The sequence below is a fragment of the Burkholderia sp. Ac-20349 genome (assembly GCF_017104865.1).
Taxonomy (GTDB): domain Bacteria; phylum Pseudomonadota; class Gammaproteobacteria; order Burkholderiales; family Burkholderiaceae; genus Burkholderia; species Burkholderia aenigmatica.
This window is the reverse complement of the sequence record NZ_JAAGPM010000023.1, coordinates 1-56,753: the sequence shown is the minus strand read 5'-3', so window position 1 is coordinate 56,753 and position 56,753 is coordinate 1. Positions and strand designations below refer to the sequence as shown.

Annotated in this window: 51 protein-coding genes and 1 pseudogene (1 of these 52 running past the window's edge); 28 read left to right on the top strand and 24 right to left on the bottom strand. The window is 66.4% G+C overall.

The window, feature by feature from the left end; translation table 11 throughout:
* From G3N61_RS11440 to G3N61_RS11420, 5 genes are all read right to left on the bottom strand, one after another.
* Positions 1–574, bottom strand: partial view of an SLAC1 anion channel family protein gene (locus G3N61_RS11440; RefSeq protein WP_205822432.1) — the 5' portion only. Its footprint begins 428 nt before the window's first position; 574 of the gene's 1,002 nt are visible here — the first part of the coding sequence; its start codon is at positions 572–574; its stop codon lies beyond the left edge, outside the window.
* A gap of 415 nt (positions 575–989) precedes the next feature.
* A complete protein-coding gene (gene opcM, locus G3N61_RS11435) occupies positions 990–2,531 on the bottom strand; it encodes a multidrug efflux transporter outer membrane subunit OpcM (RefSeq protein ID WP_205822431.1) in 1,542 nt (513 codons plus the stop codon).
* Between the two features lie 10 nt (positions 2,532–2,541).
* The gene (ceoB, locus tag G3N61_RS11430) at positions 2,542–5,742 is read right to left on the bottom strand and encodes a multidrug efflux RND transporter permease subunit CeoB (protein ID WP_205822430.1); all 3,201 of its coding nucleotides are present in this window, start codon (positions 5,740–5,742) and stop codon (positions 2,542–2,544) included.
* Between the two features lie 45 nt (positions 5,743–5,787).
* Positions 5,788–7,005 (bottom strand): multidrug efflux RND transporter periplasmic adaptor subunit CeoA, encoded by a 1,218-nt coding sequence (ceoA, locus tag G3N61_RS11425; RefSeq protein ID WP_205822429.1) that lies wholly within the window; start codon positions 7,003–7,005, stop codon positions 5,788–5,790.
* A gap of 32 nt (positions 7,006–7,037) precedes the next feature.
* Positions 7,038–7,898 carry an alpha/beta hydrolase gene (locus G3N61_RS11420; protein WP_043180926.1) on the bottom strand — a complete coding sequence of 287 codons (861 nt, stop codon included), beginning with the start codon at positions 7,896–7,898 and terminating at the stop codon, positions 7,038–7,040.
* A 174-nt stretch (positions 7,899–8,072) separates the two neighbouring features.
* Between G3N61_RS11420 and ceoR the strand changes: the two genes are divergently transcribed.
* Together ceoR and G3N61_RS11410 are read left to right on the top strand one after the other, a co-directional pair.
* Positions 8,073–9,077 carry a putative multidrug efflux transcriptional regulator CeoR gene (gene ceoR, locus G3N61_RS11415; RefSeq protein ID WP_043180929.1) on the top strand — a complete coding sequence of 335 codons (1,005 nt, stop codon included), beginning with the start codon at positions 8,073–8,075 and terminating at the stop codon, positions 9,075–9,077.
* A 429-nt stretch (positions 9,078–9,506) separates the two neighbouring features.
* Positions 9,507–9,800: a DUF4148 domain-containing protein gene (locus G3N61_RS11410; RefSeq protein ID WP_089451788.1), complete on the top strand. Its 294-nt coding sequence runs from the start codon at positions 9,507–9,509 to the stop codon at positions 9,798–9,800.
* 220 nt (positions 9,801–10,020) lie between these two features.
* Here the strand turns inward: G3N61_RS11410 and G3N61_RS11405 are convergent, their stop codons facing one another.
* From G3N61_RS11405 to selD, 3 genes are all read right to left on the bottom strand, one after another.
* Positions 10,021–11,100 carry a purine nucleoside permease gene (locus tag G3N61_RS11405; RefSeq protein WP_043180933.1) on the bottom strand — a complete coding sequence of 360 codons (1,080 nt, stop codon included), beginning with the start codon at positions 11,098–11,100 and terminating at the stop codon, positions 10,021–10,023.
* Positions 11,101–11,372: 272 nt separating this feature from the next.
* Positions 11,373–11,963, bottom strand: coding sequence for a LysE family transporter (locus G3N61_RS11400; protein WP_089451786.1), 591 nt, complete (start codon positions 11,961–11,963; stop codon positions 11,373–11,375).
* 71 nt (positions 11,964–12,034) lie between these two features.
* A complete protein-coding gene (gene selD / locus G3N61_RS11395) occupies positions 12,035–13,099 on the bottom strand; it encodes a selenide, water dikinase SelD (protein WP_205822428.1) in 1,065 nt (354 codons plus the stop codon).
* Positions 13,100–13,205: 106 nt separating this feature from the next.
* Between selD and G3N61_RS11390 the strand changes: the two genes are divergently transcribed.
* Positions 13,206–14,042 (top strand): DMT family transporter, encoded by an 837-nt coding sequence (locus G3N61_RS11390; protein WP_043180941.1) that lies wholly within the window; start codon positions 13,206–13,208, stop codon positions 14,040–14,042.
* A gap of 33 nt (positions 14,043–14,075) precedes the next feature.
* On the opposite strand, the gene G3N61_RS11385 is transcribed toward G3N61_RS11390, so the two are convergent.
* The gene (locus tag G3N61_RS11385) at positions 14,076–15,179 is read right to left on the bottom strand and encodes a porin (protein WP_205822427.1); all 1,104 of its coding nucleotides are present in this window, start codon (positions 15,177–15,179) and stop codon (positions 14,076–14,078) included.
* Between the two features lie 349 nt (positions 15,180–15,528).
* On the opposite strand from G3N61_RS11385, the gene G3N61_RS11380 reads away from it, so the two are divergent.
* From G3N61_RS11380 to G3N61_RS11370, 3 genes are read left to right on the top strand one after another with little or no spacing between them, the layout of a single operon-like run.
* A complete protein-coding gene (locus G3N61_RS11380; RefSeq protein WP_205822426.1) occupies positions 15,529–16,428 on the top strand; it encodes an N-formylglutamate amidohydrolase in 900 nt (299 codons plus the stop codon).
* A complete protein-coding gene (locus G3N61_RS11375; protein ID WP_205822425.1) occupies positions 16,425–17,198 on the top strand; it encodes an IclR family transcriptional regulator in 774 nt (257 codons plus the stop codon). Before G3N61_RS11380 ends, G3N61_RS11375 begins: the two co-directional genes overlap by 4 nt.
* A gap of 30 nt (positions 17,199–17,228) precedes the next feature.
* Positions 17,229–18,761, top strand: a complete 1,533-nt coding sequence (locus tag G3N61_RS11370) for a YfcC family protein (RefSeq protein ID WP_205822424.1) — start codon at positions 17,229–17,231, stop codon at positions 18,759–18,761.
* Positions 18,762–18,870: 109 nt separating this feature from the next.
* Here G3N61_RS11370 and G3N61_RS11365 read toward each other — a convergent pair whose 3' ends face one another.
* Positions 18,871–20,382, bottom strand: coding sequence for a PLP-dependent aminotransferase family protein (locus G3N61_RS11365; RefSeq protein ID WP_043180954.1), 1,512 nt, complete (start codon positions 20,380–20,382; stop codon positions 18,871–18,873).
* 120 nt (positions 20,383–20,502) lie between these two features.
* Between G3N61_RS11365 and G3N61_RS11360 the strand changes: the two genes are divergently transcribed.
* The 6 genes from G3N61_RS11360 to G3N61_RS11335 all read left to right on the top strand — a co-directional run bounded on the left by G3N61_RS11360 (position 20,503) and on the right by G3N61_RS11335 (position 26,278).
* Positions 20,503–21,792 (top strand): 4-aminobutyrate--2-oxoglutarate transaminase, encoded by a 1,290-nt coding sequence (locus tag G3N61_RS11360; RefSeq protein WP_043180957.1) that lies wholly within the window; start codon positions 20,503–20,505, stop codon positions 21,790–21,792.
* Between the two features lie 89 nt (positions 21,793–21,881).
* Positions 21,882–23,351 (top strand): NADP-dependent succinate-semialdehyde dehydrogenase, encoded by a 1,470-nt coding sequence (gene gabD, locus G3N61_RS11355; RefSeq protein ID WP_021156413.1) that lies wholly within the window; start codon positions 21,882–21,884, stop codon positions 23,349–23,351.
* Positions 23,352–24,044: 693 nt separating this feature from the next.
* Positions 24,045–24,611, top strand: a complete 567-nt coding sequence (locus G3N61_RS11350; RefSeq protein ID WP_205822423.1) for a PAAR domain-containing protein — start codon at positions 24,045–24,047, stop codon at positions 24,609–24,611.
* Positions 24,598–25,269, top strand: coding sequence for a M35 family metallo-endopeptidase (locus G3N61_RS11345; protein WP_205822422.1), 672 nt, complete (start codon positions 24,598–24,600; stop codon positions 25,267–25,269). Before G3N61_RS11350 ends, G3N61_RS11345 begins: the two co-directional genes overlap by 14 nt.
* The gene (locus G3N61_RS11340; RefSeq protein WP_241017697.1) at positions 25,269–25,760 is read left to right on the top strand and encodes a hypothetical protein; all 492 of its coding nucleotides are present in this window, start codon (positions 25,269–25,271) and stop codon (positions 25,758–25,760) included. Before G3N61_RS11345 ends, G3N61_RS11340 begins: the two co-directional genes overlap by 1 nt.
* A 71-nt stretch (positions 25,761–25,831) precedes the next feature.
* Complete coding sequence (locus G3N61_RS11335) at positions 25,832–26,278, top strand: hypothetical protein (RefSeq protein WP_346778567.1); 447 nt, start codon at positions 25,832–25,834, stop codon at positions 26,276–26,278.
* Between the two features lie 47 nt (positions 26,279–26,325).
* Here the strand turns inward: G3N61_RS11335 and G3N61_RS11330 are convergent, their stop codons facing one another.
* Both G3N61_RS11330 and G3N61_RS11325 read right to left on the bottom strand, forming a co-directional pair.
* Positions 26,326–27,870, bottom strand: coding sequence for a PAS domain-containing methyl-accepting chemotaxis protein (locus G3N61_RS11330; RefSeq protein WP_089451848.1), 1,545 nt, complete (start codon positions 27,868–27,870; stop codon positions 26,326–26,328).
* A 415-nt stretch (positions 27,871–28,285) separates the two neighbouring features.
* Positions 28,286–29,830, bottom strand: coding sequence for a PAS domain-containing methyl-accepting chemotaxis protein (locus G3N61_RS11325; protein ID WP_089451779.1), 1,545 nt, complete (start codon positions 29,828–29,830; stop codon positions 28,286–28,288).
* 324 nt (positions 29,831–30,154) lie between these two features.
* Here G3N61_RS11325 and G3N61_RS11320 point away from each other — a divergent pair, with 324 nt between their 5' ends.
* From G3N61_RS11320 to G3N61_RS11310, 3 genes are all read left to right on the top strand, one after another.
* Complete coding sequence (locus G3N61_RS11320) at positions 30,155–31,012, top strand: class I SAM-dependent methyltransferase (protein WP_205822420.1); 858 nt, start codon at positions 30,155–30,157, stop codon at positions 31,010–31,012.
* Entirely contained in the window at positions 31,009–31,569 is a 561-nt protein-coding gene (locus G3N61_RS11315) for a GNAT family N-acetyltransferase (RefSeq protein ID WP_205822419.1), read from the top strand. Before G3N61_RS11320 ends, G3N61_RS11315 begins: the two co-directional genes overlap by 4 nt.
* An 89-nt stretch (positions 31,570–31,658) precedes the next feature.
* Entirely contained in the window at positions 31,659–32,186 is a 528-nt protein-coding gene (locus tag G3N61_RS11310; RefSeq protein ID WP_205822418.1) for a DUF523 domain-containing protein, read from the top strand.
* 89 nt (positions 32,187–32,275) lie between these two features.
* On the opposite strand, the gene pcaF is transcribed toward G3N61_RS11310, so the two are convergent.
* Positions 32,276–33,478 carry a 3-oxoadipyl-CoA thiolase gene (pcaF, locus tag G3N61_RS11305; RefSeq protein WP_043180967.1) on the bottom strand — a complete coding sequence of 401 codons (1,203 nt, stop codon included), beginning with the start codon at positions 33,476–33,478 and terminating at the stop codon, positions 32,276–32,278.
* 227 nt (positions 33,479–33,705) lie between these two features.
* On the opposite strand from pcaF, the gene G3N61_RS11300 reads away from it, so the two are divergent.
* A complete protein-coding gene (locus G3N61_RS11300) occupies positions 33,706–34,494 on the top strand; it encodes an IclR family transcriptional regulator (RefSeq protein WP_043180969.1) in 789 nt (262 codons plus the stop codon).
* A 179-nt stretch (positions 34,495–34,673) separates the two neighbouring features.
* Here the strand turns inward: G3N61_RS11300 and G3N61_RS11295 are convergent, their stop codons facing one another.
* From G3N61_RS11295 to G3N61_RS11285, 3 genes are all read right to left on the bottom strand, one after another.
* Positions 34,674–35,777 (bottom strand): PDDEXK nuclease domain-containing protein, encoded by a 1,104-nt coding sequence (locus tag G3N61_RS11295; protein ID WP_205822417.1) that lies wholly within the window; start codon positions 35,775–35,777, stop codon positions 34,674–34,676.
* A gap of 575 nt (positions 35,778–36,352) precedes the next feature.
* Positions 36,353–37,468 carry a succinylglutamate desuccinylase/aspartoacylase family protein gene (locus tag G3N61_RS11290; RefSeq protein WP_205822416.1) on the bottom strand — a complete coding sequence of 372 codons (1,116 nt, stop codon included), beginning with the start codon at positions 37,466–37,468 and terminating at the stop codon, positions 36,353–36,355.
* 60 nt (positions 37,469–37,528) lie between these two features.
* On the bottom strand, positions 37,529–38,302 hold the full coding sequence (locus G3N61_RS11285; RefSeq protein ID WP_089451773.1) for a transporter substrate-binding domain-containing protein: 774 nt from the start codon (positions 38,300–38,302) through the stop codon (positions 37,529–37,531).
* 136 nt (positions 38,303–38,438) lie between these two features.
* On the opposite strand from G3N61_RS11285, the gene G3N61_RS11280 reads away from it, so the two are divergent.
* The gene (locus G3N61_RS11280; protein WP_043180975.1) at positions 38,439–39,359 is read left to right on the top strand and encodes a LysR substrate-binding domain-containing protein; all 921 of its coding nucleotides are present in this window, start codon (positions 38,439–38,441) and stop codon (positions 39,357–39,359) included.
* Between the two features lie 36 nt (positions 39,360–39,395).
* Here the strand turns inward: G3N61_RS11280 and G3N61_RS11275 are convergent, their stop codons facing one another.
* Entirely contained in the window at positions 39,396–40,727 is a 1,332-nt protein-coding gene (locus G3N61_RS11275) for an MFS transporter (RefSeq protein WP_089451772.1), read from the bottom strand.
* A 56-nt stretch (positions 40,728–40,783) separates the two neighbouring features.
* A complete protein-coding gene (locus G3N61_RS11270; protein WP_089451771.1) occupies positions 40,784–41,971 on the bottom strand; it encodes a M20 aminoacylase family protein in 1,188 nt (395 codons plus the stop codon).
* Between the two features lie 222 nt (positions 41,972–42,193).
* Here G3N61_RS11270 and G3N61_RS11265 point away from each other — a divergent pair, with 222 nt between their 5' ends.
* The 3 genes from G3N61_RS11265 (at position 42,194) to G3N61_RS11255 (ending at position 44,533) form a co-directional block, all read left to right on the top strand.
* Positions 42,194–42,832: a TetR/AcrR family transcriptional regulator gene (locus G3N61_RS11265; protein WP_205822415.1), complete on the top strand. Its 639-nt coding sequence runs from the start codon at positions 42,194–42,196 to the stop codon at positions 42,830–42,832.
* Between the two features lie 53 nt (positions 42,833–42,885).
* Positions 42,886–43,869 (top strand): MDR family oxidoreductase, encoded by a 984-nt coding sequence (locus G3N61_RS11260; protein ID WP_205822414.1) that lies wholly within the window; start codon positions 42,886–42,888, stop codon positions 43,867–43,869.
* An 85-nt stretch (positions 43,870–43,954) separates the two neighbouring features.
* Positions 43,955–44,533, top strand: coding sequence for a peroxidase-related enzyme (locus tag G3N61_RS11255; RefSeq protein ID WP_205822413.1), 579 nt, complete (start codon positions 43,955–43,957; stop codon positions 44,531–44,533).
* Positions 44,534–44,651: 118 nt separating this feature from the next.
* On the opposite strand, the gene gcvA is transcribed toward G3N61_RS11255, so the two are convergent.
* Positions 44,652–45,560, bottom strand: coding sequence for a transcriptional regulator GcvA (gene gcvA, locus G3N61_RS11250; RefSeq protein WP_089451712.1), 909 nt, complete (start codon positions 45,558–45,560; stop codon positions 44,652–44,654).
* A gap of 252 nt (positions 45,561–45,812) precedes the next feature.
* Between gcvA and G3N61_RS11245 the strand changes: the two genes are divergently transcribed.
* Entirely contained in the window at positions 45,813–46,604 is a 792-nt protein-coding gene (locus G3N61_RS11245) for a hypothetical protein (RefSeq protein WP_205822412.1), read from the top strand.
* A 28-nt stretch (positions 46,605–46,632) separates the two neighbouring features.
* Here G3N61_RS11245 and G3N61_RS11240 read toward each other — a convergent pair whose 3' ends face one another.
* A complete protein-coding gene (locus tag G3N61_RS11240) occupies positions 46,633–47,034 on the bottom strand; it encodes a helix-turn-helix domain-containing protein (RefSeq protein ID WP_205822411.1) in 402 nt (133 codons plus the stop codon).
* 144 nt (positions 47,035–47,178) lie between these two features.
* On the opposite strand from G3N61_RS11240, the gene G3N61_RS11235 reads away from it, so the two are divergent.
* Positions 47,179–47,799 carry an NAD(P)H-dependent oxidoreductase gene (locus G3N61_RS11235; protein ID WP_205822410.1) on the top strand — a complete coding sequence of 207 codons (621 nt, stop codon included), beginning with the start codon at positions 47,179–47,181 and terminating at the stop codon, positions 47,797–47,799.
* A gap of 117 nt (positions 47,800–47,916) precedes the next feature.
* On the opposite strand, the gene G3N61_RS11230 is transcribed toward G3N61_RS11235, so the two are convergent.
* Positions 47,917–48,792, bottom strand: a complete 876-nt coding sequence (locus G3N61_RS11230) for an SDR family NAD(P)-dependent oxidoreductase (protein WP_205822409.1) — start codon at positions 48,790–48,792, stop codon at positions 47,917–47,919.
* Positions 48,793–48,966: 174 nt separating this feature from the next.
* Entirely contained in the window at positions 48,967–49,545 is a 579-nt protein-coding gene (locus tag G3N61_RS11225; protein WP_205822408.1) for a TetR/AcrR family transcriptional regulator, read from the bottom strand.
* Between the two features lie 202 nt (positions 49,546–49,747).
* On the opposite strand from G3N61_RS11225, the gene zwf reads away from it, so the two are divergent.
* Entirely contained in the window at positions 49,748–51,223 is a 1,476-nt protein-coding gene (gene zwf / locus G3N61_RS11220) for a glucose-6-phosphate dehydrogenase (protein WP_089451708.1), read from the top strand.
* 82 nt (positions 51,224–51,305) lie between these two features.
* Here zwf and G3N61_RS11215 read toward each other — a convergent pair whose 3' ends face one another.
* The gene (locus G3N61_RS11215) at positions 51,306–52,247 is read right to left on the bottom strand and encodes a LysR substrate-binding domain-containing protein (protein WP_089451707.1); all 942 of its coding nucleotides are present in this window, start codon (positions 52,245–52,247) and stop codon (positions 51,306–51,308) included.
* Between the two features lie 110 nt (positions 52,248–52,357).
* On the opposite strand from G3N61_RS11215, the gene G3N61_RS11210 reads away from it, so the two are divergent.
* The 5 genes from G3N61_RS11210 to G3N61_RS11190 all read left to right on the top strand — a co-directional run bounded on the left by G3N61_RS11210 (position 52,358) and on the right by G3N61_RS11190 (position 56,634).
* On the top strand, positions 52,358–53,221 hold the full coding sequence (locus G3N61_RS11210) for an MFS transporter (protein WP_205822407.1): 864 nt from the start codon (positions 52,358–52,360) through the stop codon (positions 53,219–53,221).
* Between the two features lie 29 nt (positions 53,222–53,250).
* On the top strand, positions 53,251–53,574 hold the full coding sequence (locus G3N61_RS11205) for a hypothetical protein (protein ID WP_043180988.1): 324 nt from the start codon (positions 53,251–53,253) through the stop codon (positions 53,572–53,574).
* Positions 53,575–53,587: 13 nt separating this feature from the next.
* Positions 53,588–54,547, top strand: coding sequence for a TIGR03571 family LLM class oxidoreductase (locus G3N61_RS11200; RefSeq protein WP_205822406.1), 960 nt, complete (start codon positions 53,588–53,590; stop codon positions 54,545–54,547).
* A 133-nt stretch (positions 54,548–54,680) separates the two neighbouring features.
* Positions 54,681–55,487 carry a 2,5-didehydrogluconate reductase DkgB gene (gene dkgB, locus G3N61_RS11195; RefSeq protein ID WP_043180991.1) on the top strand — a complete coding sequence of 269 codons (807 nt, stop codon included), beginning with the start codon at positions 54,681–54,683 and terminating at the stop codon, positions 55,485–55,487.
* Positions 55,488–55,557: 70 nt separating this feature from the next.
* The gene (locus tag G3N61_RS11190) at positions 55,558–56,634 is read left to right on the top strand and encodes an alkene reductase (RefSeq protein ID WP_205822405.1); all 1,077 of its coding nucleotides are present in this window, start codon (positions 55,558–55,560) and stop codon (positions 56,632–56,634) included.
* On the opposite strand, the pseudogene G3N61_RS11185 reads toward G3N61_RS11190, so the two are convergent.
* A pseudogene (locus G3N61_RS11185) lies at positions 56,628–56,753 on the bottom strand (IS481 family transposase); the annotation flags it as partial. The gene G3N61_RS11190 and the pseudogene G3N61_RS11185 sit on opposite strands and share 7 nt — an antisense overlap.

Here is a 56,753-nt window from a genome sequence, read left to right as displayed (position 1 = left end):
GCACCGCGAAAAACAGGCCGACCGCGGTCCCGAATGCCATCAATCCGTGCATGCCGTGCGCCCAGCCCAGCGCGGGTGCAGCCAGCGGAATATCGAGCATGCCGACGACGGGAACGATCCAGGCCGGCGTGGCATGTTCGGGTTGCTGTCGTACGCTGATCCAGCGCATGACCATCCACCACGCGAGCAGCGTCATGCCCGCGGCGCCGATACACCAGAGAACACGCGCCAGCAGCAGATGCTTGTCCGCCAGCAACAGCGGGATCAACAGAAGACTGATCATCGGCGTGCCGAACATGTTGCCTGCGATCGGATGCGCGAATTCCGCGCGCACCCGGTCGGGATGAGTCGCCAGCTTCGCAAGATAGGCGACTGCGAGCGCCACGAATGCAGCCAGTGCGATCGTGCCGACCACCTGGGCCACCCACGATGGCGCGCCGAATTGAACCTGTGCGAACCGCCAGGCGACGGCCAGTCCGGTCAGCCCCATCACCGAACCGAAGAGGGCGATGGGCAAATGGGCGAGCGTACTGCCCGAATCCACGGCGGTGGATGTGGGGACGACGGTCATCATCGTGTTCTCCCGGAAAAAACGATCGACTCGGCTTGCGCGTCAGGCGCGGCAACCGCATCCCAGGCACGCGCGAAACAAGTCATGGCGCGAATCATTCGGCTAACGCGACACGTGTTCCGGTTCGGCATGATGTCCTTGAGCGGCGGTCGTGACGGAGTCGCTAGTATGCGCAGCGCGTCGATATCTTTTGCGCTATTCCGTCTTGATATTTAGCGAATTCGTCTCATGGATGCGCGATGACGACGGGCCGCGTCAGCGCAGCCCGATGAGAGATATCGACATGACCGTCGGCGCGACCGGTCCGACGCGACGTCCGGAACGATAAAAAACCCCGATCCGCGTCGCCACGGATCGGGGTTGTTCTGGCCGCGCTGGCAGCGGCGGCCGGACACGGGCCGTCATGCGCGTCGAATCGTCAACGCGCAGCGACCTCCGCCTTGCCCGTCGTCGCATCGCCGACCGCGGCAGCCGCCGGCGCCGCGCCCCATCCACCGCCCAACGCGCGGATCAGGTTCACGGTCGACACCGCCTGCGCGCCGGTCAGTTGGTTCGACTGCAACTGCGACTGCAGCACCGAGCGCTCGCTGTCGATCACGTCGAGATAGGCAACCTCGCCTTCCTGATACTGCGTGCGCGACAACGTCGCCGCGCGCCGCGACGCGTTGACAGCCGCATCCTGCGCGCGGATCTGATCGTCGAGCAGGCGCAGGTCGGCGAGATTGTCTTCGACCTCGCGGAACGCGACGAGCACCTGCTGCCGGTAGTTCGCGACCTGCTCGTCGTACTGCGCACGCGCCTGCTGCACGCCGGCCGCACGACGCCCGCCGTCGAACAGCGGCAGCGTCAGCGCGGTGCCCGCGAACGGCCCGAGCAGGAACGTGCGACTCGACCACATGAACAGGCTGCCGAGCGTCGACGCTTCATAGCCGAACGCCCCCGTGATGTCGAGCTTCGGGAAGTACGCGGACTTCGCGAGGCCGATCCGCGCGTTCGCGGCCGCCATCGCACGTTCGGCCGCCGACACGTCCGGGCGGCGTTCAAGCAGCGCGGACGGCAGGCCCGGCGGCACCTTCACCGCCACCGGCACGATCGGCGTTTCCTTGAACGCGAAATCCGCGGGCGCCTTGCCGAGCAGGATCGCGAGCGCATGCTCGGACGCTGCACGCCGGCGCGCGACGCCGACCGCATCGGCCTGCGCGGTCGCCAGCTCGTTCTTCGCGCGCGACACGTCGAGCTCGCTGATGTCGCCTTCGTTGAAGCGGCGCTGCACGAGCTTCAGTGCCTGCTCGCGCAGCTCCACCGTGCGGCGGTACAGATCCTGGTCGGAATCGAGCTGGCGCAGTTCGAAGTAGTTCTGCGCGACGTCCGCCTGCAGCGCGAGCTGCACCGAACGGAACAGCGCTTCGCTCTGCGCCTGGTCGGCACGCGACGCCTCGACGTTGCGGCCGACGCGGCCGAACAGGTCGGCTTCGTACGACACCGTGCCCTGCGCGCGCCACAGCGTCGCATTGGTCGGGCCCGTGCCCTGCGGCTGGAACTGCGACGCCGACGACAGCCCTTCGCGCGTCGGCCCGAAGCCGGCGCCGATCTGCGGGAACCATTGCGAGCGCGCCGAACGCGTCGCCGCGCGCGCTACCTCGACCCGCGCGGCCGCGGCCTTCAGGTTCTGGTTCGCGGCGAGCGCCTGCGTCTCGAGCGAATTGAGCACCGGGTCGCCGAACACTGTCCACCATTCGCCGCGATGCGCGCCGTCCGCCGGCTCGGCCGTCTTCCACGTGCCGGCCTGTTCGCCGGCAGCGAGCGTCGGCGCTTCCTTGAACGCGGCGGGCGTCGGCGCATCCGGGCGCTTGTAGTCGGGGCCCACCGCGCACGCGGCGAGCAGCGTTGCGAGCAGGGTGCTCGCGGCCGCCACCTTCGCGAAGCGCATCAGGCCATTCGTGTTGTGCAAGTTATTCATCTTCTGGTCCTCAAGCATCCGAAGCCGGCACGCCTTGGGACGGCACACCGTAGCCGGTCGAGTCCTTCCCGGCGACGTGGATCTTGCCGCCTGCGAGCGTGCGCAGTACGACGTAGAACACCGGCGTCAGCATCAGCCCGAACAGCGTCACGCCGAGCATCCCGAAGAACACCGCGACCCCCATCGCATGGCGCATTTCCGCACCGGCCCCCGTCGACGTGACGAGCGGCACCACCCCCATGATGAACGCGATCGACGTCATCAAGATCGGGCGCAGACGCAGCCGGCTTGCCTCGATCGCGGCCTCGAGCGGCGTCCTGCCGTCGTGTTCGAGTTCACGCGCGAATTCGACGATCAGGATCGCGTTCTTCGCCGACAACCCCACCAGCACCATCAAGCCGATCTGCGTGAAGATGTTGTTGTCGCCCTGCGTGAGCCACACACCCGTCAGCGCCGACAGAATGCTCATCGGCACGATCAGGATCACCGCGAGCGGCAGCGTCAGGCTTTCATACAGCGCCGCGAGCACGAGGAACACGAGCAGCACGCTGATCGGGAACACGTACATCGCCGAATCGCCTGCAAGAATCTGCTGGTACGTGAGGTCGGTCCACTCGAACCGCACGCCGCGCGGCAGCGTTTCATGCGCGATGCGCTCGATCGCGGCCTGCGCCTGACCCGACGAGAAGCCCGGCGCCGGGCCGCCGTTGATGTCGGCCGCCGTATAGCCGTTGTAGCGCACGACCATTTCCGGGCCGAACGTCGGCGTCACCGTGACGAGCGACGACAGCGGCACCATCTCGCCCTTGTCGTTGCGCGTCTTCAACTGCAGGATGTCGTCCGCGCGCTGGCGGAACGGCGCATCGGCCTGCACGCGCACCTGGTACACGCGCCCGAAACGGTTGAAGTCGTTCACGTACAGCGAGCCGAGATACACCTGCATCGTGTTGAACACGTCGGTCACCGGCACGCCGAGCTGCTTCGCCTTCACGCGATCGAGATCGACGTTGAGCTGCGGCACGTTGATCTGGTAGCTCGTGAACAACGGGCCGAGTTCAGGCGCCTGCTGCGCGCGCTTGATGAATTCGTTGGTCGCATCCGCGAGCCGCGCATAGCCGACCGCGCCGCGATCCTCGACCTGCATCTTGAAGCCGCCGAGCGTACCGAGGCCGAGCACCGGCGGCGGCGGGAACACCGCGACGAACGAGTCCTTCATCGCGCCGTACTTCTGGTTCAGCGCACCCGCGATCGCGCCGGCCGACAGTGCCTTGCCGTGCCGCTCCGAGAACGGCTTCAGCGTGACGAACACGATGCCCGCGCTCGAGCTGTTCGTGAAGCCGTTCACCGACAGCCCGGGGAACGCCACCGCGCTCTCGACGCCCGGCTGCTTCAGCGCGATCGAACCCATGTCGCGGATCACCTTCTCGGTGCGGTCGAGCGACGCGCCGTTCGGCAGCTGCGCGAACGCGATCAGGTATTCCTTGTCCTGCGCGGGCACGAAGCCGCCCGGCACGACCTTCGACACGAGCACGGTCGCGCCCACCAGCACGAGGTACACGCCGAGCATCACCGTCTTGCGCGACAGCACGCCGCGCACGCCGCGGCCATAGTTCTCCGCGCCGCGATGGAACACCTTGTTGAAGCCGCGGAAGAACCCGCCGAGCACGCGGTTCATCACGCGCGTGAGCCAGTCCTCCTTGTCGCCATGCCCTTTCAGCAGGATCGCGGACAGCGCCGGCGACAGCGTCAGCGAGTTGAACGCCGAGATCACCGTCGAGATCGCGATGGTCATCGCGAACTGCTTGTAGAACTGGCCGGTCAGGCCCGACATGAACGCGAGCGGCACGAACACGGCGACGAGCGTCAGCGCGATCGCGATGATCGGCCCGCTCACTTCCTGCATCGCCTTGTAGGTGGCCGCCCGTGCGTTCATCCCGCTCTCGATGTTGCGCTCGACGTTCTCGACCACCACGATCGCATCGTCGACCACGATCCCGATCGCGAGCACCATCCCGAACAGCGACAACGCGTTGATCGAATACCCGAACGCGAGCAGCAGCGAGAAGGTACCGACGATCGACACCGGCACCGCGATCAGCGGAATGATCGATGCGCGCCAGGTCTGCAGGAACACGATCACGACGATCACGACCAGCGCGATCGCTTCGAGCAGCGTGTGGACGACGGCCTTGATCGACGACCGCACGAACTGCGTCGGGTCATAGACGATCTTGTAGTCGATACCCGCCGGCATGTCCTGCTTCAGCTCGGCCATCGTCTTGCGCACTTCGTCCGAGATCTGCAGCGAGTTCGCGCCCGGCGACTGGTTGATCGCCATCGCGACGGCCGGCTTGTTGTCGAGCAGCGAGCGCAGTCCGTATTCGGATGCGTCGAGCTGGATCCGCGCGATGTCGCGCAGATGCGTGACGCCGCCATCCGGCGTCGTCTTCACGACGATGTCGCCGAACTCGTCTTCCGTCTGCAGACGGCCGCGCGCGTTCACCGACAATTGCAGCGGCGTACCGGGCAACGACGGCGACGCGCCGATCACGCCGGCCGCGACCTGCACGTTCTGCTCGCGGATCGCCTGCACGACGTCCTCGGCCGACAGCCCGCGCTGCGCGACCTTCTGCGGATCGAGCCACACGCGCATCGCGTAGTCGCCCGAACCCCACAGCTGCACCTGGCCGACGCCCTGGATCCGCGACAGGCGATCCTTCACGTTGATCAGCGCGTAGTTGCGCAGGTAGGTCATGTCGTAGCGGTTGTCCGGCGAGATCAGGTGGACCACCATCGTCAGCGTCGGCGAGCTCTTCACCGTCGTGATGCCGAGCCGCTGCACGTCTTCCGGCAGGCGCGGCAGCGCCTGGTTCACGCGGTTCTGCACGAGCTGCGTGGCCTTGTCCGGATCGGTGCCGAGCTTGAACGTGACGGTGATCGTCATGTTGCCGTCGCTGTTCGCCTGCGACTGCATGTAGAGCATGTCCTCGACGCCGTTGATCTGCTCCTCAAGCGGCGACGCGACCGTCTCGGCGATCACTTTCGGGTTCGCGCCCGGATACTGCGCCTTCACGATCACGGAAGGCGGCACGACTTCCGGATACTCGGAGATCGGCAGCAGGAACATCGCGATCACCCCGCCGAGCAGGATGATCACCGATAGGACTCCTGCAAAGATCGGCCGGTCGATAAAGAATTTTGAAATGTTCATGTGTGGCTCTGTCTGGTTGAACGCGGAGGCGAAGCGGCGGGCCGCTTACGAATCCGCCTTCGCCGGTGCGGCCGGCTTCGCGTTGTCCGCCAAAGGCGCGGACGGCGCGTCACCGCCCGTCATCGGGACCATGTGCGGCTTCACCTGTTCGCCGGGGCGCACGCGCTGCGTGCCGTTCACGACCACGCGATCGCCGGCCGAGAGCCCGCTCACGATCACGCGCCGGTTGCCGTGCTGCATCCCCTGCTGCACTTCGCGATACGACACGCGGCCCTGCTGATCGACGACGAACACGAACTTCTTGTCCTGGTCGGTGTTGATCGCCGCGTCGTCGACGAGCAGCGCCTCGTGCGGCGCGCTGCCGCCCACCTTCACGCGTGCGTAGAGGCCCGGCACCAGCGCGCCATCGGCGTTGTCGAAGCGTGCGCGCACGCGGATCGTGCCCGACGACGTGTCGAGCCGGTTGTCGACCGAGTCGATCTCGCCGCTGCGCGAGTAGCCGGTTTCGTTCGCGAGGCCGAGCTCGACCGGCACCTTGCGGCCGTTGCGCGCGCCGTTGATGTATTGCAGGTAGGTCTGCTCGTCCGCATCGAACGATGCGTAGATCGGCGACACCGACACCAGCGTCGTCAGCGGCGCGGCCGACGCGCCCGCCGACACGACGTTGCCGAGCGTGATTTCCGCACGCGACACGCGGCCCGCGACAGGCGCGGAGATCCGCGTATAGCCGAGGTTGATGCGGGCCGTTTCGAGCGCGGCTTCGGCGGCCTTCAGGTTCGCCGTCGCCTCGCGCGCCGCATTCTGCTTCTCGTCGTAATCGCGCTTCGCGATCGCGTTGTCGCCGATCAGCCGCTGCGCGCGCTGCCAGTCGGTCTGCGCGTAGCCGTTGCGCGCCTGCGCGGCCGCGAGCTGCGCAGCCGCGCGATCGGTTTCGGCCTGGTACGGGCGCGGGTCGATCACGAACAGCACGTCGCCCTTCTTCACGAGCGCGCCGTCCTTGAAGTTCACCGCGACGATCGTGCCCGACACCTGCGGGCGCACGTCGACCTTTTCGACCGCTTCGAGGCGGCCCGAATAACTCTGCCAGTCGGTCACGGTCTGCGGCACGACGGTTGCAACGTCGACTTCGGGCAGCGGCGCGGCCGCTTTCTCCGGTGCGTTCGCGTTCACGCGCATCGCGCCGAACGTTCCAAGGCCGACGACGGCGAGCGTCACGATCGCCGCTGTCGCGATTCGGGAACGGGAGGTGCGTAGGATGGCCATGTGGATCTCCAGTAAACGTGGATTGGTTTTGCTTATTCGGAACGGTTCGGCTGGCGCGCCTGGAAGCGGCACTGGAGAAAGCGCACGGCTTCCTCGAAGGCGGCTTCGTGCGTCGCGAGCGCGGCGTGCGTGATGTCCGGATAGCGGATCACCTGCGTGAGCACGCCCGACGAGATCAGGCAGCCCGCATATTTCTCCGCTTCGACGTGCAGCACGTCGTTCTGCGCGGTGACGACGAGCGTCGGCGGCAGCCCCGCGAGGCGCACCGATTCGAGCGGCGCCGCGTACGGGTGCATGCGTTGCGCGGCCTGCGGCAGATACGCGCGATAACAGGCCGCGCATTCGCGCGCGGTGATGTCGGAAGCGAGGCGCTCGGCGTCGCCGATGCGCGTCATGCTGGGGTCGAGCATCGGCCCGAACAGCGCCTGCGCGACGATCGATACTTCCCCGCGATCGCGCGCGATGAACGCCAGGCAGTTCGCAAGCTGGCCGCCCGCGTCGTGGCCCGCGACACCGATCTTCTTCGGGTTGCCGCCGAATGCGCGGGCGCGCGTCGCGGCCCACACGGCCGCGCGATACGCATCCTCCGGCGCAGCCGGAAACGGAAAAGCCGGCGCGAGCGAATAATCGACCGACACTACGAGAGCTGGTAAGCGTTCTGCTAAAAAACGCGCGGCGAAATCGGCGTCTTCGAGCGAACCGCGGACAAAGCCGCCGCCGTGGAAATAAAGCACTACTGGCAACCCGGTCTTGTCCGGTCGCCGATAGAGGCGCAGCACGATGTCCTGCGCGTAGCCCGGAATTTCCACTTCGGCTACCGTCAGCGCCGCGCCTGCCGTGGCTTGCACGGGCAACGCGGCCTTCAGGAATTTGCTGAATTCAGAAGCGTCCATGACGATGCAGCATCCATTTCGAGATGGAACGAATTCTGGGTCCGGCAGACATTGGGATAAATGCCTATAATCCGGCAACACAATTCAACGCCCCCGAACAATCCGAGGCTGCGTTTACCCACGAGGTAGCGCAGCCTTCTTATTCGGGAGGCTCATTAGATTGCGGAGGTTGTGATGGACCGGCTTCAGGCCATGCAGGTGTTTACTCGCGTCGTCGATACAAGCAGCTTCACCAAGGCAGCAGAAACGCTCAGCTTGCCGCGAGCGTCCGTCACGACGATCATCCAGAATCTCGAAGCCTTCCTCGGCGTGCGGCTGATGCATCGGACCACGCGCCGGCTGTCGCTCACGCCGGACGGCGCCGCGTACTACGAACGATGCGTGCGGATCCTCGCGGACGTCGAGGAAACCGAGGCGAGCTTCCAGGCGAACAACCGGAAGCCGCACGGAAAGTTGCGTATCGACATGCCGGGTTCGATCGGGCGGCTGCTCGTGATTCCGTCGCTGTGCGAATTTCATACGCGCTATCCGGACATCGACCTGCAGCTCGGCCTGTCCGACCGGCCGGTCGACCTGCTGCAGGAAGGTGTCGATTGCGTGATCCGCGTCGGCGCACTGCAGGACTCGTCGCTCGTCGCGCGCCGGGTCGGCCTGTTCGAATGCGTGACGGTCGCGTCGCCCGACTATCTCGAACGCCACGGCGAGCCGCAGACGATCGACGACCTGAACCAGCACAAGGCCGTCAACTACTTCTCGAGCCGTACCGGCCGCACGATCGACTGGACGTTCCTGACCGACGGCAAGGAAGTCGAGATGAAGATGGAAGGCATCGTGTCGGTGAACGACGCGGATGCGTACGTGACCTGCGGGATCGAAGGCTTCGGGCTGATCCAGCCGCCGCTCTTCATGGTGCTGCCGCATCTGCGCGAAGGCCGGCTCAAGGAAGTGCTGCCCGGCGTCAAGCCGCTGCCGATGCCGATCTCGGTCGTGTATCCGCACAGCCGCCATCTGTCGCCGAAGGTGCGCGTGTTCGTCGACTGGGTCGCCGAAGTGTTCGACCGCTGCCCGCTGCTGAGCGGCAAGGGCTGCCTCGACGCGACCTGCAGCAAGCGCACGTTCGAGGAAGCCGAACGCGCACCGGTGCTCGACACGCCGGTCATCAACGAATGGGTCGCGTAATCGGCTCCGGGCGACCGAACTGCGCGCCTGAACTGAGCAACTGAACCGCACGCGCGGGCTGAGCAGCCCGCGCGTCGCCCCGCCTCCGCGCCACGTTCCAGCCCGGCGCACCTGATCCTTCCCGAATCCGCAGCAAACCTTTGTGCCAGGCGACGCAATCGTCCGCAGGCGTCGTCGCGCGCCGTCGCCGCACCCGTGCGAGGCCCGCTGCAAGCGGGTTCGAGCGATTTCCGCATAACCCTGCCAGCCGTACGGATGTCGATTGTTCCACTGACACGACAATTCAATTCGCATCTGCCGCATTTATCGCGACGGAACAGATACCTAGAGTAAACCCTGTCGCGCACCTCGTTGCGCATCGAACAGATCCCGCTTGATGGGACCGGAGTAAGCGCGCTAGCGCCAGCTCCGAATTCTAGGAGTTTCGCCATGAACCGCCGCCATCTTCTCTCCGCCCTCGCCCTCGCGCTCGCCGTGTCCGCACCGGCCTTCGCCGATTCGGGTACGCCGCATGCCGGCGACTACGGCAACACGTCGTGGTACTCGCAGCACTACGGCCCGCGTACGCGCGCCGAAGTGAGCGCGGAAGTCGAGCAAGCACGCAAGGACGGCACGCTCGCGTACCTGCGCAAGGCCAATTCGTATCCGCAAGGGCTCGAACTGGCGCAAGGCCCGTATCGCTCGATGCCGGAAAGCAACCAGCTCGCCGGCGGGGGCCGGTAAACGCGCAACGCCGCGCAGCGGGTTGCCCCGTGCGCGGCGTCGCGATTTCCCTATCGACGACTCGCCGAGTCAGTCAGTTAGATAGTTAGTTGCAGGAGCACATGATGAACGATCAACTCCCTTCGCCGCTCGATCACTGGGACGACACCACGCCGGTGTGGACGCCGTTCCGTTCGGCCCCGCAAGCGCACTGACCGCCGGCTGAGTCGTTACCCGGCCCTTAGCGGCGCGGCACCCCGTCGCGCCATTCGCCCCAGTGCGTCACGATGTCCTGAACGAGCGGATTGCCCGCGCGGTACAGGTTTTCGGTCGCCGGGGCGAAGCCGCCCTGGTCCGCGTAGTTCAGCAGGTTGTCGGCACTCGTCTGCCCCGCATACGGCCGGTCGAAATCCGACCCCGTGCGCAGCAGCGCGACGCGCGACAGGTCGACCCGCTTCACGCTCGCCGCACGCTTGAGCGCTTCATACGTCGCGTTGTCTTCCTGCGCGGTCATGCAGTAGGTGCCCTTGCCGTCGGTCAGGATCTTGGTCCACTGGCGCGCGCGCTCGCCGATCAGCGTGCCCGAGAACCACGTGTTGCCCGATGACGTGTCGCACTGAATCACCGTCGGCGGCCGGTTCGCCGGCGCATACGTGAACTTCGCGCGCGCGGCCTGCGCCTGCGCGCTGTCGGCGAGCACCACATTGCGCGACAGCGCGACCGCGGCGTCGGTCAGTTGCGGGTTGAGCTGGAACACCTCGGTGCGATAGTCGAGCGGCGGCTTGTCGTTCGGGCTCTTGGTGTTGATGCCGAGGAAGCCCGTATTCCAGCCGGCCGGAATCTCGCGTGCATCGAGCTCCCACTGCAGGCTGAAATCGACGAGGTATTTCGACCACGCGGCCGAACCGATCGTGCCTTGCGCGGGGTCGACGCCCGCGATACCGGAGATCAGGAAGTACGTGCGGCGCAGATCGAAGCGCTGCGAGAACGTGAGCGCCATGATCGTCGCCGACGCGTTCGCATAGCCCATGCCGGTCGTGACCACGCACACGTCCTGCTTGTTGCAATGCACGTTCGGGTAGTCGGGCGACAGGCCGGGCACGGCGATGTCCCGCCACGGGCCGAGCCGGTCGAGCCATGCCTGGCCCTCCGGACCGAACATCGTGATGATCATGACCTTGACCGGGCGGCCCTGTGCACCGGTCTCGGCGAATGCATTGTTGCCCGCGTCGTTGCCCTGGTTGTCCTGCGCGATCGACGGCGCAGTGGCACAGGCAGCGAGCGAGAATGCAGCGGCGGAAAGAATGGAGCGAGTCAGCATCGGCGTTCCTTGTTTCGATGATGTTGGGTGAGAACGGCTCTCGGAGACTGCGCGACGGAGTATAGAACGGGCATGCGCGATGCGGAACCCGACTACGAAACGGCAGCGATGGTGCCGTACGGACGCAATGCACGCGCAAAGCGTGATGCGCATCGCCGACATTCGAGCGCAATTGCGCAGCAATCGGCATCCGCCTCATGCAACACCATCAGGAATGCTATCGAGTTGACCGACTTTCCCGCCGTGCCCGCACGGCCGTCCTCCGCCAACCGCTACAACCGCGCCAGCCCCGCGACCCCGTAACCCAGCACGACGAGCGCCGCCACCACATGGCTCGCCGCGAGCAGCCCCGGCGACCTCACGATCCGGCCGATCACGCTGCCGCCGAACGCGAACACGAGTTGCCCCGCGAGGCTGCCGGCAAACACGCACGCGGCGCCGAGCAGCCAGTGCCGATGCGCACCGGCGGCGGCCGTTGCATAGCCGTAGAACAACAGGATCGTGAGCGGGTTCGCCAGCGTGACGAAGAACATCGATGAAAACGGACGGCTGCCCGGTGGCCGTGCGTCGCCGTCGAGCGTGCGGCGGCGATCCCGCAGCGCCTGCCACAGCATCCGCGCGCCCATTGCGAGCAGCACGAGCGCGCCGACCAGACGAAACAGCGACAGATGCGCGGCGAGCGTGCTGGCGAGCATCGCGCCGAGCGTGAACGCGACGACCGCATAGCAGCCGTCGGCCGTCGCGACACCCACCGCCGCGCGCACGCCGCTTGCGGTGCCGGCGCGCATCCCGTAGTTCGCGATCATCAGCGCAACGGGCCCGACCGACAGCGCGATCATCAGCCCGAACAGGAAATCGTTCATCGGTCGTCGATGCCTTCGATGGAAGGCATCGATTCTAGCGACCGCAATCGTTCAGGTGTGGCGAATCAGCGTCACGCGACATCGACGCGCGCAGGCCCGTCCGCCATCTCGCCGATCACGCCCGCGCGGTCGAAGCCGTCGGCACGGAAGCAAGCGAGCACGTCATCGACGGCCTCGGGCGCGCACGCGACCAGCAGGCCGCCCGACGTCTGCGGATCGGTCAGCAGCGCCTGCGCGACGGGTGGCAACGTGTCGGCCAGCTGGACGTCCGCGCCGTACGCGGCCCAGTTGCGGCCCGACGCGCCGGTGAACACGCCGTCGGCGACGAACGCCTCGACGCCCGTGAGCCACGGCAACGACGCATAGTGCACGCGTGCGGTGAGGTGCGCGCCACGTGCCAGCTCGAGCGTATGGCCGAGCAGCCCGAAGCCCGTGACGTCGGTCAGCGCATGCACGCCCGGCAGCGCGGCGAGCTCGGCGCCCGGCCGGTTCAGCTTGGTGGTCGTCGCGACCATCTGCGCGTAGCCCGCGGCGTCGAGCTGGTTCTTCTTCAGCGCGGCGGACAGCACGCCGACGCCGAGCGGCTTGCCGAGCACGAGCACGTCGCCCGCACGGGCGGCCGCATTGCGCTTCACGCGCGACGGATGCACGACGCCGATCGCGGCGAGCCCGTAGATCGGCTCGACCGAATCGATCGAATGGCCGCCGGCGACCGGAATGCCGGCATCCGCACACACCGATTCGCCGCCGCGCAGCACGGCCGCGATCGTCTCGTGCGGCAGCACGTTGATCGGCATCCCGACCAGCGCGAGCGCGAGGATCGGCTTGCCGCCCATCGCGTAAACGTCGGACAGCGCGTTGGTGGCCGCGATGCGGCCGAAGTCGAACGGATCGTCGACGATCGGCATGAAGAAGTCGGTGGTCGCGACGATCGCCTGCTCGTCGTTGAGGCGATAGACGGCCGCGTCGTCGGACGTCTCGGTGCCGACCAGCAGATCCGGGAACAGGGCAGGCGGCGTCGCGCGCTTCAGCAGCTCGGACAGCACGCCCGGCGCGATCTTGCAGCCGCAGCCGCCCCCGTGCGACAGGCTCGTGAGGCGCGGAACGGCAGGCTGGGCTTGGGTGGCTTCGGTCATGGTCGGCATCCGGTGAATAACAACACGCCATTATCGACAATTCCGTGCGAGCGCGCCCGATACCCACATAATGACGGCGCTCCCGCCCCCGTCCGCCCCTTCGCCCATGGACCACCTCTTCATCGGCCTCGTGCTGTGCTCCGCGTTGCTGCACGCGATCTGGAATGCCTTCCTCCACGTCAGCGAAGACCGGCTCGTGCAGCTCGGTACGATGTCGCTGCCGTATTTCGCGTTCGGCGTCGTCGGCGCCGCGCTGCTGCCCGCGCCGGCGCCCGCCGCGTGGCCGTACATCGCCGCGTCGGCCGCGCTCGAGGTCGCGTACTGCTTTACGCTGGCGCGCGCGTACCGCAGCGGCGAATTCGGGCAGATCTATCCGATCGCGCGCGGCATCTCGCCGCTGCTCGTGTCGGTGCTGGCGCTCGCGATCCTGCACGAGCGGCCGACGCCGTTCGGCTTCGCGGGCATCGCGCTCGTGTCGTTCGGCATCATGTCGCTCGCGCTGCGGCGCGGCTTCCGGTTTTCCGGCGAAGGCGTGCCGTTTGCGCTGCTCACGGGCGTGTTCATCGCCGCGTATTCGATCTGCGACGGCATCGGCTCGCGCGTATCCGGTAGCGCGCTCGGCTACATCGCGTGGGTGTACGTGCTGTGGAGCGTGCCGCAGTTCGTGCTGGTCTGCGCGGTGCGTGGCGGCCCGCGCGCGGTGCTCGGCTCGCGCACCGCGCTCACGCAGGGCGCGATCGCCGGCACGATCTCGCTCGCCGCGTACGGGATCGTGATCCTCGCGTACCGGTACTTGCCGGTCGGGACGGTATCGGCGCTGCGCGAAACGAGCTCGATCTTCGCGGTGGCGATCGGCTGGCTCGTGATGCGCGAGCGACCCGGCGCGCAGCGGCTCGCCGCGTGCGCGCTGGTGGTGGCGGGCGCGGCGCTGATCCGGCTGTAAGCAGAAAGCGCGCGCCCGCGGCCTGCCGCCGCGTCAGAACTTGTGGCGGATGCCCGTCACCGCGACGATCTGCGTGCGCGTGCTCGACGGATTCGAGATCCCTTCGATCGCGGCCACCGTGTTCGATGAAGCGCGCTGGTAGAACGCGTTCACGTAGATATCGGTGCGCTTCGACAGGAAGTACTGCGCGCCGACGCTCGTCTGCAGGTAGTGCGAGCTCGGCTTCGGCCCCTGCGACGCGAGCACCTGCGTATAGGTTTCGCCGAGCGCGAACTGCAGCGCGGGCGTCATCAGGTAGCGCACGCTGCCCTCGTAGTTGTTGAAACGCATCGCGCCGCCCGTCTGCAGGTTGAACAGCGAGCTCGTGTACAGCAGCCCGAAGGTCGCGGCGCCCCATGCATACGCGCCGCCCGCGCCCCAGATCTGCTGGCGCGTCACCCCCTTGATGAACGTGTAGTAGTTGTCGGACGCGGCCGCACCCGTCGTGTCGATGGCCGGATGATCGACGCGCACGTAGGCCGCGCCGAGCTGCAGCGGGCCGTTCTCGTAGCTTGTGCCGACGCTCCACACGCGGTTCTGCGCGAACGACGTCGAATTCGAGAACCCGTACAGGCCGACCGCGCGCAGCCCGTACCACGTGGGCGTCTGGTACTGCACCGAGTTGTTGGTGCGGAACGTGTTGTTCAGGTCGTCGGTGTCGAACGGATGCAGCGCGTACTGCGTGAGCGCGGTGGTCGCGCCGATCTGCAGCGGCTCCAGCACTTCCTGCGCCGCGTTGTACTGGCGGCCCATCGTCAGCGTGCCCCAGCGGTCGTTTTCCAGCCCGACGTACGCGCGGCGCCCGAACAGCCGGCCGCCCTGGCTCGCCGCGCCGCTCTCGATGTTGAAGCCGTTCTCGAGCCGGAACACCGCGCGCGTGCCGCCGCCGAGGTCTTCCTTGCCGAGCAGCCCGAAGCGCGTGCCCTGCTCGTTGCCGCCGGTCGCCTGCCACGCGGCGTGGCCGTTCTGGTTGTTCGTGTACGTGATCCCCGAATCGACGACGCCGTACAGCGTCACGCTCGACTGCGCGTACGCGTGCGTCGCACCCGCCGCCATGGCGATACCCGCCAGCGCGACCGCCATCCCTTTTCGCTTCATCTCCGACCCCTTTTATCGATTGAATATGGGGAGCGATTTATTTCGCTCGAAACGTGTTTTATTGAATAAAACATCGTCTTATTCATTGTCGAATTCAGCGATTTGAAGCGTCAAGCGATGCCAAAAATCCCACACGATCGTCAAATACCGATGAATCCCAATGTGTTTCGAGGAATGAAACAGGCCCAATAACGACGGGCATTACAGGCCGATCGCGGCGCGTAATCCCGGTGTCGCAAAAAGCCCTTGACCGCGATTTTCAGTCGTTGTGAAATATTGATACGCTGTTTTAATCATTAAAACAAACGAACGAGACGCCTCGAGAAACTAGGTAAAGAACCTGATCCCCATGCTGACGTTTAATTGCAACAACGCGACTGCCGGCGCATCGCCCGCGCATTTCATCGCGACACCGACGGTGCCGGCCCTGCCGATCGTCGTCGACTCGCCGCACAGCGGCATCGCGTATCCGCCGGACTTCGCCACCGTCGCACCCGACGACGCGATCCGCACGACGTGGGACGCGTACATCGACGAACTGTGGGCAGGCACTCCCGCGCGCGGCGGCACGCTGCTCGGCGCGACGTTTCCGCGCGCGTACATCGATCCGAACCGCGCGGAAACCGACATCGACGCAACGCTGCTCGCCGAGCCGTGGCCCGAGCCGCTGTCGCCGCAGCCGTACACGCAGCGCGGGATGGGGCTGATCCGGCGCGACGCGCTGCCCGGCGTGCCGCTGTACGACCGCAAGCTGTCGCTCGCGGAAGTGCGCCACCGGATCGACGCGTACTACCTGCCATATCGCCGCGCGCTCGCCGGCATCGCCGAGCCGCTGCATGCCGCGCACGGCGCGCTGTGGCACATCGACTGCCATTCGATGAAATCGCGCGGCAACGCGATGAACATCGACGCGGGCGCGTTGCGGCCGGACGTCGTCGTCAGCGACCGGCGCGGCACGACCGCCGATCCGGCCTTCACAGCGTGGACCGCGCAGTGGTTCGCCGATGCCGGCTATCGCGTGCAGATCAACGACCCGTACCAGGGCGGCGACCTGCTGACCGCGCTCGCCGATCCCGCACGGCAACGCCACGGCATCCAGATCGAATTCAACCGCGCGCTGTACATGGACGAGACCGCGTTCGCGAAACACGCGGGCTTCGCCGCGCTGAAGCGCTCGGTCGACGCCTATCTCGACGCGCTCGCCGACTACGTCCGCGCGCACATCGCGCCGCAGGGAGACCCCGCATGACGACCTACATCGTCGACGCCGTCGACAGCGCACTGAAGCTGCTGACCTATGTAGCCGAGCATCCGAACCTCGGCGTGACCGAGCTCGCGTCGCAACTCGGCATCAACAAGTCGCGCACGTACCGGATGCTGTGCACGCTCGAACTGCACCGCTTCGTCGTGCAGGACCCACGCACGTCCACCTATGCGCTCGGCCCGCAGGCGTTCGTGATCGGCGTGGCCGCGTCGCAGCAGAACGCGCTCGTGCGCGCCGCGCACCGGCACATGCTCGCGCTCAACCAGGCGATCAACGAGACCATCGTGCTGCGCGTGCGCGAAGGGCTCGAATCGGTGTGCGTCGCGCGTTGCGAAACGACGCACGCGGTGCGCACCGTCGGCGCGGTCGGCAACCGCCGGCCGATCAATTTCGGCGCATCGGGCAAGGTGTTGCTCGCGTTCGCACCCGACGCGGTGCGCGACGAATATCTCGCGCAACTGCGCCGGAACGGGCAGGCCGACGACCCGGCGAAGCTCGCCGGCGAACTCGACGCGGTCGCGCGCAAGGGGTATGCGGTGAGCAGCGGCGAGGTGACGCCCGGCGCAGTCGGGATCGCGGTGCCGGTGCGCGACCTCACGGGCGCGACGGTCGCATCGGTCAGCGTGACGGGGCCCGAAGTGCGCGTGAGCCATGCCGACATCCCCGACTATCTCGAACGCCTGCAGGCGTGCAGCCACGCGATTTCCGCCGAACTCGGCTACGTCCCGGCGCGCGCCGCGCTGCAACCGGCCTGACGGCCCGCTTCCCTCACCGACGAGGATCCGATGCCCGCCTCTTCCCCGAACCCGACCGGCGCGCGCGCCGCCGACGCCACTGCGATCGCGGCCCCGGCCGATGCCTCGACCGACAACGTGGCCGACAGCGCAACCGGCGACGCATCGGCCCACGCCGATCGCGCACCCCATCCGCACGGCCGGATGCTGCATCCGGTCGTGATGATGCTGTGGGTGCTGGCCATCGCGATCGCGCTCACGTGGAGCGTCGATTCCGGCCGCTTCGAGCGCAACGGCCGCCTCGTCGTGCCGGGCACCTATCACGTGGTGCCGAAGACCACCGCGCTTGCGACGCTCGTCGCGCCGGCAGTCAGCCACAGCACGCCCACGCATGCGATGCCCGCGAGCCTCGTCTCGGCGTTCGTCGCGATACCGGAAGGATTGCTGAAGAATGCGCCGCTGATCGTGATGGTGATGTTCGTCGGCGGGATGTTCGGCGTGATGCGGCGCACCGGCGTGGTCGATGCGGGCATCGACCGGCTGTTGCAGCTCACCGGCAACAACGCGTATCTGCTCACGCCGCTGCTGATGATCCTGATCGGGCTCGGCAGCACGCTGCTCGGCTTCATCTCCGAGTACCTCGTGATCATTCCGATGGTCGTCGTGATCGCGCGGCGCCTCGGCCTATCGGACCTGTTCGCGGTCGCACTCGTCGCGCTCGCCGCGAAGATCGGCTATATCGCGTCGGTCACGAACCCGCTCGCGCTGGCCGTCGCGCAGCCGCTCGTCGGCGTGCCGCTGTTCAGCGGCGTCGCGCTGCGCGCGGCCGTGTTCGTCGTCTTCCTGACGATCGGCATCCTGTACCTGCTGCGCTACGTGCGCAGCACCGGCTATCGCGCCGGGCAGACCGCCGCCGGCCACGCCGCGCACGCGGCCGCGAAGCTGTCGCTGCGCCACAAGGCGACGCTGGCCGTGTTCGCTGCGGCCGTCGCGATGCTGATCTACGGCACGCGCGAACTGAAGTGGGGCAACGTCGAGCTGGCGGCGTTCTATACGTTCGTGAGCATCGCGACGGCCATGATCGGCGGGCTCGATTCGCGCAGCGCGGCCGATGCGTTCGTCGACGGGATGAAGAACATGATCCTCGCGGCGCTGCTGATGGGGCTCGCCGCGTCCGTCGAGCTGCTGCTGCAGAACAGCCTCGTGCTCGACACGCTGATCAACTTCTTCACGCGAATGGCGGACGGCCAGTCGCCCGTGTGGGTCGCGAACGGGCTGATGGGTGTGCAGATGGTGCTCGACGTGTTCATTCCGTCGGTGTCGGGCAAGGCTGCAGTCAGCATGCCGATCATCGGGCCGATCGCGCAGCTGTCGGGCGTAAGCGGCCAGACCTCGGTGCTCGCGTTCGTGCTCGGCGGCGGCCTGACGAATCTCGTCACGCCGACGTCGGGGATGCTGCTCGCGTATCTGGCAACGGCACGCGTCGATTTCGGTGCGTGGATCCGCTTCGTGCTGCCGCTGTTCCTGACGCTGCTCGCGCTATCGTGCGTCGTGCTGACGTTCGCGGTGTGGATCGGGTATTGAGGGTCGGGGCCGCCGTGAAACGCGCATTCTCTCCGCCCTGCGGAGAGAATGGCTCGATCGGCCATCAACCGTGTGCATCACGACGCCATGCCGCCGCTGGATGCGCCGTTCAAGCCACCTCGACCGCCCCGCCGAACGCCCGCTCGTCGATCGCCTCGGCGAGCGTTGCGAACGCGGTCGCGATCTCGTCCTCCGGCACGCACGCATAGCCGAGCAGCAACCCTGACGCCGCGCGCTCGCGATCCGCGTAGTAGCCGGACAGCGGCCGCACGACGATGTTGCGTTCGAGCGCGGCCTGCGCAACCGCGCGATCGTCGACACCCTCCGGCAACTGCGTGACGAGATGCAACCCCGCATCGCTGCCGAGCGCGTGCAGCGTGTCGCCGTAGCGTTGCGCGACCGCGTCGAGCAGCACTTCGCGGCGCTGCCCGTACAGCGTGCGCATCTTGCGGATGTGCGACACGAAGTGCCCTTCCGCGATGAATTCCGCGAGCACGGCCTGCTGCAGCAATTGCCCTTCGCGATACAGCTCGGCGCTCGCGGTCGCGAAGCTTTCCGCGAGCGGCTCCGGTGCGACCAGGTAGCCGACCCGCAGCCCCGGGAACAGCGTCTTGCCGAAACTGCCGACGTAGATCACCTGCCCCGACGTGTCGAGACCCTGCAGCGACGCAAGCGGCCGGCTGCCGTAGCGGAATTCGCTGTCGTAGTCGTCCTCGATGATCCAGCAGCCGTGCTGGCGCGCGTATTCGAGCAGCATCCGCCGCCGCGCGAGGCTCATCACCATGCCGAGCGGATACTGGTGCGACGGCGTAACGAGCATCAGCTTCGGCGGCTCCGCGAGATCGGCGGCCGACGGCGCGATCCCTTCGTCGTCGACCGGAATCGGCCGCGTCGTCAGCCCCGACACGTTCAGCACGCTGCGCACGCCCCAGTAGCACGGATCCTCGGTCCAGATCGCGTCGCCCGGGTCGGTCAGCAACCGCACCGCGAGGTCGATCGACTGATGGATGCCGGTCGTGATCACGATCTGCTCGGGCGTGCAGCGCACCGAGCGCGACGTGCGCAGGTAGTCGGCCAGCGCCTCGCGCAGCAGCGCGAGCCCGCCGCCCGGCGCGTAGGTCAGCAAATCGGGGCGCAGCCGGCGCCAGTACTTGTTGTGCAGCCGCGTCCACACGCGCGCCGGAAATCGCGACACATCGGGCACGCCCGGCATGAACGCGCCGCCCTGCCGCTTCGACACGCCGGCGCCTTCGACGAGCCGCGTGCCACGCGCGGACAGCCGCCGCGCCGACGACAGCACGAGCGCCGGTCGCGCCGCGGCCGCGTCGGGCGGTGCGCCGACGATCTCGTCCGGCGCGCTGTCGGCCACGAAGGTGCCGCGGCCCGTCGCCGAATTCACATAGCCTTCGAGCGCAAGCTGTTCGTAAACCTGCGTGACCGTGTTGCGCGCGATCCCGAGCTCGGCCGCGAGCAGCCGCGACGACGGTACGCGCGTGCCGGCCGGCAGTTCGCGCGACAGGATCGCCTGTTGCAGCAGCCGGTGAAGCTGCCGGTAGATCGGCTGTTCGCCGCCGCGCACGAGGCGCTGCGCCAGCCAGTCCGACAACACGCTCGCGCGCATGATTGGCTCCTGTATATTTATTGAAATGGCTCTGATTGTCAGAGCCAAATGTGATTATAGTCGCCTCCATGGGCTGCCAACGCGCCCGATTCCCTACTCACCGGAAAGAACATCAAGGAGATGACCGTGAAGAATGCCGACCTGCTGGCCCGCAAGAACGCCGCCACCCCGCGCGGCGTTGGCGTGATGTGCGAGTTCTACGCAGCCCGCGCCGAGAACGCGGAACTGTGGGATGTCGAAGGCCGCCGCTTCATCGATTTCGCCGCCGGCATCGCGGTGCTGAACACGGGCCACCGCCACCCGAAGATCGTCAAGGCGATCTCGGATCAACTGAACCTTTTCACGCACACCGCTTACCAGATCGTCCCGTACGCGTCGTACGTCGAGCTGGCTGAAAAGATCAACGACCGCGCACCGGGCGACTTCCCGAAGAAGACCGCGTTCTTCACGACCGGCGCAGAAGCCGTCGAGAACGCAATCAAGATCGCACGTGCAGCGACCGGCCGCCCGGGCGTCATCGCCTTCGCGGGCGGCTTCCACGGCCGCACGATGATGGGCATGGCGCTGACCGGCAAGGTCGCTCCGTACAAGCTGAACTTCGGCCCGTTCCCGGGCGACGTGTTCCACGCGCCATACCCGAACGCCGTGCACGGCGTGACGACCGCCGACTCGATCAAGGCGATCGAGATGCTGTTCAAGGCCGACATCGATCCGAAGCGCGTCGCCGCGATCATCTTCGAACCGGTCCAGGGCGAAGGCGGCTTCAACCCGGCGCCGGCCGAGTTCGTGCGCGCGCTGCGCAAGATCTGTAACGAACACGGCATCCTGCTGATCGCCGACGAAGTCCAGACCGGCTTCGCGCGTACCGGCAAGCTGTTCGCGATGCAGCACTACGACGTGCTGGCCGACCTGATCACGATGGCGAAGAGCCTTGCGGGCGGCATGCCGCTGTCGGGCGTCGTCGGCCGTGCGGACGTAATGGACGCGGCAGCGCCTGGCGGCCTCGGCGGCACGTACGCGGGCAACCCGCTGGCCGTCGCATCGGCACACGCGGTGCTCGAGATCATCGACGAAGAGAAGCTGTGCGAACGCGCGACGCAACTCGGCGACGTGCTGAAGGCGAAGCTGAACGCACTGCAGGCCGACGTGCCGCAGATCGCCGACGTGCGCGGCCCGGGCGCGATGATCGCGGTCGAGTTCCTGAAGCCGGGCTCGGGCGAGCCGGATGCGGACTTCACGAAGCGCGTGCAGGCGCGTGCGCTCGAGCGCGGCCTGCTGCTGCTCGTGTGCGGCGTGTACTCGAACGTCGTGCGCTTCCTGTTCCCGCTGACGATTCCGCAAGCCGTGTTCGACGAAGCACTCGTGATCCTCGAGGAAGTGCTGAAGGAAACGGTCGGCGTGCCGGCCTGAGTTCCCGTCGACTTCAATTGAATGCGCCGCCGCCGTCTTCATGACGGCGGCGGCCGTTTCATCCGTCCTTTTCGAAGCAGGTGATTCATATGAGCACTGTTCAGGAAACCCTGGCACTGAAAGACCCGTCGCTGTTCCGCCAGCAGGCGTACGTCAACGGCGAATGGCAAGGCGCGACGAACGGCGAGACGTTCGAAGTCCGCAACCCGGCAACGGGCGGCCTGCTCGGCACCGTGCCGGCGATGGGCACGGCCGAGACGCGTCACGCGATCGAAGCCGCGAACGCCGCATGGCCGGCGTGGCGCAAGAAGACCGCGAAGGAACGCGCGGTCGTCCTGCGCAAGTGGCACGACCTGATGATGGAAAACGCCGACGACCTCGCGCTGATCCTGACGACCGAGCAGGGCAAGTCGCTGGCTGAAGCGAAGGGCGAAATCGGCTATGCCGCATCGTTCCTCGAGTGGTTCGCGGAAGAAGGCAAGCGCGTGTACGGCGACACGATCCCGACGCCGGCGAGCGACAAGCGCATCGTCGTGACGAAGGAAGCGATCGGCGTGTGCGCGGCGATCACGCCGTGGAACTTCCCGGCGGCGATGATCACGCGCAAGGTCGGCCCGGCGCTCGCCGCAGGCTGCCCGATCGTCGTGAAGCCGGCCGAGGCAACGCCGTTCTCCGCGCTCGCGATGGCCGTGCTGGCCGAGCGCGCGGGCGTGCCGGCCGGCGTGTTCAGCGTCGTCACGGGCGACCCGAAGGCGATCGGCGGCGAGCTGACGTCGAACCCGATCGTGCGCAAGCTGTCGTTCACCGGCTCGACGCCGGTCGGCCGCCTGCTGATGTCGCAGTGCGCGGCAACGGTCAAGAAGGTGTCGCTGGAGCTCGGCGGCAACGCACCGTTCATCGTGTTCGACGACGCGGATCTCGATGCGGCCGTGCAGGGTGCGATCGCATCGAAGTACCGCAACAGCGGCCAGACCTGCGTGTGCACGAACCGTTTCTACGTGCATGAAGCCGTGTACGACCAGTTCGCGCAGAAGCTCGCGGCGGCCGTCGGCCAGCTGAAGGTCGGCCGCGGTACGGAGCCCGGCGTCACGCAAGGCCCGCTGATCAACGAAGCGGCGGTGCTGAAGGTCGAGGCGCACATCGAGGACGCGCTCGCGAAGGGCGCGACCGTCGTGACGGGCGGCAAGCGCCACGCGCTCGGCCACGGCTTCTTCGAGCCGACCGTGCTGACGGGTGTCACGCCGGCGATGAAGGTCGCGAAGGAAGAGACGTTCGGGCCGCTCGCGCCGCTGTTCAAGTTCGGCAGCGACGACGAAGTGATCCGTCTCGCGAACGACACCGAGTTCGGCCTGGCCGCGTATTTCTACAGCCGCGACATCGGCCGCGTGTGGAAGGTGGCGGAAGCGCTCGAATACGGGATGGTCGGCGTGAACACGGGCCTGATCTCGAACGAAGTCGCACCGTTCGGTGGCGTGAAGCAGTCGGGCCTCGGCCGCGAAGGCTCGCACTACGGCATCGACGACTACGTCGTGATCAAGTACCTCTGCCTCGCCGTCTGACGGTTCAGGGCCTGGCGCGCCAGCGACAGGCCCTGACCGCCCGGCCGGAACCGGGCGGTCCGACGCGGGCCGGTGTCCCTCTCCGCCGTGCCTGCGTCATCTTGATATGCGCGATGTCGCTCCGTTCTGCGCACGCGATTTCGACGCCGTATCCGCCGATACGTCATATCGCGCACGAATTTCGTTCAAGTCTCATTTCCCATTTCACAGCAAGTCGCTAGGTTGAGCGCTCCGCCTCGATCCGGGTTGCTCGCGTATGCACACCTCACCTGACGGTCCGGCGTACAAAGAGCCCGCAAGGCGTACGGGCGGGTGACCTTCCCGCCGCACTCCTGGCATCGCTCCGCGTGCTCATCCAAACACGCTCACCGTTTCCACCACGCGCATCGCCTGCTGCCTCAGGCGCACCGATGCTGCCGCTTTCTGCTCGATCACCCTTCGCACCGGTTTCGATGGCCGTTTCACACCATCAAATTAAGTCGGACTACGAACCAGAAATCGTACTCGTTCTATAGACAGCGAAAAGCTCACCGGCCATTGTCTATGGCTTGTCCCCACACAACGCATCCGGGTCGATGGAAGAAGAACATGCGCCGGTTATCTCCGTTGAAGATGCCGCGATCGGTCAATGCGCGATGCATGACTCGAAGTCAGCCGAACAGGTCCTTACCAACTTCAATTGAGGATATAACCATGAGCCGACGGGCAGTGAGGATCGGCGACCCGACGACGACAGGCGGAATCGTCATCAGTGGTTCGTCAGATATGCTTAGCGAAAACAAGACCATCGCCGTAAATGGCGACAAGGCGACATGTGGAAACTGCGAGGGGATGTTTCCGATAGCTGGCAGCGCGGTGGGCGTGATATCCAACGGGCGATGTATGGCTTTGGAGGGCGACGCGGTGCTCTGCCCGTGCGGACAAAACCTTCTCATATCCGGCGGCGATTGCACGTTCTTTTACGAGGACGACGATGGCCACGGCGACGGCGACTACTACGCGGCAAACCCAACCACCACGCTTTCTTCGTTCGGGCCCAGGCGATATGGGCCTGCATCTGGCATCCATGACGAACAGTATGTGTTACGCGAGGCGGACAGCGGGCGACCTCTCGCGAATGTCCGATATCGGATTCGCCTATCGTCCGGAAAGATATTCAGCGGCGTGACAGACGCGACAGGCCACACGCAACGCATCACATCCGCGTATGCGGAATCGATCAAGTTCGAGATCGCGAGGAACGGAAATGTCGAATCCTGACGACTACGTGCTGGTACACGACACGGCCATGACGAACACAAGGCCCGGTTCCAAGGTGTATGTCGATATCAACACGAAGCCGATTTGCCCGAACATGAGCAATGAAGCGTTCAGAAAGATCGTGATGCGCGCGCGCGATGAAGCCGTCCGTCTGATTAATTCCCGTATTGCAGCACTAGCAAGATGGGACGCGAACGAACAGGCGCGCGTCACCACCTATTTTGGACGTGCTGATGCGCAGATTCGCAACACGTTATCGGCCGGTCTTCCACGATTGCGCTCCGCGATGCAAGAGCTAGTGCCAGAAAAAATTGTCCGATGGGACAGCGAAACCGGCAAGAATCTATCTTGCACAGTCGTACCTGACAGCGGTCAAAACCGTGCTGCCGTTTGCAAGCCCCACTCCAATAAACGAGTCGTTGCTATCTATTCGTCATTTTGCAGCGACCCGTTTGGCGAGTTGTATCATGAGGCGCAGATAAAGGTGCTAATTCACGAATGCACCCACTTCACCGACACATTCGATGCAGATGACGCCATGTATGGAAATAGCGAATCCGGAATGAAATTTTTTGCGATGAACAACCCGGACCTCGCCATTAATAACGCCGACAGCCTCACCGGATACATAGCAACCTTTGACAAGACGATCGAATAATGAATAAAAATTCTTTCAGATCCAGCGTTGCAGTCTGCGCGCTCACGCTGTCGTCAATGCTATTGACCTCAGCGGTGGCGTGCACGATCGGCGAGGAAGCACGTTTGCAACTTCCGCTCAACACGACCACGCTTTCCAATGCAGACAGAGTAACGATAGCCGATAGCGTTATCGAGGCAAAAAAATGGCCGAATGTTGAAATTCAAGCAATAATCATTGCAGGCGCTTTCGTTTACGAGAGGAACATCGAAAAACTGAAGGATATGCGTGGAGAAAACGCAAAGGAATATTTGCAACAACTTGGGATCAGTACCGATCACATCCTCATCGACAAAAAGACATTTTCCGATGAAATGATTACGCGACGACCGGACGGCACAATAAAAACAAATCAGCTCATCGTGGAATTTACGCCGATATGTAAAGGCAGCTGCGCATGGATGTGTGACGACCCTCGCGTGAAGCCACACAGCAAGCTCATCAATCGCTGACCACGGAGCGCCCGCGTATGCGGTGTTCTCATTCCAAAATGCCAGCAGTGTCGCCGGGTACGATATCGACGGTGACTCAGCTCGTGACCGCCCTCACGCTTGCGTTGAGTTGCGCACACACGGCGTTCGCCTGTGACGGCGCATCGAACATGCCCGCCCACTACATCGACATTGCTTTTAATGCTGATTCGAGCACGATTTCTTCGACTGAACTGTCGAGATTGTCCGCATGGTCGAGCGACATGCACAAGCGCTTTCCGATCATAGATACGGTATGGCTGATCGGACTGGCCGAACAAACCGAACTCGACGCGCAACAACTTGCAACGCGACGAGCGGAAAACGTGATGGCGGTCCTGGATCAGCATTCGATCCGTGGCGAGAAAAGCGCCTTGGCTGGGAAAATTTTCAAACCGGACGAGTTCAACCAATCCGGGCGACGCGTCGAAGTGAACGTTGGTCCGGGTTGCCCCAACCACTGTTGCCCGAACCTCAATCCCAAACCCAAGGTGCAATGACGTAGACGGCCAGCGCAGCGCGGGCCGTCTACGTCCCGCACCACACATCACCGAAACACGTTCACCGCCTCCACCAGCCGCGTCGCCTGCTGCTTCAAACTCTCCGACGCCGCCGTGCTCTGCTCGACCAGCGCTGCGTTCTGCTGCGTGATGTTGTCCAGATGCACGACCGCCTGATCGACCTGCGCGACCCCCGTGCTCTGCTCCGCCGTCGACGAGCTGATCTCCGCGATCAGGTCCGACACGCGCTTCACCTGCGTGACGATGTCCTCCATCGTCTTGCCCGCGCCGTCGACGATCCGCGCGCCCGATTCGACCCGTTCGACGCTCGCGCCGATCAGCGTCTTGATCTCCTTGGCCGCGTTTGCGCTGCGCTGCGCGAGCGCCCGCACCTCGCCCGCAACCACCGCGAAACCGCGCCCCTGATCGCCGGCCCGAGCGGCCTCCACCGCCGCGTTCAGCGCAAGGATGTTGGTCTGGAACGCGATGCCGTCGATCACGCCGATGATGTCGGAGATCTTGCGCGAACTCGCAGTGATGTCGTTCATCGTCGTGACGACCTCGCCCACCGCCTGCCCGCCGCGCTCGGCCGCGTCGCTCGCCGACACCGATAACTGATTCGCCTGCAGCGCCGTTTCCGCGTTGCTCGACACGGTCGCCGTCATTTCGGCCATCGACGCGGCCGTCTGCTGCACGCTCGTCGACGCCTGCTCGGTGCGCGCGCTCAGATCATTGTTGCCCTGCGCGATCTCGTTGCTCGCGCGCTGCACGTTCAGCACCTGTTCGCTCACGTCGTCCACGAGCCAGCGGAACATCAGCCCGAGCTGGTTGATCGTGCGCAGCGTCATGCCGATCTCGTCGACGCGATTCATCGCCACGCCGCTGCGGCTTTCGCCGGTCGCGACGCGCAACGCCTGGTCGCGCAACTGCATCAGCGGCCGCGCGATCTGCGCATCGAGCCACAGGCCCGCCGCCGCCGCGGCACCAGCCGCCACCGCAGCAAACGCGGCGAGCGCGCCGCCTTGCAGTCCGCATGCCCAGCCGCCGGCCACCACCACCGGCGCGAGCACGCACAGCGACGCATGAAGCCGCGCGCGCACCGACATCGTCTGGAACAGCGACATGAAGCCGGTCAGGCCCTTGCGGACAATCAACCCCTTGTGGAAATGCCGGTTGCCGGCGTTGCCTTCGCGGAACGCCTTGTAGAGCGTCTCGGCAGCGGCGATCTCGTCGCGTGATGCCTTCGTGCGCACCGACATGTAGCCGGTCGGCTGCCCGTTGCGCATCACCGGCACCGTATTCGAGCGCACCCAGTAGTGATCGCCGTTCTTGCGGCGGTTCTTCACGAGCGCGGTCCACGGCTCGCCGCCCTTGAGCGTCGCCCACATGTCGGCGAACGCCTCCTTCGGCATGTCCGGGTGCCGTACCACGTTGTGCGGCTGGCCTTCGATCTCTTCGGGGGAAAATCCGCTGACCTGGATGAATGCCGCGTTCGCGTAGGCAATGTAGCTGTTCGCGTCGGTGGTCGACATCAGCGTCGCGTCGTCGGGAAAATCGAATTCGCGTTGCGTGACGGGCTGGTTGTTGCGCATGGTGTGGAGCTCCGGGTAGCGGATCTTGCGCCCGCTTGTCGATTGATTCTCGACCCCGCGCATTGCGGTCGATCCGCATGCGCATTGGTCTGGCTCCTGCGCTTTCGGCAAATTCGGCGAAAACATTATGCCGTATTCGGGTAAATATGCATTAAAAATGCATCATCTTGTTTTTACCAAACAATTCGTTTATGGATGAAACTAAACACCAGGCCGGGCAAGGGTTTGACGGCCACTCATCAAATTATTCCTGACTTGATCATCCCGACTCGATTCAACGCATCGACACACAATCCCAAATACGAATATTTCTCGTTTGGCTCAATGTGCTGGAATCGAAAAGCCTGAATGCGCATCGCGCGCGTCAAACAGGATGCAACGCTTGGGCGCGCACATCGTATGCGCGCCCCGACGATCACCGGAACACGTTCACCGCATCCACGAGACGCGTCGCCTGCTGCTTCAGGCTCTCCGATGCCGCCGTGCTCTGCTCGACCAGCGCTGCGTTCTGCTGCGTGATGTTGTCCAGATGCACGACCGCCTGGTCGACCTGCGACACGCCGGTGCTCTGCTCGGCCGTCGACGAGCTGATCTCGGCGATCAGATCCGACACGCGTTTCACCTGCGCGACGATGTCCTCCATCGTCTTGCCCGCCTCGTCCACGCGCCGCGCGCCCGACTCGACGCGGTCGACGCTCGCGCCGATCAGCGTCTTGATCTCCTTGGCCGCGTTCGCGCTGCGCTGCGCGAGCGCCCGCACCTCGCCGGCGACCACCGCGAAGCCGCGTCCCTGTTCGCCCGCACGTGCCGCCTCCACCGCCGCGTTCAATGCAAGGATGTTGGTCTGGAACGCGATGCCGTCGATCACGCCGATGATGTCGGCGATCTTGCGCGAGCTGGCGGTGATGTCGCTCATCGTCGTGACGACCTCGCCCACCGCCTGCCCGCCACGCCCGGCCGCCTCGCTGGCCGACATCGCGAGCTGGTTCGCCTGCAGCGCCGTCTCCGCGTTGCTGTCGACAGTTGCCGTCATCTCGGCCATCGACGCGGCCGTCTCCTGCACGCTCGACGCGGCCTGCTCGGTGCGCGCGCTCAGGTCGTTGTTGCCCTGTGCGATCTCGTTGCTCGCGCGCTGCACGTTGTGCACCTGCTCGCTGACGTCGTCGACGAGCCAGCGGAACATCAGCCCGAGCTGGTTGATCGTGCGCAGCGTCATGCCGATCTCGTCGACGCGGTTCATCCGCACGCCGCGCCGGCTTTCGCCGGTCGCGACGTTCAGCGCCTGGTCGTGCAGCCGCTTCAGCGGACGCACGATCTGCGCATCGAGCCACAGGCCGGCCGCCGCCGCCAAGCCGACCGTCGCCGCGGCAAAACTCGCGAGCCCGCCGCCGGCCAGCCCGCATGCCCAGCCCGCGCCGACGACCGCCGGCGCGAGGACACACAGCGCCGAATGCACGCGCGCGCGCACCGACATCGTCTGCGACAGCGACGCGATGCGCAGCAGCCCCGTGCGGATCACCAGCCCCTTGTGGAACCGGCGCTGGCCGGCCTTGCCTTCGCGAAATACCTTGTAGAGCGCCTCGGCGGCGACGGTCTCGTCGTGCGGCGCCTTCGTGCGCACCGACATGTAGCCCTGTGGCTCGCCGTTGCGCATGACGGGAATCGCGTTCGCACGCACCCAGTAATGGTCGCCGTTCTTGCGGCGGTTCTTCACGAGCGCGGTCCACGGCTCGCCGCGCCTGAGCGTCGCCCACATGTCGGCAAACGCTTCGCGCGGCATGTCCGGGTGGCGCACCACGTTGTGCGGCTGGCCGACGAGTTCCTCGTTCGTGAAGCCGCTCACCTGCGCGAACGTCGTGTTGGCGTAGGTGATGATGCTGTCTGCATCGGTCGTCGACATCAGCGTGACGTCGTCGGGAAAATCGAATTCCTGTTGAGTGACGGGCTGGTTATTGCGCATGCAAGGCTCCGAAAGGCGGATCTGTCGTCCGCGCCGCGCTGAAATCACGCTCAGTAGCCGAAAAACGGTTTATCGCTTTACGACGGTCTTCATCTAGCTGTCGGCACATCGGGGAAAAACCTTACCCTTTTCTCGCATAAAATATTCAATTCGGCCGCCGCCATGATTTCGATCAAATGATTCGGCAATAATCGCCGCGCGTATTCATCCGCCCGTCACGCCACGCAGCCCGAACCCGCCGAGCGACATATCAATGCCGCCGACCGTTACACGCGGCGAAACGATTCCGTCTACCCCGCTCCATTCACCCGGCATTCGAATTCAATGAAAAAGGCATGGCACGAACTGAACCGGCTGTCCTGGAATAGGGCGACAGTCGCGCATAACAGTCATAAAGGCGATCAGGCCGCGTTTTTCCGCAAAGGCGGCTCGACGCTCTTTCCGGAAGAACGTGAGCTGCTCGGCGACGTCACCGGGCTGCGGCTCCTGCACCTGCAGTGCAACGCGGGGCAGGACACGCTGAGTCTCGTGCGCGACGGCGCGCATGCGACGGGCATCGACATTTCCGACGAAGCGATCGCCTTCGCCCGGCAACTGTCGGCCGACGCGGGCCTGCCCGCGCGCTTCGAGCGCGCCGACGTGCTCGACTGGATGCCCGAGGCTGCCGCGCGCGGCGAGCGCTTCGATCGCGTGTTCACGTCCTACGGCGCGATCTGCTGGCTGTCCGACCTGCACGCGTGGGCGCGCGGGATTGCCGCGCTGCTCGCGCCGGGCGGCCGTTTCGCGATGGTCGAGTTTCATCCGTTCGCGCTGTATTTCGACGCACACTGGGCGCCGCGCTACGACTATTTCAAGACCGACGCGACCGAGGAGCCGGCGGGCGTCGGCGATTACGTCGCCGCATCCGGCACGGGGCTCGGCGCACAGCACGACCATCCGGGCGTCGTCGATTTCGCGAACCCGCATCCGAGCTACGAGTTCATGTGGGGCATCGGCGAGGTCGTGAACGCGCTCGTGTCGGCCGGGCTCGCGATCGACCGCCTGACCGAATATCCGTATGCGAATGGCTGGAAGGGCTTCGACGGCATGCGTGAGCTGGACGGCCACCGGATGGTGCCGCCCGATCACCTGCCGCGCCTGCCGCTGATGTATGCGATCGCCGCGCACCGGGCGGCCGCATGACGCGCCGCACCGCCGCCGAACGCGACGCGCTTTGCCCACGCCCGCTCGCACGCGACGAGGTGCCGCTCGTGTGGACCATCGACCGGCGCGAGATCATCGAGCACCTGTATGTGCTGCGCGACGGCGCGCTGCATCTCGTGCCCGAGTTCTACGACGTCCGTGGCTGGCCGGATGGCGAAGCCGACCACTACACGCCGATCCTGCTCGACTGTCACGATCGCGGCGGCTGGTGCGTCGGCATGTTCGACGGCGCACGGCTCGTCGCGGCGGTCGTCGTCGACAGCCAGCCGCTCGGCCCGCACCGCGACATGCTGCAGCTGAAGTTCCTGCACGTGAGCCGCGACTGGCGCGGCTGCGGGATCGGCGAGCAACTCTATCGCGCGGCCCGTGAACAGGCGCGCGCGATGGGCGCCGCACGCCTGTATGTATCCGCGACACCGTCGCAGCGCACGATCGACTTCTACCTGCGACTCGGCTTCACGGTCAGCGCCTCGCCCGACCCGGCGCTGTACGCGCTCGAGCCCGAGGACATTCATCTGGAAAGCCCGGCCGCCTGACGCACCGGCACGCGGGTGAAGCGTAGAATTTCCCGCTTTGCCACCGCCGCCATCAGCCATCGGCCATCGTGGCATCACGGAGAGCGAAATTGCAGAACGAAGCGCAGCCGCCAGCCATGCCGAAGATCCTCGTCAGCATGTGCGTGGTCGGTCATCCGGTCCGTTACAACGGCTCGGCCAAGACTGCCGCGCACGACGCACTCGAACGGTGGCAACGCGAAGGGCGCCTCGTGCCCGTCTGCCCCGAACTGGCCGGCGGCTTCAGCGTCCCGCGCCCGCCCGCCGAAATCGCCGGCGGCGAATCGGGGCAGCAAGTGCTGTCGGGCGCCGCGCGCATCGTTGACGTGAACGGAACAGACGTGACGGCGCCGTTCGTATCGGGTGCGCACACCGCACTGGCACTCGCGCGCACGCACGATTGCCGCTTCGCGATCCTGGCCGACGGCAGTCCGTCGTGCGGCAGCACGTTCATTTATGACGGGAGCTTCGAAAACCGGCGGCATGCGGGCGCCGGTGTCACGGCGGCATTGCTGCGCGAGCACGGTATCGAAGTGTTCGCGGACACCGAGATCGACGCGCTCGAGGCGCGCCTCGCGCAGTTGTCGCAGGCCGGTTAACGACAATGCGCGGCACGAGAATCCTCGTGCCGCGCATCGTTTCGTATATGGCGAAGCGGTAACCGCGCCGCTTCGCCGCGAGACGCGGATCAGACGCGTTCGATCGCGATCGCGATGCCCTGGCCGACGCCGATGCACATCGTGCACAGCGCAAAGCGGCCGTTCGTGCGATGCAGCTGGTACATCGCGGTCGTCACAAGACGCGCACCCGATGCGCCGAGCGGATGGCCCAGAGCAATCGCGCCGCCGTTCGGGTTCACGCGCGGATCGTCGTCGGCGACGCCGAGCATGCGCAGCACCGCGAGACCTTGCGAGGCGAACGCCTCGTTCAACTCGATCACGTCGAACTGGTCGATCGTCATCCCGAGCCGGGCGAGCAGCTTCTGCGTGGCCGGCGCGGGGCCGATGCCCATCACGCGCGGCGCAACGCCAGCCGTCGCAATCCCCAGCACGCGGGCGCGCGGCGTCAGGCCGAAGCGCTTCGCGGTTGCTTCGTTCGCGAGCAGCAGCGCGGCGGCGCCGTCGTTGACGCCCGACGCGTTGCCGGCCGTCACCGAGCCGTCCGGGCGCACGACACCCTTGAGCTTGGCCAGCGTTTCGAGCGAGGTCTCGCGCGGATGCTCGTCGCGCGACACGATCACCGGATCGCCCTTCTTCTGCGGAATCGTGACCGACACGATTTCCTCGGCGAGCGTGCCGTCCTGCTGCGCACGCGCGGCCTTCTGCTGGCTGCGCAGCGCGAACAGATCCTGGTCGGCGCGGCTGATGTTGTAGTCGACCGCGACGTTCTCGGCCGTCTCCGGCATCGAATCGACGCCGTGCAGCTGTTTCATCAGCGGATTGACGAAGCGCCAGCCGATCGTCGTATCGTAGATGTCGGCCTGGCGCGCGAATGCGCTCGCGGCCTTGCCCATCACGAACGGCGCGCGCGTCATGCTCTCGACGCCGCCCGCGATCATCAGCGCGGCCTCGCCGGACTTGATCGCACGGGCGGCCACGCCCACTGCATCCATCCCGGAACCGCACAGGCGGTTGATCGTCGAACCCGGCACGCCCTGCGGCAGCCCGGCGAGCAGCGCCGACATGCGCGCGACGTTACGGTTGTCCTCGCCGGCCTGGTTCGCGCAGCCGTAGATCACGTCGTCGATCGCCGTCCAGTCGACGTCGCGGTTGCGCTCGACGAGCGCCTTGAGCGGCACCGCGCCCAGGTCGTCGGCGCGCACGCCGGACAGTGCACCGCCGTAACGCCCGATCGGCGTACGGATCGCATCACACAGAAAAGCTTCGGTCATCAGTGTCTCCGGTCCCAGGACAGGCTGGGGAATGAACAGGGCGCCCCCCTTGCATTGCCCGCCGGGATGCGCTTAAATGTTCTATATACGAACATAAGATCGTGTATCGAACGTTCAACGCATCATAGGGAGTGCGGGGACGACCTGTCAAGCGCCCGGTCCGCCGGGCGGTTGGCGTGTCAGGCCCCATGCGCTATCTTCTCGGCTGCACGATATTCCCATCGCTCATGACAACCGAAGACACTCAGACGAAACCCGGCGACTCCTATGTCCAGTCGTTCGCGCGCGGCCTCGCGGTGATCCGCGCATTCGACGCGGCCCGTCCGGAGCAGACGCTCACCGAGGTTGCCTCGGCCACCGGGCTTACGCGCGCGGGCGCGCGCCGGATCCTGCTTACGCTGCAGACGCTCGGCTACGTCGAAGCCGACGGCCGGCTGTTCCGGCTCACGCCGAAGATCCTCGAGCTCGGCTTCGCGTACCTGACGTCGATGCCGTTCTGGAATCTCGCCGATCCCGTAATGGAGCAACTGTCCGCGCAGATCCACGAAAGCTGCTCGGCGGCCGTGCTCGACCGCACCGAGATCGTCTACGTGCTGCGCGTGCCGACCCGCAAGATCATGACGATCAACCTGTCGATCGGCAGCCGGCTGCCCGCGTACTGCACGTCGATGGGCCGCGTGCTGCTGTCCGCGCTCGACGATGCCGCACTCGACGAAACGCTCGCGCAAAGCGGCATCCGCGCGCACACGCCGCGCACGATCACCGACCTCGGCGAACTGAAGGCGGCGATCGCACAGGTGCGCCAGCAGGGCTGGGCCGTGGTCGACCAGGAACTCGAAGTGGGGCTGATGTCGTTGTCCGCCCCGATCCGCAACCGGCGCGGGCAGATCATCGCGGCGATGAACATCAGCGGCAACGCGCAGCGGCATACCGCGAAGCAGATGGTGAAGGAGTTTCTCGGGCCGCTGCAGCAGGCCGCGCAGACGGTGTCGGAGCTGGTGGCACGGCGGGGGTGAGCGCAAGCTGTCACACTCGGCGACGATGAAACCGTCGCCGCCCCGCTGGTTCTTCGACAGGGGCGGCGCGGCATCGCCTCCCGGCATCGTCGTTAGTACCCGCCGGCAATGATGTCGTTCCGACGCAGATCGATACCCTCCGCAAAAACCAACGTGGCCAGGCGTATCGGAGCGCGCCGCTATCGTCGCAGCGGCCTGACGCGAGACTCCAGCATGCGTCGCGTGTTCTCCAATTCTCGTTGCAACAACTCGGCATCCGGCAGCATGGTTCGATAGTTCGCTGCCATGACCTTGGTGGGCAAGCCCTCCAGCGCATACCGCGCGAGTGCGTGCCCTTTGTCGGCGCAGAGGATCAGCCCCACCGGCGGGTTCTCCTCGGGAAGCGTCCAGTGCGCCTTGGCGTAGTTGCAATACAGGTGCATCTGGCCCACGTCCGCATGGGTCAGGCTGCCGAGCTTCAAGTCGACGATGACGAGACAGCGCAGCCGGCGATGGAAGAACAGCAGGTCCACCCGATACCAGGTCTGGTCGATACGCAACCGGCGCTGACGCCCGACAAAGGTAAATCCCTCGCCGAGCTCGATCAGAAGATCTTCCAGCCGCGCGATCAGCGCACCTTCAAGGTCGGACTCCGAATACTCGTCCTTAAGGTCCAGAAACTCCAACACATAAGGATCTTTGATCGCATCGTCGGGCGTGACGGCGTCCGCGGGCTTGCGTACCTTGCCCTTGACCAGCATCGAGGCCTTGTCCTTGGACAGCGCCGTGCGCTCGTAGAACTGGCTGCCGATCTGCCTGTCGAGCTGGCGCACGCTCCATCCCCCACGCAGCGCTTCGGCCTCGTAGAACCGGCGGGCCTGGTCGTCCTTGACCGACAGCAGGCGCACATAGGCCGACCACGGCAGTGTGAAGCACTGCGCCAGTTCGTCGAGCCTCCTCGGGTATACCGGCGCATGGGATGATTCGCCAGACACTGTCTGGCGAATTGGCCAGGTCAGGAAGAATGACCGCATCTGCTGCAGGTTCTGGCGACTGAACCCGCGACCGAACCGCCCAGTGAGATCGTTCGCCAGCCGCTCGATCAACTGCTCGCCGTATCCCGCACGCCGCCTCCCTTGCTGCTCGGCCTCCACGATGCGGCGGCCAATTTCCCAATAACTCGCCGTCATCAGCGCATTGACTGTGCGGGCCGCCGCATGGCGCGCGACTTCGAGCAATTCGACAATGCCACTATGGACGCCGGCATAGCCGGCCGGCACGACAGCTTGTTTCGCGGTTGTCATGGAAAGCGTCCTGTTGCCCATGCAGTCACCTTTGCGGAACACGGAGGTGACCACGCCACACAATTTAGTGACGGGGCAAGACTCGGTCTATCTGACACGAACGAAATTGCGCTGCGCCTGTAGGACACCATACCGCTCACATGCCGATCACCATGCTCATTCGCACCGGCACCGTGCTCGTCCCACGCTCGCCGCGCCTCATGCCGCCTCGGCGAACGCATCCGCGCCGCGCACGTTCAGCGGTGGCACCGAGGGCTTCAGAGTTGGCGACAACGAGCGGTTGAGCAAGCGCCGGATACCCGCCGTCGACAGCGACTAGCCACCGCCCGCTCAAACCAGTGGTTGCGCACGCTCGTCTACGACCTGTTTCACGACCTTCGCCACAGTGCGTTGCCGTAGACGCACCGAAAAAAAACGGGCAGCCCAGGGCTGCCCGTATCAACTCCACTTGGTTACAACGTTCTTCTCACGGAACACGGAGCGAACCCCGCGCCGCACAATTTAGTGACGCACGGAAACACGGTCAATTTGACAAGAACGAAACTGCGTCGCACACCGGTAGGACACCGCGCCGCTCACGCGCCGAGCAACATCCCCTTGCGCACCGGCACCGTGCCCGTCACGCGGCCGAGCGGCGCGCCGGCCGTCACGAACCGAATCGCGCGACGCATGTAGAACACGCCGTCGGTCCCGCTCGAGATCGTCGTGATCGCATCCGTCAGCGGATCGACGATGTCGAACAGCGGATCGCCGGCACGGATCGTCGCGCCGATCGCCGCGCGGTGCACGAGTATTCCGCTCACCGGCGCATGGAACTGCTCGCTGCCCGCGAGCGGCGTGGCCGGTGCGGCGAGCGGCGGTAACGGCTTGCGTTCGCCGTGTACCGCACCGCGCCACACGAGATAGTCGACGAGCGCATCGGCATCGCGCTCCGCGTATTCGTACGTCACGTCGCGCTGGCCGCGGCACTCGACCGTCACGGCCACGGTACCGGCCGCCATCGGCGTGCCCGCCGGCAAGTGCTGCCGCAACTGCGACCACAGCAGATGATGCGCATCGTCGAACGCGTGTCCGCCCGAATCCTCGGCGAGCAGCGACACCTCCGAGCCAAGATAACGCGCGAGCGGCTCGACTTCCGGCCATGCGGTATCGCTCGTGTACACGTGCATCACCGCTTCGAGCGAACAATGCAGGTCGATCACGACCTCGGCGTCGAGCGACAGCTTCAGCAGCGCGAGCTGCAGCGCGTCGAACTCGGTGCGCGGTGCGATCTCGCCGAGCGCCGCGCCCACGCATTCGCGCACGATCGCGCGATTGCGTTCGCCGTCGTCGCCGAGCCTGTCGCGCGCACGCGCGGCGATTTCCGCGAGCGGCAGGAAGCCGCGATTGAAATTGCGGCCGCTCGCGAGGTCGAAACGACCGATGAAATGCCCGAGCAGATGGTGATTGAGACCGACCGGGTTCGCGACCGGCACGAGCACGATCTCGGCCGCGAGCCGGCCTTCGGCATCGAGCTGCGCGAGACGCCGCTTCAGCACGAACGCCGCGAGCATCGCGGGCGTCTCGTCCGCGTGCAGCGCGGCCTGGAGGTAGACCTTGCGGCCGGCGTCAGCCGGCCCGAAATGAAAGCTCGTCAGCGTGCGCTGCGTGCCGATCGACGGCGACAGGAGCGGCGTGGTGCGAATCTGCATCGATGGTCTCGAACGAAATGAAGACGAAAAAGGGGGGGAAACGGCGGAGTGACTCGACGCTCAGTCGCCGTACGGGTTGAAGTCGAAATACTTCTTCGCGATCCGGTCGTACGTGCCGTCCTTCAGCATCGACGCGATCGCGCCGTCGATCGACGCCTTGAGCGCCGTATCGGACTGCCGCATGCCGATGCCGACGCCACGATCGCCCATGTCGAGCGGTGCGCCGACGAACGCGAAGCCCTTGCCCTTCGGCGTGCGCAGGAAGCCGTAGTCGGCTTCCACGGTGCCGAGCAGCGCCGCGTCGAGGCGGCCGTTGACGAGATCGGCGAACACGTCGTCCTGGCTCTTGTACGGCACCACGCTGACGCCGGCCGGCGCCCAGTGCGCGAGCGCCCACGATTCGAACTGCGTGCCCGACTGCACGCCGACGCGCTTGCCGGCCAACGATGCGGTCGTGCTGTCGACGCTGCTCCCGGGCCGTGCGACGAGCCGCGACTTGAAGCGGAACAGTTTCGACGAGAACAGGATCTGCTTCTCGCGCTTCTCGGTGATCGCCATCGACGACAGGATCGCGTCGATCTTGCGCGCCTGCAGCGCCGGAATCATCCCGGAGAATTCGAGCTCGATCCACTGGCAGCGCAACTGCGCGCGGCGGCAGATCTCGTTGCCGAGATCGACGTCGAAGCCCTTCAGGCTGCCGTCGGGCGCCTTCGAATCCATCGGCGGATAGGTCGGATCGATGCCAAGGCGCACGGGGCGCGCATCGAGTGCGTGCGCGGCGCCGGCCGCGAACGCAAGGCATAAGGAGACGAGCGGAAGGAAGGTGCGTTTCATGGTCGACGAAGGACGGGACGATGGGCAAACGGCACGAGCCGGACTGCCTGCGATCGTAGTGCGCACGCGCCGCCGCCGGAATCGCCCGCTGCCTTATCATGATCACTTTTCCCGATCACCGGCCCTGCGCTTGCCCATGGCGTTCACGCTCTCCCAGCTCCGCATCTTCCAGGCCGTCGTCGAGCACGGCAGCCTGCGCGCCGCCGCACGCGCGCTCGATCTCGCGCAGAGCGGCGTCACGCAGCAGTTGCAGAGCCTCGAGGCGACGCTCGGCGCGACGCTGTTCACGCGCACCAATCGCGGGATCGTGCCGACGGCCGTCGGCCAGCGGCTACTCGCGCGCTCCGGTTCGATCCTCGGCGAATGCGAACAGGTCGAGCGGGAAATCCGGCAACTGAGCGGCGCGTACGAAGGCACCGTCACGCTCGGCCTAGTGGCCGAACCGCTGATCGACGCGTTCGCGCCCGTGCTGAGCGCGTTCCGCGCGCGCTTCGACAAGGTCGACGTGCATCTGCGCACCGGCACGTCGCGGATGATGATCGCCTGGCTGCGGGAAAGCGCGGTCGATTTCGCGATCGCGCTCGTCGCGAAGCAGACCGACACGACCGATCTCGCGGTCACGCCGCTGCGTGCTTCCGCGCCGGTGGTCGTGTGCCGCAACGGGCATCCGGCGATGCATGCGCAATCGCTCGCCGAACTGGCCGACTACGCATGGGTGTCGACGCGCTCGCCGAACCTGAGCGCCGACCCCGTCGTCAACCGGCTGCTCGCGTACTTCGACGTGCACGGCCTGCCGCCGCCGAAGATTCTCGCCACCGTCGAAGGGATGTTCGAGACGCTGCAGCTCGTTACGCAGACCGACTGCCTGTCGCTCGAAACCGAAGCCGTGACGCGGCACGGGCCGTTTGCCGGCGCGCTCGCGAAGGTGCCGGTGCGCGAACAGGCCGAATCGCAGGACATCTGCCTGCTGCAGCGCGCGGCCGTGCCGCTGACGCCGGCCGCGCAGGAACTCGCGACGATGCTCGCGTCATACCTGAGGGTCGTGCGCGGGCGGTAAGCGCGGATTGCCGCGAGCCGCCCGCCGCGCCGCAAGTCAGTCGATCGCGTCCTGCGCCGTCTCGCGCAGCATCGCCACCGCGACCAGCGACAGCACCACGCACGCGGCCACGTAGCCGGCTGGCGCAAGCTTGCTGCCGGTCGTCTTCACGAGCCAGGTCGCGATCAGCTGCGCGGTGCCGCCGAAGATCGTCACCGCGAGCGCATATGCGATCGAGATGCCGGTCGCGCGCACGTGGCGCGGCAGCGACTCGCACATCAGCGCCATTTCCGACGCCGAGCCGAGCGAATAGAACAGCAGCATCAGCGCGGTCAGCGGCAGGATCACCGACAGCGTCGGATGATGGTTCATCAGCCAGAACGCCGGGAACAGCAATACGACCAGCACGCCACGGCCGACGAAGATCGGCAGGCGCCGGCTGCCGAGCCGGTCCGACAGCCAGCCGAACAGCGGGCACGTGACCAGCATCACGCAACCCGACGCGACGCCGACGAACATCGACAGCTTCATCGGCAGGCCGAGCGTGTGGATCGCATAGGTCGGCATGTAGAACGTCAGGATGTAGGTCGACACCGTGCCGCCCATCACCGTGAGCATCAGCAGCACCACCGTGCGCGTGTGCTTCGAGAACAGCTCGTGCAGCACGCCGCGCTCGATGCCGTGATGGCGGTCGCCCGGCGCATCGTCGGCGAGCCGGCGGCGCAGATACATCCCGACCGGCGCGATCAGCACACCGACGAGGAACGGCAGCCGCCAGCCCCAGCTTTCGAGCGCATCCTTCGTCATCGTGTTCGACAGCAGCGCCGCGAAGCCCGAGCCCATCAGCGCGGCGCCGCCCTGTGTCGCGAGCTGCCAGCTCGCGCGGAATGCGCGGCGCGACGTGCCGCCCTGTTCGAGCAGCGTCGACGTCGCCGCGCCGAATTCGCCGCCCTGCGAGAAGCCCTGCAGCAGCCGCGCGAACACGACCAGCAGTGGCGCGGCCACGCCGACCTGCGCATAGGTCGGTGCGATCGCGATCAGGCCCGTGCCGAGCGCCATCAGCATGATCGTCAGGTTCAGCGCGGCCTTGCGCCCCTTGCGGTCCGCGTAGACGCCGAGCACGACGCTGCCGAGCGGCCGCGTGAAGAAGCCGGCCGCGAACGTCGCGACCGACAGCAGCAGCGACGTGGTCGGGTCGCTCGACGGGAAGAACAGCTTGCCGATCAGCACCGCGAAGAAGCCGTACACGGTGAAATCGAAGAATTCCAGCCAGTTGCCGATCACGGCCGCCGCGATTGCACCGCGCCGCGTGACGGCCGGTGCGCCTGGCGTGCTGGTTTCGGCGGCCCCCGTCGACGCGGGGTGCAGCGCGAGATGGTCTTTCTGCATCGTTATCGTCTCCTCTCAATGCGGCCGGAAGCGCCGGCCGCCCTCCGCCGCCGCGCTCACTGCCCGAGGTAACGCTCCACGAGACGTGTCCAGTACGCCGCGCCGATCGGCAGGTTGCGATCATTGAAGTCGTACTTCGGGTTGTGCACCATGCAGCCGTCCTCGCCTTCGCCGTTGCCGAGCCGCACGAACGAGCCCGGCCGCTGCTGCAGCATGAACGCGAAATCCTCGCTGCCCATCAGCAGGTCGGTCTGCTCGACCACGTGCGCGTCGCCGACGAGTTCGCGCGCGACCTGCGCGGCGAAATCCGTTTCGGTATCCGTATTGACGACGACCGGATAGCCTTCGATGTACTCGACGTTCGCGCTCGCGCCGTAGCTCGCCGCCTGCGTTTCGGCCAGCTCGGTGATGCGGCGCTTGAGCAGTGCGCGCACGTCGGGGCTGAACGAGCGCACGCTGAGTTCGAGGCGCGCGCCGTTCGGGATCACGTTGTTCGCGGTGCCTGCATGCATCGAGCCGACCGTGACGACCGCCGGCTGCGCGGGGTCGACGTTGCGCGCGACGATCGTCTGCAGCGCCATCACGATGCTCGCCGCGACGACCACCGGGTCGACCGTCAGGTGCGGGCGCGCCGCGTGACCGCCGACGCCTTCGATCGTGATGATCGCCTTGTCGCCGGCCGACATGAACGGGCCGCGCCGCGTGAGGAACACGCCGGGCGCCGCGCCCGGATGGTTGTGCATGCCGAACACGGCGTCGCACGGGAAGCGTTCGAACAGGCCGTCGTCGATCATCTTCTTCGCGCCGCTGTCGACGCCATGCTCTTCCGCCGGCTGGAAATACAGGTGCACGGTGCCGGAGAAATTGCGGGTCTTCGCGAGGTGCTGCGCGGCGCCGAGCAGCATCGTCGTGTGGCCGTCGTGGCCGCATGCGTGCATCTTGCCGTGCGTGCCGCTCGCATAGGGCAGCCCCGTCGCCTCGATGATCGGCAACGCATCCATGTCGGCGCGGATGCCGATGCTGCGCGTGCCGTCGCCTACGCGCAGCGTGCCGACCACACCCGTCTTGCCGACCCCGCGCGTCACCTGCCAGCCCCACTGTTCGAGCTTCTCGGCAACGAGCGCGGCCGTGTCGTGCTCTTCGTACGCGAGTTCGGGATGGTGGTGGATGTGGTGACGGATCTCGCGCAACCCGCCGGCGGCAGGCATCAGATCCTCGATCTCGGTGAATCGGGCGTCGGTCATCTAAGGGGCTCCAGCTTGTTTGTGTGTGCACGCGTGTCGCTGCGTGCGGGAAAGCGAGCCACTATAGCGAGCCGATATCAGTTCAATAAGATGCGGAATTTTTCACCGCGATAAGGTTTTTTAATCAGGGTTAGTACGGGCATGACCCGCCGCAGCGACCTCATCGAACGCCCTCCACACACGACCCGTTGATTTTTGAGACGAACGGTCTATTATTCGCACATGGACGTTCGAACTGATCCGCCTCGCCGTCGCGGCAGGCCACCGAAGCAGCACGAAGACCTCGTCGCCACGCGGGACATGCTGTTGCGCACCGGGCTGGTAGTGCTCACCGAGAAGGGCTTCTCGGCCACCGGGCTCGACGAGATCCTCGGGCGCGCGGGCGTGCCCAAGGGCTCCTTCTATCACTACTTCGACAGCAAGGAGGCGTTCGGCCTCGAACTGATCGACCGTTATGCCGACTTCTTCGCGCGCAAGCTGGACCGTCATTTCAGCGACCAGGAACGCTCGCCGCTGCAGCGCATCCGCGCGTTCGTCGACGATGCCCGGGACGGCATGGCCCGCTACGCGTACAGCCGCGGCTGCCTGATCGGCAATCTCGGGCAGGAAATGGGCGCGCTGCCCGAAAGTTTCCGCGCCCGCCTGCGCACCACGTTCGAGGACTGGCAACGCCGCCTCGCCGATTGCCTGGCCGCCGCGCAGCAGGCCGGCGAGCTGGCCGGTTCGGCCGATCCCGCCGAGCTGGCCGCCTTCTTCTGGATCGGCTGGGAAGGCGCCGTACTGCGCGCGAAACTGGAGCGCAGCGACGGGCCGCTGGCATTGTTCGCGCAGTTTTTCTTCAATGGATTACCACGCCGCTGAATTTTTTTGCCATTAACTAGACGATCGGTCTAGAAATTAGGAAGGAGGACGGGATGTTCCAGGGCATCGTGATCGACAAGGACGAAACCGGCCAGCACGCGCGGCTGCAAACGCTGGACGACGCGCAGTTGCCCGCGGGCAACGTGACGGTGCGCGTGGGTTATTCGACGCTGAACTACAAGGACGGGCTGGCGATTACCGGCAAGAGCCCGGTGGTCCGCAAGTTCCCGATGGTGCCCGGCATCGATCTGGTCGGGGAAGTCGAAGCGAGCACGCACCCGGACTATCGCCCCGGCGACCAGGTCGTACTCAACGGCTGGGGTGTCGGTGAAACGCACTGGGGCGGCCTCGCGCAGAAAGCCCGCGTCGATGGCGACTGGCTGGTGCCGCTGCCGTCCGCCTTTTCGCCGCAACAGGCGATGGCCATCGGCACGGCGGGCTACACCGCGATGCTGTGCGTGATGGCGCTGGAGCGACACGGCGTGCGCCCGGACGACGGCGAGATCGTGGTGACCGGCGCGGCAGGCGGAGTGGGCAGCGTCGCCACGGCCATCCTCGCAAAACTGGGATACCGCGTCATCGCGGTGACCGGCCGCCCCGCCGATGCCGACTACCTGCGCCAGCTCGGCGCGGCGGAGATCCTGGAGCGATCGCAATTCAGCGAACCCGGCCGGCCGCTGGGCAAGGAACGCTGGGCCGGCGCGGTCGACGTGGCGGGCAGCCACGTGCTCGCCAACGTGTGCGCGACCACGCGGTACCGCGGCGTCGTGACGGCCTGCGGCCTGGCCGCCGGCATGGATTTCCCCGCGACCGTCGCGCCGTTCATCCTGCGCGGCGTGACGCTCGTCGGGATCGACAGCGTCATGTGCCCGCGCGCCGATCGCCTGGAGGCATGGCGCCGGCTCGCGTCCGACCTCGACGTCGAGAAGCTGGGCACGATCAGCCACCAGGTCGGCCTGGGCGACGTGATTCCGCTTGCCGAGGCATTGATCGGCGGCAAGGTTCGCGGCCGCATCGTCGTCGACGTCAACGCGTGACGCCGACGACGACCACCCGCATTTCTTTATCCGGACGGCGGCTCGCGCATCGAGCGCGCCCGTGCCACTTTATCCAGGAGACCTCATGACCGCCGCAAACACCGCCCCCATCAGCCGCTTTCCCGTGCCCGCGCTCGACGATTTGCCCGAGGACATTCGCGAACGCATCGAGGCCGTCCAGGAAAAGTCGGGCTTCATCCCGAACGTGTTCCTGACCCTCGCGCATCGTCCGGACGAGTTTCGCGCGTTCATGGCTTATCACGACGCGCTGATGGACAAGCCGGGCAACCTGAGCAAGGCCGAACGCGAGATGATCGTCGTGGCCACCAGCAGCGTGAACCAGTGCCAGTACTGCGTCATCGCGCACGGTGCGATCCTGCGGATTCGCGCGAAGGATCCGCTGATCGCCGACCAGGTCGCCACCAACTACCGCAAGGCCGACATCACCGCCCGGCAGAAGGCGATGCTCGACTTCGCGATGAAGGTGTCGCAGGCCGCGCATCTGGTCGGAGAAGCAGACTTCGACACGCTCAAGTCGCATGGTTTCGTCGAAGAAGACGTGTGGGACATCATGGCGATCTCGGCGTTCTTCGGCATGTCCAACCGCATCGCGAACGTGACGAACATGCGGCCGAATGCGGAGTTCTACGCGCTGGGGCGCTGAGCGCGCACGCTGCTCGGCCGCGCGGGCGGGACGCGGTGCGTTCGTCGCGCCCGCCCGTCGTGTCGTTGAAGGACGCGAGCGCAAAGGTGCCCGCCGCAGCGGCCAAGGTCGCCGGCGTTCAGCTCGTCCCGTGCAAAAACAATCGGATCTCCTCCGCGAGCCAGTCGCGCAACGCACACACCTTCGGATCGTCGCGGCTGCCGATCCGGTAGATCAGGTCGTGACCGCGCTCGGCCTGCAACGCGTACTGCGGAAACGGCGCGACGAGACGCCCGGCGGCGATGTCGTCCGCGACGATCACGCTGCGCCCGAGCGCGACGCCCTCGCCGCGCATCGCCGCTTCGATCGCGAGGCTGCCGTGGCTGTACGCCGGCCCGCGATCGCTGCGCACCCCGCGGATCCCAGCCAGCGCGAACCATTGCTCCCAGTTCGCCAGCATCCGGTCCTCGTGCAGCAACGTGCAGCCGGCGATGCTCTCGACCGACGTCAGCCCGCCCATCTTCGCGCGATAGGCAGGACTGCAGACGGGTGTCACGGTTTCCTCGAGAATCCGCTCGGCCAGCACGCGCGGATAGCGGCCGCTGCCGTAGCGGATCGCCACGTCGGCCTCGCCTTCGTTCAGGTCGACGTGCGCGTCGGTCACGTCGAGATGGATGTCGAGTTCCGGATGCAGCGCCTTCAGCCGGTGCAGCCGCGGCGCGAGCCACTTGTTCGCGAACGACACGCTCGCGTTGATCTTCAGCCGCGTGACGCTGTCGTGCGCGCGTAGCCGCTCGGCCGCCTTCGTCAGCTCGCCCAGCGTGCGGTTCACGTCCAGCAGGAATTCGGCGCCGGCCTCGGTGAGGACGATGCGCCGCGTCAAGCGCCGGAACAGCGCGACGCCGAGATGGGCTTCGAGGTTCTTGATGTGCCGGCTCACCGCGCCGTGGGTGACGTGCAGTTCCTCGGCCGCCAGCGTCATGCTCAACAGCCGGCCGGTCGCCTCGAAGGCGCGCAGCGTTTGCAGCGGGGGAAGCCGGTCGAACACGATGACGTGACGTGTGAGTTGGACTCACGCATTGTATGTCGATAAATGATTTGTCAGCGCGGGCGGCGGCTCGCACTATCGAAGGCAGGCGCAGCAATCGACGGCCGTGCCGGCCGATATGGCGAATGCGCTCGTGCACCGCCTTGCGTCGCATGTCGGCGCCGGCATCGCGGCTGCGCTTCGTGCCTGAAGCCGCGACGCCCGGCGCGCGCTTCATTCGAGGCAGGCAGGCGCCGGGACGTAACGCTCATCATGGATCATCTTCTTTTCAAGCTCGTCGCCACCCCGCTGCTGCTCGTGGCGGCCACGCTCGCCGCGCGCCGCTGGGGCGAAGCGATCGGCGGGCTGCTGGTCGGACTGCCGCTCACGTCGGGGCCGGTGTCGGTATTCCTCGCGCTGGAGCACGGCCCGGCGTTCGCCGCGCACGCGACGGCCGGCTCGCTCGTCGCCACCGCCGGGCAGGCCGCCTTCTGCATCGCCTACTGCAAACTGGCGAAACGCGGCTGGCCCGCTGCGCTGGCCGGCGCCGGCATCGCGTTTTCCGTCGTCGCGTTTTCCGTCGTCGCGTTTTTGCTCAAGGCGAGCGCGCTGCCGGAGACGAGCCTGTTCCTGATCGCGATCCTCGCGGTCGCGCTCGTGCTGAGCATCGTGCCTGCCAGCCCGGTCAGGGCCGCGCGGCTCGATCCGCCGCGCTGGGACTTGCCGCTGCGCATGGTGCTGATCGCGGGCCTCGTGGTCGGCGTGACGATGATCGCGCCCTACGTCGGGCCGGAAACGAGCGGCGTGCTCGCGTCGTTCCCGTTCATGGTGATCATCCTGGCCGTCTTCGCGCATCGCATGAACGGCCCGGCCGCCGCGCAGCAATTGATGCGCGGGATGGCCACCGGGCTGCTGAGCTTCGCCGCGTTTTTCCACGTGCTGAGCCTGACGCTCACGCGGCTGCACCTCGTGCCGGCCTACGGGCTCGCGATCGTCTGCACGCTCGCGGTTCAGGCCGTGTCGCTATACCGGATGCGCGTGCCGGTCGCGGTGTCGACCGAGTAAGCCGAACCGGGCGGTGCGTCGCGCCCGCCTATCGACTCCGATAAACGACACCCTCACCCGGTTCCGGCTCGGCCTCGGCCGCGTCGTCGAAGCGCCGCTGCGCGTCCGCGATCGGCTGCCTGTTCTGGTCCGTCCACGAAACGAGCGCCCTCACGGGCTCCAGCAGCGTTTCGCCGAGCGGCGTCAGCGCATAGTCGACCCGCGGCGGAATCGTCGGGAACACCGTCCGTGTGATCAGCCCGTCGCGCTCCAGCGCGCGCAGCGTCAACGTCAGCATGCGCTGCGAAATCCCGTCGATATCGCGCTTCAGTTCGTTGAAGCGCCGCGAACCGTGGTTCAGCGTGACGATGATGTAGAGACTCCACTTGTCGCCGATCCGGGCGAGGATCTCGCGCGTCGTCTCGCAGTCTTTTCGGTTGGAGCAGGCCATGGTGTCGGGTACATCGATGTAACTGGGGCACAACGTTGTGCGTTCTTGTGGCGTTCGGGCGCGAACCCTAGCATTCCACATGCCTTTTGGTAACCGAGTTATCAAAAGTTACCGGGTTCTCATCTTATCCTTAAAGGAATGCTCATGAGCCGCATCCTGCTGATCACATCCAGCCCCCGCAGCATCGACAGCCTGTCCACGCGCTTTGCGCACGACCTCGCCCGCCAGCTCGCGCAGGACGACAGCGCGGACGCAGTGACCCTGCGCGACCTGTCCGCCGAGCCGCTTCCGCACATCGACGACGCGTACATCGTCGGCCGCACGCTGCCGCCGGAAGCACGCAGCGCGGAACAGGCGCAGGCAGTCGGGCTCGCGGAAGTGCTGGTCGACGAACTGCGCGCCGCCGACATCATCGTGATCGGCTCGGCGATGACCAACTTCGGCCCGTCCACGCAGTTGCGCGCGTGGTTCGACCGCGTGATCTGGCCGCAGGTCACGTTTCGCTATGGCGAAAGCGGCGTCACCGGGACGCTGGAAGGCAAGCAGGTCTATCTGGTGACCGCCAGCGGCGGCGTCTATTCCGACGGCCCGTATGCACCCTTCGACTACCAGACCGGTTACCTGAAGCATCTGCTCGGGTTCATCGGCCTCACCGACGTCCGCGAGCTGCGCGTCGAAGGCACCTCGCAGGGTGCGGAGGCGGCGCAAGCGGCGATCGCGAAAACCGGGCAGGCATTGCATGCGCTGGTGGAACAGGCTGGTTGATACGAAGGCGCACCCGTCGATCGCATGGGCACTGCCGACCGATGCCGGCGCGCAGGTGCATGCGCCAGCATCGGTCAGCCGCTCACGCCGCCTGGGTAGCACGGCGAATGTCAGCGCTCACTCCAGCCCCTTCAGTGCCTCCAGCCCGTCCGGCAGCTTCGCATCCGGAAACTGCGTCGACAGCGTCGCGTCACGCCACTGCGCGGCCTCTTCCGCACGCTGCTTCTCCGCCTGCTCGCACACGAACAGCGCGTCGCCACCGAGCAGCAAACGCATCGGCACATCCTCGCGGCGCGACAGCTCGACGATCAGCGCCGCGATCCGCGCCGGATCGCCCACTTCGTGGCCGCCGTACGCGCCGAGCAGCTCGAGAATCTTCCCGACCGACGGCTGATAGTCAGGCAGCAGACCGTCGACGCCGCGCTTCGCCTGCGCGGCCCAGTCGGTACGCATCCCGCCCGGCTCGAGCGTGCAGACGCGCACGCCGAACGGCGCGACTTCCTTCGACAGCACGTCGCTGAACCCGCCGACCGCCCACTTCGCAGCCTGATACGCGGACAAGCCGGCCGTGGACGTGCGCCCGCCGACCGACGACACCTGGAAGATGTGTCCCGCGCGCTGCGCGCGCATCGTCGGCAACACCGCACGCGTCAGGTTGATCACGCCGAACAGGTTCGTTTCGATCTGGTCGCGGAAATCGTCGGCACCCATCTGCTCGAACGGCGCCGTGTGGCCGTAGCCCGCGTTGTTCACCAGCACGTCGATGCGGCCGAACGCGTCGCGTGCCGCCGCGACGGCCTGCGCGGCCGCCGCTTCATCGGTGACGTCGAGCGCGACCGGCAGCAATCGGTCACCATGACGCTCGGCCAGATCGGCCAGCCGCCCGGGATCGCGCGCACCGGCCACCAGCCGGTCGCCCGCCGCCAGCACGGCTTCCGAAATCGCTCGCCCCAGGCCGCGCGCGGCCCCTGTTACCAGCCAGACTTTCGACATTTTTCCACTCCTTGATCGTAGTGAAACCACAAAATGAATGATTACTCACTCATTAATAACGGCGATGTACCGGTCGTTCATGACCTCCATCGCCCTGCCTGAAACCCGCTACCCGTCACCGGCGCGGCGCGTGAGCGTGAAACCGCACACGCCGCCACGACGGCAACTCTTGCCTCACACCGCGTGCAACACGGCCCACAACGCGCGAAACCCGGCCTCCCGGTACGCATCGGCCCGCGCCGGATCGCGTGCGATCGACTCCATCGCCGTTTCCGCGATCGACGTAAACAACGCTGCGCAGAACGCATGCGCTTCGTCGAGTTTCAGCGCGCCCGACGCCGCCACCTGCTCGCGCAGCAGCGCATTGATCCCGCCGAAGCCTTCGGCGCCGGCCGCGCGATGCGCATCGTCGATGCGCCCGCTCACGCCGAGCTGCTGCAGCGCGCGCCGCCCGTCCGGATTCGCGACGCCCCACGACACATAACCGTTCCACGCATGCCGCACGGCCTGCTCGACCGGCGCGTGTTCCGGAAACCCGGCCATCATCGCTTCGCGCATCCCGGCCTTCAGGCTCACGTACAGCGCGTTCAGCAACGCGTCCTTGGTCTCGAAATACGTGAACACCGTGCCTTCCGCCACGCCGGCGAGCCGCGCGATGCGCGCGGTCGTCGCGGTTGCGCCGTCCTCGGCGAGCGCGCGAGCGGCCGCGGCGAGGATGGCTTCGTGCTTGTCGGGACTGCGCGGTCGGGCCACGTTCGATTCCTTTAATGAGTGAGCGCTCAATCATAATGGGGCGATCATGCGGAATGCAAGGCCTGTTACATCCGGGCGAACCCATACACAATCCGTCAAAACCGGGCACTATTAGCGTTTTCACGTACTGGTGCGTTCACGTATCGGCGCCCGGTGCCTTGACGTTCGTTTCACGTTCACCGTTTCACACCGCGAACCTCCCATGACGAATCAGCCTACTCAGACCGCGGCCGACCGGCCCGTCGACATGATCATCTTCGGCGGCGGCGGCGACCTGGCCGCCCGCAAGCTGTTGCCCGCGCTGTACATGGCGCACCTGCACTGCAACCTTCCGCCCGAGACACGCATCATCGCGGTCGGCCGCCGCGACTGGGGCATCGACGGCTATCGCAAGTTCATGGACGAGCAGTCGCGCCCGTTCATCGACGAAAAGGCGTTCGACGCCGCGGCCTGGAGCCGTTTCCTCGACCTGTTCAAGTACGTGCTGATCGACGTGAACGCGCCGGACGACTACCTGCGGCTCGCGGAAGCGGCGCGCGGCGATGCGATCCGCGTGTTCTACCTGTCGACGTCGCCGGAGCTGTTCACCACCATCTGCGACAACCTGTCGGCCGCGCACCTCGTCGACAAGCACTCACGCGTCGTCCTCGAGAAGCCACTCGGCCACGATCTCGCGTCCGCGAAGGCGATCAACGATGCGGTCGGCAAGCACTTCGAGGAATCGCAGATCTATCGGATCGACCACTATCTCGGCAAGGAAACCGTGCAGAACCTGATGGTGCTGCGTTTCGGCAACCCGATCTTCGGGCCGCTGTGGCAGGCGCCCAGCATCCGCAGCGTGCAGATCACGGTGGCGGAGTCGGTGGGTGTCGGCAGCCGCGCGGGCTTCTACGACCATACCGGCGCGCTGCGCGACATGGTGCAGAACCACCTGCTGCAGTTGCTGTGCATCGTCGCGATGGAACCGCCCGTGTCGCTCGACCCGGACGCGGTGCGCGACGAGAAGCTGAAGGTGTTGCGCTCGCTACGGCCGATGGCGGTGGCCGACGTCGCGCGCGACACGGTGCGCGGCCAGTACACGGCCGGCGCGGTCGACGGCCAGCCGGTGAAGGGCTATCTCGAGGAAGACAACGTGCCGGCGGACAGCCGCGCGGAAACCTTCGTCGCGCTGCGCGCGCACATCAACAACTGGCGCTGGGCGAACGTGCCGTTCTTCCTGCGCACCGGCAAGCGGCTGCAGCGCCGCCAGTCGGAAATCGTGATCGAGTTCGCGGACATGCCGTTCTCGATCATCCCGACCGGCCCGCGCCACTACAGCAACCGCCTCGTGATCCAGCTCCAGCCGGAAGAGTCGATCCAGCTGCAGATGCTCGCGAAGGAACCGGGCAGCGGGATGAACATGGTGCCCGTGAGCCTGAACCTCGACCTGCAGCAGGCGATTCCGGAGCGGCGCGCGGAAGCGTACGAGCGTTTGCTGATCGACGTGATCCGCGGCCGCCTCACGCACTTCATGCGCCGCGACGAGCTCGAAGCCGCGTGGTCGTGGGTCGAGCCGATCCTCGACGGCTGGAAGCAGCTCGGCGACCGGCCGCGCCTGTACACGGCCGGCACGTTCGGTCCCGCGGCTTCGTCGGCGCTGCTCGCGCGCGACGGGATGTCGTGGTCTGAAGAGGCGTAACCGCCGCACGACGGCGTGCCGCCAGTGCGGCACGCCGGATCGCACCTCAAATGGGGCGCGCCCCGCCCCGTCCCTCTGCCGCCTACCGCGGCTCCAGCCACGATGGAGCCTTGCGCCGTCCCGGCGCCTCATTGCCGCCGCCGCCCAGCGCCTCGATCAGGTAATCGACGAACGACGCGATCCGCGACGAGATCGCGGTATTGCGGTAGTACACCGCGTGGATCGGCTGCTCGACCTCGAGCGTCTGGCGCGCGAGCACCTGCACGAGCCGGCCCGCTTCGCGATCCTGCGCGGTCAAGAAATCCGACAGGCACGCGACGCCCGCGCCATCGAGCGCGAGCTGCCGGAGCGTCTCGCCGCTCGACGACCGGATGCCGGGCTCGATGCGGCACGGTTCGCCATCGGTACCGAGAATCGGCCACACGTTCAGCGATTCGGGCTGCGTGAAGCCGAGCAGCGTGTGCTTGTCGAGATCCTCCACCTTGCGCGGCTGGCCGTGCGCCGCGACATACGCGGGGCTCGCGAGCATGCGTATCCGGCTGGTGCCGATGCGCCGGCTGTGCAGCGTCGAATCCTTCAGCCTGCCGATCCGGAAAGCGACGTCGGTGCGCCGCTCCAGCAGGTCGATGATGCCCTCGTTGCTGTTCAGCTCCAGCTCGACCTTCGGGAAGCGTTCGCGATAGCCGCGCACGAGCGGCACGATCACATGCAGCATGAACGGCGTCGCCGCATCGATACGCAGCCGCCCCGACGGCATTTCGCGCCGCGCGAGCATCTGCTCCTCCGCCGTCTCGACCGATTCGATGATCGCGCGCGCGTCCTGCAGGAACGCGCGCCCTTCCTCGGTCAGTTCGAGCCGGCGCGTGGTCCGGCGCAGCAGCGTGGTCTTCAGCTTCTCCTCGAGCCGCCCGAGCGTGCGGCTCGCCGCGGACACCGTGAGGTCGAGCTGCTGCGCGGCAGCCGTGATCGAGCCGGAATCGACCACGGCGGTAAAGGCCTGGAGTTCGTCGAGCGTGATCTTCATGGCGGCACTATTGATTTGAAATCAAAACAATTTGGTTTATAGACCCGTTTTTCGGCAAAAGTAAAGGCGGCACACTGCGCTCCATCCTCACCGGACCTGGAGCACCCATCATGCCACTCGCCCTGCTTGCGCTGACCATCAGCGCATTTGCCATCGGTACCACCGAATTCGTGATCGTCGGGCTGATCCCGACGATCGGCGCCGACCTCGGCGTCAGCCTGCCGTCCGCCGGTCTGCTCGTCAGCCTTTACGCACTGAGCGTCGCGATCGGTGCGCCGCTCCTCACCGCACTCACCGGCCGCGTGCCGCGCAAGACCCTGCTCGCCGCACTGATGGCGCTGTTCACCGTCGGCAACCTCGTCGCGTGGCAAGCGCCCGGCTATGAATCGCTGATCGTCGCGCGCATCCTCACCGGCCTCGCGCACGGCGTGTTCTTCTCGGTCGGCTCGATCATCGCGACCACGCTCGTGCCGAAGGAAAAGGCCGCCAGCGCAATCGCGACAATGTTCAGCGGGATGACCGTCGCGTTCGTCGCCGGCATTCCGCTCGGCACCTTCATCGGTCAGCACTTTGGCTGGCGCGCAACCTTCCTGGTCGTCGCGCTGTTCGGCCTCGTCGCGTTCATCGGTGCGGTCGCGTTCGTGCCGCGCGGGTTGCCGCAAACGGCGCCCGCGCCGCTCGCCCGCCAGTTCCGCGTGCTCGCGCAACCTCGCCTGCTGCTGGTCTATGCGATGACGGCCGTCGGCTACGGCGGGTCGCTGATCGCGTTCACGTACATGGCGCCGCTGCTCGAGCAGATCGCCGGCTTCACGCCGTCGCAGGTCAGCCTCGTGCTCGTCGGCCTCGGCCATACGCCGTGGATCGCGGCGGCCGTCACGCTCGGCGCATTCGCGCTCACCGCACTGAGCGGCCGGCTCGACCGCAGCGCTGGCCTGCCGGAACGCACGGCCGAACCGGTTCAACTCGCGCATTGAACGTCACTTTTTTGCAGGAGTCTGCACCCATGAACGCATCGACCCCACGCCCGCCGTTCGCCGGCAAGACGTTCGAAGTGCGCTACGACGGCCTCACCGCGCTCAACGCGTACGACGATGACGGCCGCCACATGCGCTACGAGATCACCGAAGGCCCGTACGCGGGTGCGAAGGGCGAAGTCGCCTGCACGTGGCAGCACATCGCCGGCGAAACCTACGCGATCTCGTGGCAGGAAGCCGACCGCGCGACGGTCGTGCATATCGACGATTTCGCCGCCGGCACGTCGCGGTCGTTCTTCACCGCGTCGTCGCTCGACTTCTACCGGCTCGAAGGCAGCCTGCGCGCGATCTGAACGGAACCCGACCATGTCCCCTGCTCTCACTGCACTCGACAGACTCGCCGACGGCGGCTTCAGCATCGGCCTCGAACTGCCGCTCGACAACGACTGGTCGCCGGCCGGCGACGCGCAGCGCCAGCGCGACGGCCGCCGGCCCGGCGTGCCCGATCTCGACATCCATGCGGAGCTCGCGCAACTGGCCGACACGCTCGGCTTCCGCGCGCTCTGGGTGCGCGACGTGCCGGTGTACGACCCCGCGTTCGGCGAGGCCGCGCAGGTGTTCGAAACCTTCTCGTATCTCGGCTACCTCGCCGGCATCACGAACGACATCCTGCTCGGCACGGCGGCCGTCGTGCTGCCGCTGCGCGAGCCGCTGCTGACGCTGAAATCAGCGGCGACGATCCAGGAACTGAGCGGCGGCCGCCTGCTGCTCGGCGTCGCCAGCGGCGACCGGCCCGTCGAATATCCGCTGTTCGGCCGCGATTTCGCGTCACGCGGCGCGAATTTCCGCGACCAGATCGCGCTGCTGCGCGACGGCGCGCGCGGACACCTGCCGCCCGGTCTCGACGTGCTGCCCGCCGCCCGTTCGCCGCTGCCGCTGCTCGTCGCCGGTCTCGCGCAGCAAACGCCCGCGTGGATCGGCGAGCACATGGACGGCTGCCTCGCGTATCCCGGCTCGCCGGACGACCACCGGCAGCGCGCCGCGAACTGGCGCGCGGTGGCCGGCGACAAGCCGTACGTGAGCTTCATCCACCTCGATCTCGCGGAAGACCCGCACGCGCCACTGCAGCGGCACCGCTTCGGCGCCCGCGCGGGGCGTCTCGCGCTCATCGGGGAGCTGGCGGCCATGCGCGACGCCGGCGTGCGGCACATCGGCCTGCATCTGCGCCGCAACCGCCGCTCGCTCGACGAAACGATGGCCGAGATCGCAGCAGACGTGCTGCCGGTGTTCCACGCGGATGAAAACGCGCGGACACGCGTTGCATGACGCCGGCAAAACCCACTCTCGATACTTGATTTCAGATCAAATATTTTTGACCTGCAACGGCGTTTATCTCACCAATCCAACACGCCAGAATGGCTTCCATAGCGAACCCGTTCCACTCTTCCAGGAGCACACGATGAGCAAGATTCCCGCATTCGGCCTCGGTACTTTCCGCCTGCAAGGCCAGGCTGTCATCGACTCGGTCCGCAACGGCCTCGAGGTCGGCTACCGCGCGATCGACACCGCGCAGATCTACGGCAACGAAGCCGAAGTCGGCGAAGCGATTGCCGCGTCGGGCGTGGCCCGCGACGACCTGTTCCTCACGACCAAGATCTGGGTCGACAACTATGCGCCGGACAAGCTGGTGCCGAGCCTCGAAGAAAGCCTGCGCAAGCTGCGCACCGATCATGTCGACCTGACACTGATCCACTGGCCGGCACCGGACAACGGCGTCGCGCTCGACACGTTCATGACCGCCCTCGCCGATGCGAAGGCGCAGGGCCTCACGCGCCAGATCGGCATCTCGAACTTCAACATCGAACTGACGAAGCAGGCGATCGCGGCCGTCGGCAAGGAGGCGATCGCGACGAACCAGATCGAGTTGAGCCCGTACCTGCAGAACCGCAAGCTCGTCGAGTTCCTGAACGCCGAAGGCATCCACGTGACGTCGTACATGACGCTCGCGTACGGCAAGGTGCTCGGCGATCCGGTGATCGGCGCGATCGCGCAGCGTCACGACGCGACGCCCGCGCAGGTCGCACTCGCGTGGGCGTTGCAGCTCGGCTACTCGGTGATCCCGTCGTCGACGAAGCGCGAGAACCTCGCGAGCAACCTGCTCGCGCAGACGCTGCGCCTGACCGACGACGACATGGCGCAGATCGCCGCGCTCGAGCGCAACGGCCGCGAAGTCGACCCGGCCGGCCTCGCGCCGAAGTGGGACTGAACGCGCCACCCCGTCACTCACCCTTTGATCCGCCGTGGCCCGCAGGCCGCGGCACCGACAGGACATCCCCATGACCCCGGACCCGCTTTTTCAACCGCTGCGACTCGGCGCACTGACGCTGCCGAACCGCATCGTGATGCCGCCGATGACGCGCTCGCGCGCCAGCCAGCCCGGCGACGAAGCCAACGAACTGATGGCCGCGTATTACGCGCAGCGCGCGAGCGCGGGCCTGATCGTCAGCGAAGGCACCTATATCGCGCCACTCGGCAAGGGCTACGCATGGACGCCCGGCATTCACACGCCGTCGCAGGTCACCGGCTGGCGCAAGGTGACGGACGCAGTGCACGCCGCGCATGGCCGGATCTTCGCGCAGCTGTGGCACGTCGGCCGGCTGAGCCACACGAGCCTGCTCGGTGGACAACAACCTGTGTCGTCGTCGCCGCTCCAGGCGAAAGGCGTGAACGTGTTCGTCGCCGGCGAAGACGGCAGCACGCCGGGCTTCGTGCAGGCATCCGAGCCGCGCGCGCTGTCGATCGACGAAATCCGCGAGATCGTCGATCAATACCGCGCCGCCGCGCGCCATGCGATCGAAGCCGGCTTCGACGGCGTCGAGCTGCACGGCGCGAACGGCTATCTCGTCAACCAGTTCATCGACTCGAATGCGAACACGCGCACCGACGCGTACGGCGGCTCGCTCGAAAACCGGCTGCGCTTCCTGCGCGAAGTCACGCAGGCGCTGATCGAAGGCACCGGCGACGCGTCGCGCGTCGGCATCCGCCTCGCGCCGCTGACGACGCTGAACGGCTGCGTCGACGACGATCCGGAAACGACCTACCTTGCGGCCGCGACGCTGCTCGGCGAACTCGGCGTCGGCTACCTGCACATCGCGGAAGCCGACTGGGACGACGCGCCGCTGATGCCGGTCGAGTTCAAGCGGCAACTGCGCGCCGCGTACCCGGGCGTGCTGATCTACGCCGGCGCGTACACCGCCGAGCGTGCGCGCGACGCGCTCGCCGCCGGCTGGGCCGACCTCGTCGCGTTCGGCCGCCCGTTCGTCGCGAACCCCGACCTGCCCGAGCGCCTGCGCACCGGCGCGGCACTCGCGCCGCACGACCGCAACACGCTGTTCGGCGGCGGCAAGCTGTGAAGCGTCAAGAGGTTGTTTCTCGACGCAGGAAGTCTCGCCATCGGCGCAATGCCGCCGATGGCGCTATGAGCCCGATGCCAGTTGTAGTGATGCTGCCAACTCGCCAGGGCTTCGATGCG

Bases quoted from the DNA above. Each gene is read 5' to 3' on its own strand.
- G3N61_RS11420 (WP_043180926.1), bottom strand. From the start codon at position 7,898: ATGGACGCTTCTGAATTCAGCAAATTCCTGAAGGCCGCGTTGCCCGTG.
- G3N61_RS11295 (WP_205822417.1), bottom strand. From the start codon at position 35,777: ATGACAACCGCGAAACAAGCTGTCGTGCCGGCCGGCTATGCCGGCGTC.
- G3N61_RS11280 (WP_043180975.1), top strand. From the start codon at position 38,439: ATGGCGTTCACGCTCTCCCAGCTCCGCATCTTCCAGGCCGTCGTCGAG.
- G3N61_RS11215 (WP_089451707.1), bottom strand. From the start codon at position 52,247: ATGAAGATCACGCTCGACGAACTCCAGGCCTTTACCGCCGTGGTCGAT.
- selD (WP_205822428.1), bottom strand. From the start codon at position 13,099: ATGACCGAAGCCACCCAAGCCCAGCCTGCCGTTCCGCGCCTCACGAGC.
- G3N61_RS11285 (WP_089451773.1), bottom strand. From the start codon at position 38,302: ATGAAACGCACCTTCCTTCCGCTCGTCTCCTTATGCCTTGCGTTCGCG.
- G3N61_RS11360 (WP_043180957.1), top strand. From the start codon at position 20,503: ATGACCGTGAAGAATGCCGACCTGCTGGCCCGCAAGAACGCCGCCACC.
- G3N61_RS11365 (WP_043180954.1), bottom strand. From the start codon at position 20,382: ATGCGCGCGAGCGTGTTGTCGGACTGGCTGGCGCAGCGCCTCGTGCGC.
- G3N61_RS11330 (WP_089451848.1), bottom strand. From the start codon at position 27,870: ATGCGCAACAACCAGCCCGTCACGCAACGCGAATTCGATTTTCCCGAC.
- G3N61_RS11370 (WP_205822424.1), top strand. From the start codon at position 17,229: ATGCCCGCCTCTTCCCCGAACCCGACCGGCGCGCGCGCCGCCGACGCC.
- G3N61_RS11235 (WP_205822410.1), top strand. From the start codon at position 47,179: ATGAGCCGCATCCTGCTGATCACATCCAGCCCCCGCAGCATCGACAGC.
- G3N61_RS11410 (WP_089451788.1), top strand. From the start codon at position 9,507: ATGAACCGCCGCCATCTTCTCTCCGCCCTCGCCCTCGCGCTCGCCGTG.
- G3N61_RS11375 (WP_205822425.1), top strand. From the start codon at position 16,425: ATGACGACCTACATCGTCGACGCCGTCGACAGCGCACTGAAGCTGCTG.
- G3N61_RS11260 (WP_205822414.1), top strand. From the start codon at position 42,886: ATGTTCCAGGGCATCGTGATCGACAAGGACGAAACCGGCCAGCACGCG.
- ceoR (WP_043180929.1), top strand. From the start codon at position 8,073: ATGGACCGGCTTCAGGCCATGCAGGTGTTTACTCGCGTCGTCGATACA.
- G3N61_RS11230 (WP_205822409.1), bottom strand. From the start codon at position 48,792: ATGTCGAAAGTCTGGCTGGTAACAGGGGCCGCGCGCGGCCTGGGGCGA.
- pcaF (WP_043180967.1), bottom strand. From the start codon at position 33,478: ATGACCGAAGCTTTTCTGTGTGATGCGATCCGTACGCCGATCGGGCGT.
- G3N61_RS11345 (WP_205822422.1), top strand. From the start codon at position 24,598: ATGTCGAATCCTGACGACTACGTGCTGGTACACGACACGGCCATGACG.
- gabD (WP_021156413.1), top strand. From the start codon at position 21,882: ATGAGCACTGTTCAGGAAACCCTGGCACTGAAAGACCCGTCGCTGTTC.
- G3N61_RS11255 (WP_205822413.1), top strand. From the start codon at position 43,955: ATGACCGCCGCAAACACCGCCCCCATCAGCCGCTTTCCCGTGCCCGCG.
- G3N61_RS11385 (WP_205822427.1), bottom strand. From the start codon at position 15,179: ATGAAGCGAAAAGGGATGGCGGTCGCGCTGGCGGGTATCGCCATGGCG.
- G3N61_RS11270 (WP_089451771.1), bottom strand. From the start codon at position 41,971: ATGACCGACGCCCGATTCACCGAGATCGAGGATCTGATGCCTGCCGCC.
- ceoB (WP_205822430.1), bottom strand. From the start codon at position 5,742: ATGAACATTTCAAAATTCTTTATCGACCGGCCGATCTTTGCAGGAGTC.
- G3N61_RS11205 (WP_043180988.1), top strand. From the start codon at position 53,251: ATGAACGCATCGACCCCACGCCCGCCGTTCGCCGGCAAGACGTTCGAA.
- opcM (WP_205822431.1), bottom strand. From the start codon at position 2,531: ATGAATAACTTGCACAACACGAATGGCCTGATGCGCTTCGCGAAGGTG.
- G3N61_RS11405 (WP_043180933.1), bottom strand. From the start codon at position 11,100: ATGCTGACTCGCTCCATTCTTTCCGCCGCTGCATTCTCGCTCGCTGCC.
- G3N61_RS11290 (WP_205822416.1), bottom strand. From the start codon at position 37,468: ATGCAGATTCGCACCACGCCGCTCCTGTCGCCGTCGATCGGCACGCAG.
- G3N61_RS11190 (WP_205822405.1), top strand. From the start codon at position 55,558: ATGACCCCGGACCCGCTTTTTCAACCGCTGCGACTCGGCGCACTGACG.
- G3N61_RS11325 (WP_089451779.1), bottom strand. From the start codon at position 29,830: ATGCGCAATAACCAGCCCGTCACTCAACAGGAATTCGATTTTCCCGAC.
- G3N61_RS11380 (WP_205822426.1), top strand. From the start codon at position 15,529: ATGCTGACGTTTAATTGCAACAACGCGACTGCCGGCGCATCGCCCGCG.
- G3N61_RS11315 (WP_205822419.1), top strand. From the start codon at position 31,009: ATGACGCGCCGCACCGCCGCCGAACGCGACGCGCTTTGCCCACGCCCG.
- dkgB (WP_043180991.1), top strand. From the start codon at position 54,681: ATGAGCAAGATTCCCGCATTCGGCCTCGGTACTTTCCGCCTGCAAGGC.
- G3N61_RS11200 (WP_205822406.1), top strand. From the start codon at position 53,588: ATGTCCCCTGCTCTCACTGCACTCGACAGACTCGCCGACGGCGGCTTC.
- G3N61_RS11390 (WP_043180941.1), top strand. From the start codon at position 13,206: ATGGACCACCTCTTCATCGGCCTCGTGCTGTGCTCCGCGTTGCTGCAC.
- G3N61_RS11240 (WP_205822411.1), bottom strand. From the start codon at position 47,034: ATGGCCTGCTCCAACCGAAAAGACTGCGAGACGACGCGCGAGATCCTC.
- ceoA (WP_205822429.1), bottom strand. From the start codon at position 7,005: ATGGCCATCCTACGCACCTCCCGTTCCCGAATCGCGACAGCGGCGATC.
- G3N61_RS11340 (WP_241017697.1), top strand. From the start codon at position 25,269: ATGAATAAAAATTCTTTCAGATCCAGCGTTGCAGTCTGCGCGCTCACG.
- G3N61_RS11320 (WP_205822420.1), top strand. From the start codon at position 30,155: ATGAAAAAGGCATGGCACGAACTGAACCGGCTGTCCTGGAATAGGGCG.
- zwf (WP_089451708.1), top strand. From the start codon at position 49,748: ATGACGAATCAGCCTACTCAGACCGCGGCCGACCGGCCCGTCGACATG.
- G3N61_RS11210 (WP_205822407.1), top strand. From the start codon at position 52,358: ATGCCACTCGCCCTGCTTGCGCTGACCATCAGCGCATTTGCCATCGGT.
- G3N61_RS11300 (WP_043180969.1), top strand. From the start codon at position 33,706: ATGACAACCGAAGACACTCAGACGAAACCCGGCGACTCCTATGTCCAG.
- G3N61_RS11400 (WP_089451786.1), bottom strand. From the start codon at position 11,963: ATGAACGATTTCCTGTTCGGGCTGATGATCGCGCTGTCGGTCGGGCCC.
- G3N61_RS11275 (WP_089451772.1), bottom strand. From the start codon at position 40,727: ATGCAGAAAGACCATCTCGCGCTGCACCCCGCGTCGACGGGGGCCGCC.
- G3N61_RS11265 (WP_205822415.1), top strand. From the start codon at position 42,194: ATGGACGTTCGAACTGATCCGCCTCGCCGTCGCGGCAGGCCACCGAAG.
- G3N61_RS11350 (WP_205822423.1), top strand. From the start codon at position 24,045: ATGAGCCGACGGGCAGTGAGGATCGGCGACCCGACGACGACAGGCGGA.
- G3N61_RS11245 (WP_205822412.1), top strand. From the start codon at position 45,813: ATGGATCATCTTCTTTTCAAGCTCGTCGCCACCCCGCTGCTGCTCGTG.